Source organism: Oceanibaculum pacificum (assembly GCF_001618175.1).
GTDB lineage: Bacteria > Pseudomonadota > Alphaproteobacteria > Oceanibaculales > Oceanibaculaceae > Oceanibaculum > Oceanibaculum pacificum.
In genome coordinates this window covers 56161-111742 of the sequence record NZ_LPXN01000001.1, presented here as the reverse complement: position 1 = coordinate 111742, position 55582 = coordinate 56161, and the positions used below count along the sequence as shown (strand labels likewise).

Genomic DNA, 55582 nt, shown 5'->3' with positions numbered 1-55582 from the left:
CAGTTCGGCATCGCCATGAACGTCACGGCCGGGCTGGGCGCGCTGATCTTCGCCTGGATCGACGATTGGATCGGCCCGAAGCGCACCATCCTGATCACGCTGGTCTGCCTGATCGGCTTCGGCATTCCGGTGCTGCTGGTCGAGGACGTCAGCTGGTTCTGGATCTTGACGCTGACGCTGGGCCTGTTCGTCGGCCCGGCGCAGGCCGCAGGCCGCAGCCTGATGACCCGCCTGTCGCCGGAGGGCCGGGAGGCCGAGATGTTCGGCCTGTTCGCCTTGTCCGGCAAGGCGACCGCCTGGGCCGGGCCGATGCTGCTGGGCTGGGTTACCCTGCTGTTTGACAGCCAGCGCGCCGGCATGGCGACGATTATCATCTTCTTCCTGATCGGCCTGTTGATTCTACTGCCGCTGCGGGAGCCGTCGGCGCGGTAATTATTCGCCCGCCAGCTCCGCCCTGATCTGCTGGCGGAAAATATCGATCGGCAGGGACATGCCGTCGCGGGTGACGTGCCAGAAGGTCCAGCCATTGCAGGCCTGCGCGCCCTGGACGGCGGCGCCCACAGAATGGATCGAGCCGACCACGCCGCCATCCTGGCTGCCGTCGCCATCGCGCCCGCCCTCCAGATCGCGGCCCAGGGGTGCGATCAGCGTGCCGTCGGCCCGGATCCGGGCGGACCAGCGGCGGCGCTCGTCGAACAGAACCTCGCCCGGCTTCAGCAAGCCGCGTTCCACCAGCGTGCCGAACGGCACCCGCGGCTCGGTGCGCTTGGCCCGCAAGGCCACGATGTCGGCCTCGGTCATCGGCTTCACGGCGGCGATGCGGTTCTGCGCCGCCTCGGCATAGGCCAGGTCGCGCTCCAGCCCGATATAGCGGCGACCGAGCGCCCGGGCGACCGCGCCCGTGGTGCCGGAGCCGAAAAAGGGATCGAGCACCACTTCGCCCGGATTGGTGCTGGCCAGCAGCACGCGATAGAGCAACGCTTCCGGCTTCTGCGTCGGATGCACCTTCTTGCCGGCGGAATCCTTCAGCCGTTCCGAACCGGTGCAGAGCGGCAGCAGCCAGTCGCTGCGCATCTGCTGGTCCTCGTTCAGCGCCTTCATCGCCTCGTAATTGAAGGTGTAGCGCTTCTGTTCCTTGCTGCGGGCGCACCAGATCAGCGTCTCATGGGCGTTCGTGAAGCGCCGGCCCCGGAAATTCGGCATCGGGTTGGTCTTGCGCCAGATCACGTCGTTCAGCATCCAATAGCCCAGATCCTGCAGGATCGAGCCGACGCGAAAGATGTTGTGATAGCTGCCGATCACCCACAGCGCGCCGTCATCCTTCAAGATGCGCCGCGCGGCGCTCAGCCACTCCCGGGTGAATTTGTCGTAGCTGGCGAAATCGTCGAACCGGTCCCACGCATCGTCAACGCCATCGACCCGGCTATTGTTCGGGCGCAGTAGATCGCCGCCAAGTTGCAGATTATAGGGCGGATCGGCGAAGACGAGATCGACCGACCGCTCCGGCAGGCGGTTCATCAAGTCGATGCAGTCGCCGACCAGGATCTGGTCGAGCGGAAGATTCTTGTCCCGGCTCATGCGGCCACTCTGAGTCGAGCCGGATTCGCCGTCAAGTTTAAAGTACTTACGGCACTATGCTAAAGCGTCGCCTACAGCAGGAGCCAGAAGCATTTGAATCGGCCGGAAGGATTGCCGGTGGTGCCGCGTCGGCCCCCGGCTGGCCAGGCCGGCCTGATGTTCTGCCGTGCCGTAGCCGACATTGGTCGACCAGCCATAGCCGGCATAGCGCAGATCGAGGCGCTGCATCGCCCGGTCGCGCGTCACCTTTGCGACGATGGAAGCGGCGGCGATGGACAGGGACAGCGCATCCCCGCCGATCACCGTCTGCACCCGGCAGGGCAAGGCAGGCGCGCGATTGCCGTCGACCAGCGCCAGGCAGGGTGCCACCGGCAGCCGGCGCAGGGCGCGCTGCATGGCGAGGTAGGTTGCCTGAAGGATATTCAACCGGTCGATCTCCGCCGCGCTGGCGGCGCCGATGCCGATCCAGGCGCAGCAGCGGATCGCCTCGATGAGCGCCAGCCGACGCTCTGCGGTCAGCTTCTTGGAATCGTCGATGGCGGCGGCGATGTCGGGCGGCAGGCGGGTTTCGTCCAGCACTACGGCGGCGGCGACCACCGGCCCGGCCCAGGGCCCGCGCCCCGCCTCGTCTATGCCGGCGACAATGCCGCCGGCGGCGCGCTCCAACTCCAGATGCGGCATGACGCTCCGCTCAGCTTCGATATCTGGGGGCAGGATAGGGGCAGCCTCAGAGCAGCGTCAACTGATCGCCGGACGCGGGCGGAACGCGGAACTGCGTGAGGTCGAGGTTCCACCGGTGGCGATTCAGGCCATACCGCCGGACGGCGGCGCGGTAGCGCTGTTCCAGCAGCTGTGCGTAAGGCCCGTCGCCCCGCATGCGCTTGCCGAATTCGGATTGGTAGAGCGCGCCGCCGCGCGTGTCGCGCACCAGGGACAGCACATGTTTCGCCCGGTCCGGCCGGTGCGCGTTCAGCCAGTCGGCGAACAGATCCTTGATCTCCAGCGGCAGCCGCAGCAGCACATAGGAGGCGGAGAGGGCGCCGGCCTCGGTCGCCGCTTCCAGAATCGATTCCAGCTCGTGATCGTTCAGCGCCGGGATCATCGGCGCGGCCATCACACCGACCGGGATGCCGGCCTGGGCCAGCAGCTTAACCGCCTCCAGCCGGCGCGGCGGGGTCGAGGCGCGCGGTTCCATCGTCCTTGCGAGATCGCGGTCCAGCGTGGTGATGGAGAGGAAGACCGAGACCAGTCGCCGTTCCGCCAGCCGCGCCAATATGTCGATATCGCGCGTCACCAGCGCCGATTTGGTGACGATGCCGAAGGGATGGTTGAAGCGATCCATCACCTCCAGGATCGAACGGGTGATCCGGCGCTGTCGCTCGATGGGCTGATAGGGGTCGGTATTGGCCCCCAGCGCGATCACCGCCGGCTTGTACTTGCGATGCCGGAATTCCTTTTCCAGCAGCATCGCGGCATCCGGCTTGGCGAAGAGGCGGGTCTCGAAATCCAGCCCCGGCGACAGGCCGAGATAGGCGTGGGTCGGCCGTGCATAGCAATAGATGCAGCCATGCTCGCAGCCCTTGTAGGGGTTGATCGAGCGGTCGAAGGAAATATCCGGCGAGTTATTGTGGCTGATGATGGTGCGGCTGGTATCCAGCCCGACGATGGTGGCCGGGCGGTTTTCGTCGGGGAACTCCTCCTCCGCCGCGCGCTGCCAGCCATCGTCTATGGCGATTCGGCCATAGCGCTCGAAGCGGCCGCTCTCGTTGCGCACGGCGCCGCGGCCTTTTGTCGGCATGGAGGGGCGTTCATCGACCATGGGCGGAGGCTACGCTCATGATAAGAACAAATCAAGAACATTGACTCAGGTTTTCGGGTCGCGCTTTTTGCCGTCCAGTTCCGCTTCCTGGCGTTGCTTTTCGGCCGCTTCCGCTCGCTTCTCCGCCTTGGTGCGGCCGAAACGGGTACGATTTTCCGCCGCCTGGCGCTCCTTCTCCTGGCGCGCCTGCTTCTTGCGGAACTCTTTCAGATTGATGATTTCTGCCGCCATGCGCCCAGTCTAGAGACTAAGCGGGCGCTCTCCAACCCACTCGCTGCGGATGCGGGCGATGGTTTCGGCCGCCAGATAATCCGCCACGCGATCCTCGACATGCGCGATGAGACCGGCATCGACATCCTCGCGCGACCAATCCTCGGTCGAGACGGCATGCAGCTTGTCGCGATTACGCGCTTTCAGGGACTGCGCCCGGTAATGGACGCACCAGGTTACAGACCGCAGCCAGGTCAACCGCCGCATCGGCAGTAGCCAGGGGCGCAGCGATTCGGCCAGTCCAGCGGGGACCAGCGACAGGTAGTGCCGATAGAACCCCTCGATCTCCGGCCGGGCGAGCGCAGCGGCGCTGAGCCGGTCCCAGGTGGTCGAGGTATAGAGGCTGGCATGAGCGAGATCGATCGCCGGCGCGCCATACAGGGCCTTCTCCAGATCGACGCAGATCACCTTGCCGTCTGGTCGCCGCAGGTAGTTCCCGGGGTGGGTATCGCTTAGCACCAGGGTCAGCGGCTGCGGCGTCCGAGCCACCTCGGCGGCATAGCCACGGGCCCATTCGAGCTCGGATTCGATCTGCCGGCGGGCCGCGCCTTGGGGTAGAACCGTTGCCAGCACCACGCTCTGCCGCTCTATGAAACCCAGTGTGCCGGTAACGGTATCTGCATGATTTTCCAGGGGGTTGCGGCGCTCTACCGGCGGCACTTCCAGCATATGGATGGCTGCCAGGCAGGCGGCTATACCAGGCATATCGGTTGGCAGGACGAGGGACGCTCCGTCGATTGCCTCGACCAACAACGCGCCCATCGGCAAGCCTGGCTGCGGCGGTAGTGTGCCCCGCAGTTTCGGCGTATGGTTGCTAGGTGCGCAGCGGTCGAAGCAGGCCTCCTGATAGGCCATATTCGCGGCGGCAGTGTAGCCGAACTGGCTCTGCCGGGGCACCCGCAGCAGCCAGGTAGTGCCGGCGATCCGCACATGATCATGCGCCAGGCCCAGCTCCGGCAGGGGCTGCAAAGCTGTCGGCGCAATCGATTCGAAACCCGGCAGCCGGATCAGCGCCGCATGCAACGCCATCAGGTCGATCAGCTTGCCCATTTCCTCACCGGCTTGTGTGGCATTCTGGCCCTGCATCCATGCTATGAGGAAAGCGATGTCCCTGCCCAGCCTCACGATCGTGATCCCGGCCCTGAACGCCGCCCCAAGCCTGCCGGCCTGCCTGACGGCGCTGGAGGGTGGCGATATCCTGCTGGTCGATGGCGGGTCGGACGATGCGACCCCGGCAATCGCCCGGCAAGCCGGGGCGACCGTAATCGCAGCGCCTGGCGGCCGGGGGGCCCAACTCGCCGCCGGTGCTGACGCCGCTGCGGGAGAATGGCTGCTGTTCCTGCATGCCGATACCGTGCTGTCGCCCGGATGGCCTAGCGCGGCGGCGGATCTTATGGCCGGCGCGGGGGACAGGGCCGGCTATTTCCGCCTGGCTTTCGACGATCCGGCCTTCAGCGCCATCGCCGACGCCGCCAATTGGCGCAGCCAGGCGCTGGGATTGCCCTATGGCGACCAGGGGCTGTTGATCCACAAGGATTTTTATCGCGCGCTCGGCGGCTACCGGCCGCTACCCTTGATGGAGGATGTCGATTTGGTTCGTCGCATCGGCCGGGCGCGGCTGGTCGAATTGCAAGCCGTCGCCACCACCTCGGCCACGCGCTACCGGCGCGACGGGGCGATGCGCCGAGTGTGCCGCAACCTCTGCTGCCTGGGGCTTTACTTCCTCGGCGTCTCGCCGCGGCAAATCGCCCGGCTGTATCGATGAGGGCGCATCTGATCGTCTTCGCCAAGCGGCCGCGCCAGGGGCGGGTAAAAAGCCGGCTGGCGCGCGATATCGGCACGGTGGCGGCCTGGCGCTTCTATCGTGGCCAGCTTTTCGGCCTGCTGCGGCGACTGCGCGATCCCCGGTGGCGCGGATGGCTGGCGCTGAGCCCGGACAGCGCCGTGGGCGATCCGGGCTGGCCGGCGGGCTGGCGGCGGGTCGGCCAGGGGCAGGGCGATCTGGGCCGGCGGATGATCGCCGCCATCGCCGCGCTGCCGCCCGGCCCGGTCATCCTGGTCGGCAGCGACATACCGGGCATCGACCGGGGCGCAATTGCCCATGCCTTCCGCCTGCTGCAACGGCATGAGACGGTGCTGGGCCCCTCCGAGGATGGCGGCTATTGGCTGATCGGCTTTCGCCGCAGCCAGCGCCTGCCGGATCTGACCGGCGTGCGCTGGTCGACGCCGCACGCCCTGGCGGACACGGCGGCCCTGCTCGAAGCGCAGCTGGGCGATGTCGGCTATGCCGCGATGCTGGCGGATATCGATACCGGCGCTGACCTGGCGCGGCTGCGGCGGGGCTAAGCCTTCCTGCCCCAGCCCTCATGCTCGCGCAGGCGCGGCATCAGCTCGACGAAGTTGCAGGGCTGGTGGCGGATATCGAGCTGGTCCTGGAGGATGCCGTCCCAGGCATCCTTCACCGCGCCGGTTGAGCCGGGCAGGGCGAACAAATAGGTGCCGCGCGTCACGCCCGCCACGCAGCGCGACTGCACCGTGGAGGTGCCGATCTTCTGGTAGCTGAGATAGCGGAACAACTCCCCGAAACCGGGAATTTCCTTCTGGAACACCGACTGGAACGCCTCCGGCGTCACATCGCGGCCCGTCACCCCGGTGCCGCCGGTGGAAATCACGCAATCGATCGCCGGGTCGTCGATCCAGCGGGTGAGCTGCGCCACGATCTCGGCGATCTCGTCCTTCACAACGCTTCGGTCGGCAAGCCTGTGGCCGGCCGCCTCCAGCCGCTGCACCAGCGTGTCGCCGGAACGATCCTCGGCCAGGGACCGCGTGTCGGAAACCGTCAGCACGGCGATGCTCACCGGCACGAACGGGATACGCTCGTCAAGTTTGCCCATTGGATTGCCTTCCGGATGCGAAACCGCAGTCGCGGTTCAGCGCGACAGGGATGCCGGCTGCGCCTGTGCGGCATTGTCCTTCAAAGTCTCGAAGGATTCATACATCGGCCATTGACCCGACGCCACCTGCTCCAGCGAGGGGGAGGGCTGGCCGAGGCGCATGCGGTAGGTCCAGAAATTGGCCACCACCCGCTCCACAAACATCCGGGTCTCCCGCGACGGCATGGATTCGATGAACAAGAGCGGATCATCGCGGTGATCGACTTCCTTCAGCCAGCGGCCGACATTGCCGGGCCCGGCATTGTAGGAGGAAACGACCAGGAACAGATTGCCGTTGAACGGGGCGTGATCCAGCAGATGCTGGACGTAGCGCTGGCCGAGCGTGAGGTTCAGCTTCGGGTCCAGCAGGTCGCTGCGGTCGCCAGTATATTCGGCATCGGTGGCGATGAAACGGGCGGTCTGCGGCATCAGCTGCATCAGGCCATGCGCGCCGCTGCCGCTCTTGGCGCGGGCATCGAAACCGGATTCCTGCCGCATGATGCTGAACAGCAGGGCCCGGTCCACGGTGAAGCCCTCCGGGGGCTCCCAATGCGGCATCGGGAACAGGCCGATGGTGTAGCGCTCGCCGCTCTCGGTCTGCAAGCGGCTGGCCAGGCGCATCGCCAGGCCGGCCATGCTGGCGCGCCCGGCCATGGCCAGCAGCGCCGGACCTTGCGAGGAATCGAGCTTGGGATAGAGCTTGCGCAGCTCCAACTCCGCCATGTCGATCATGTCGAGCTGCACCAGCGCAAGGGCGCGGCGTGCATTCGGCATGGCCAGGAAGTTGCGGATGTCGGCTTCGCTCAGCGTCGGCTCGGTCCAGTTGACCGGGGTTTCGACGCCCAGCGCGCGGCGCGCCAGAAGGCCGTAGAAAGTGGTCGGGAAAGTCGCCGCGCGGGCCAGCCAGCGCGTCGCCTCGGCCGGCCGGCGGCTGACCAGATGCGCCCGCGAGGCCCAATAGGCTCCGGCCGACACGGTCCAGCCGGAATTGCTGGAATCCATCGCCACCCGCTCGAACAGCCGTGACGCCTCGTCATGCTTGTTCAGGCGCCATGCGGACAGGCCGCCGATCCATGCCGCCATGGTGCCTTCCTCGTCCGTGCGGCGCAGTGCCTCGCGCGCCAGGGTCAAGGCCTGCTCATTGTCGCCGGCAAGATAATAGCCGGCCGCCACCTCGCCCTGCGCCACGGCGAAGGCGAGCGGACCGGCCTTGGCCTTCAGCTCGCCATCCAGCAGTTTCAGCGCAGCGGTCGGCTGGCCCTTGCGCACCAGCTCGGAGATGCGGCGAAAATCGTCGGCAGCGCTCTTGTTCCGGGTCAGGGCGGCGGCGCGGGCATTCACATTGATGCGGTCGAAGACGGCCGAAGCCTCCTCGCCATTGCCGGCGAGAAAGCCGGCAACCGGCTCGACCGGCGCGGCCGCGCCGGCTGGCTTGCGCTTTACCGCGAGGCCGTAGACGCGCACGGCTTCGGGATGGTCGGCATAGGCCTCCATCCAGCGGCGCAGCTCTTCATAGCTCGAACGATAGGCGGTCGGATGCATGTAGCGCTGATAGAGCACATGGCCCATCAGCACCTTGTTCTTCAGCTTCGCGATCTCGCGGTCAGCCGCCGCCCATTGGCCGAGCTCCTGCAATGAGAAGATCCGCCGATAGAGCAGCACATCGGACTGACCGAGTACCGCCGGCAGGGATTGAGCCCGCTGCGGCGGCACCTTGTCGATCGCACCAGGGGACAGGAAGGCGGTCTCGATCGAGATCGTGTCAGCGGCGTGCGCTGTGATCGAGATGCTGGCGGCCAAACAGACCGCTAGTGCCGAAGCCCCTGTTTTTGCTGCAATTTTTGTCAATATAGGCAATTGCATAGTCCGCTAGGTAAAACAGAAGATGCAAGGGAAGGCAAGCAGATCGATCAACTGTAGGGACGCTTAATTTCACGGTTTAAACCCGTTGAATCGCGTTACCTCAGTAAGTCAACGCCTTATATAGATTTTCCTAATTTTGACTTTAGCTCCAAAAGATCGCGCCAGGCGGCCCGCTTCTCATGCGGCGAACGCAACAGATAGGCCGGGTGAAAAGTGGGCAGCGCCGGCACGGGCGAGTCGAGCCCCGCGACCGGAATTTCATGCCAGCGGCCCCGCAGCCGCATGATGCCCTCACTGCGCCCCAGCAGCGTCTTCGCCGCCGTGCCGCCCAGCAGAACGATCAGCTTCGGCCGCGCCAGGGCGATATGCCGTTCGATGAAGGGCAGGCAGGCGGCGACCTCGCCGGCGGTCGGCGTGCGGTCGCCCGGCGGCCGCCAGGGCAGGATATTGGCGATATAGGCCGCCTTGGTTGCGTCCTCGGCATGGCGGTCATGACCGATGGCGGACAGCATGCGGTCCAGCAGCTTGCCGGACCGGCCGACGAAGGGCAGGCCCTGACGGTCCTCGTCACGCCCCGGCGCCTCGCCGATGAACATGACCGGCGCGGCGGGGTTGCCGTCGGCGAACACCATGTTCATCGCGGTCTGCTTCAGCGCGCAGCCCTCGAACCCGGCAAGCGCCGCGCGCAGCGCCTCCAGGCTGTCGGCGCCCTCGGCCAACCGCCGTGCCGTCGCCATGCCGTCGTCCAGCCCTGCGCCAAGGGCGGCGGCCGGCGGGGGCCGCGTCGCCGCCGCCGCGGGCCGGGCCGGGCTGGATTTACCCGTCATTGCCCGCTCCCGGGCCTCGGCGGCCAGCCGGTAACGGTCGATGGGCTGATCCTCGATCGCCTCGTCGATGCCGGATTCGACATACCAGCGCAGCAGGGCCGCCGGGTCCGCTATCTGGCTCTGGGGCTGCATCAAAGGTGGGGTCGACATCTGGGCATGTCCGGGAACGGCTTCGGCCAAGGTGGCGTTGTGCTTATCGGGCGACAGGTGTTAGGAACCTATACAAGCATCATCGAGTCAGGAAACATAGGCTTCCCTCGAACAGCCACGAACGATTTGCGCAGCAGGACGGGACCGCGATGGAACGCGAAAGTATGGAATATGATGTCGTGATCGTCGGCGCCGGCCCCTCGGGGCTGAGCGCGGCGATCCGGCTGAAGCAGCTTTGTGCGGAGCAGGGCAAGGAGCTCAGCGTCTGCGTCGTCGAGAAAGGCTCGGAGGTCGGCGCGCATATCCTGTCCGGCGCGGTGCTGGAGCCGCGCGCTCTGAACGAACTGATCCCCGATTGGCGGGAAAAGGGCGCGCCGCTCAATACCCCGGCGGCCGAAGACCGTTTCATGTTCCTGACCGAGACCAAGGGTTTCCGCCTGCCGACTCCGCCGCAGATGAACAATCACGGCAATTACATCGTCAGCCTCGGCAATGTCTGCCGCTGGCTGGGCGAGCAGGCCGAGGCGGCCGGCGTCGAGATTTATGCCGGCTTCGCCGTCGCCGAAATTCTCTATGACGAGAAGGGCGCGGTCTATGGCGTCGCCACCGGCGACATGGGAATTGGCAAGGATGGCGAGAAGACCGCCAATTACACGCCGGGCGTCGAACTGCACGCCAAGATCACCCTGTTCGCCGAGGGGTGCCGGGGATCGCTGTCGAAAGGCCTGTTCCAGAAATACGACCTGCGCAAGGGCGTGGATCCGCAAACCTACGGAATCGGCATCAAGGAGCTGTGGGAAGTCGACCCGGCCAAGCATCGTCCCGGCCTGATCTGGCATTCGGTGGGCTGGCCGATGGATACGAGCACCTATGGCGGTTCCTTCCTGTATCACCTGGAAGGCAACCTGATGGCGGTCGGCTTCGTCATCGGGCTGGACTATCAGAATCCCTATCTCAGCCCGTTCGACGAATTCCAGCGCTTCAAGCTGCATCCGGAGGTAAAGCCCTTCTTCGAGGGCGCGCGTCGCATTTCCTACGGCGCGCGGGCGCTGAACGAAGGCGGCCTGCAGTCGATCCCGAAGCTGACTTTCCCGGGCGGCGCGCTGATCGGCGACGCGGCGGGCTTCCTGAACGTGCCGAAGATCAAGGGCACGCACACCGCGATGAAATCCGGTATGCTGGCCGCCGAGGCCGCGTTCGACGCGCTGACCCAGGAAGATGCGGGCAACGGCATCGAGCTGGCCGCCTATCCCGAAAAGGTGCGGGCGAGCTGGGTGTGGGAGGAATTGCGGGGCGTGCGTAACATCCGCCCGTCCTTCCATTACGGGCTATGGGCCGGCCTTGCCTATTCGGCCATCGACACCTACCTGTTTCGAGGCAAGGCGCCGTGGACTTTCCACCATCATGCCGACCATACGCAGCTCAAAAAGGCAGCCGAGTGCACGCCGATCGCCTATCCGAAACCCGACGGCAAGATCACCTTCGACAAGCTGTCCTCGGTGTTCATCTCGAACACGAATCACGAGGAGAACCAGCCCGCCCATCTGACCCTGCGCAACGAGAGCGTGCCGATCGAGGTCAATTTGGCGTTGTACGACGCGCCGGAGCAGCGCTATTGCCCGGCCGGTGTGTACGAGATCGTGCGCGAGGACGACGGCTCCAATCCGCGTCTGCAGATCAACGCGCAGAACTGCGTGCACTGCAAGACTTGCGATATCAAGGATCCGACGCAGAACATCAACTGGGTCGTCCCCGAGGGCGGCGGCGGCCCGAACTACCCCAATATGTAGGCCCCAGGGGCGCAGCCCGAAGGAGATTGCCGGCATGAGTTTCCGTTTCGCCTCCCTGGCTGTCGCCGGCCTGATCGGCCTGGGCGCGGCCTTGCCGGCCTGCACCACCGCCTCGCCCGCCGAAGCGGCGCGGATGAGCGGCGCATCCGTCGGCAGCTATCTTGCCGGACAGCACGCCTACCGGCTGGGCGATTACACCGCCGCCGCCGACTATATGAGCCAGGCACTGGCCGCCGACCCGGACAATCCGGCGCTGTTGCGCCGGGTGTTGATCCTGCAGGTTGCGGAGGGCCGCATCGCCTCGCTGAGTTCGCTGGCCGACCGGGTTGCGCGGCTCGCGCCGGACGATCCGGTCGCCGGGCTGTTGCTGGCGCTGGAATCGGCGCGCGCCAAGGATTACGAGCGCGCCATCGCCTATGTCGAGCCGCTTGAAACACGCGGCCTGGGACGCCTGGTGCGGCCGCTGATCCTGGGTTGGCTGCAGGCCGGAAAGGGCGACATAACGGCCGCCACAGAGGCGCTGAACGCACTGGCCGGCGATCCCGGCCTGACCTTGCTGAAGGATTTCCACACCGGCCTGATCATGGATCTGGTCGGCGAGCCGCAGGCGGCCGAGGTCGCCTTCGAACGCACACTGGCCACCGTTTCCGCGCCGCCGCTGCGTCTTGTGCAGGCCCTGGGCAGCTTCTACGAGCGCAACGGCAAGATCGAGCAGGCGCGAAACCTCTATACCGATTACCTGGCCCGGATGGGCGAGGATGATCGCATCCAGCGCCGGCTGGACGGCCTCGGCAAGGAACCGAAGCCGCAGCGGCTGGCGCGGAATCCGGTCGAAGGCCTGGCCGAGGCGTTGTACGACATTGCCACCGGCCTGCGCCGCGACCGCGCGGTGGAAGTGTCGCTGATCTATGCCCGGCTGGCGCTGCATATCCGCCCGGAGGAGCCGATCAGCCGCATCCTGGTCGGCGAGCTGCTGCAGGACCAGAAGCGCTTCGAGCGCGCCATTGAGGTGTTTGACGGCGTGCCGAAGGATTCCTCCTATCGGTGGGAGGTCGACATGGCCATCGCCGAAAGCCTGAACGGCCTGGACCGAAGCGAGGAAGCCGCCGCCAAATTCGAAGATCTGGCGGCCCGCGACAAGACCCGGATCGAGCCGCTGGTGCGCATCGGCGACCTGAAGCGCGCGGCCGAGGATTACCCGGCGGCCATTACGGCCTATGACCGCGCCGTAGCGCGGCTGACGGAACCGGTGCAGCGCAACTGGTCGCTCTATTATGTGCGCGGCATCGCGCATGAGCGGGCGAAGCAGTGGGAGGCAGCCGAGCGCGACTTCCTGCGTGCGCTGGAGTTGCAGCCCGAGCAGCCCTTGGTGCTGAATTACCTGGCCTATTCCTGGACCGAGCAAGGCATCAAGCTGGACCAGGCGCATGAGATGATCGAGCGCGCCGTGGCGCAGCGCCCGTCGGACGGCTACATCATCGACAGCCTGGGCTGGGTGCTCTATCAGCAGCAGCGCTACGACGACGCGGTGCGCCAATTGGAACGCGCCATCGAACTGATGCCGCATGATCCGACGATCAACGACCATTTGGGCGACGCCTATTGGCAGGTCGGACGCCGCACGGAGGCCCGCTTCCAATGGCAACGGGTGATCAGCCTGAAGCCGGAGGATAAGGAGCTGGAGGCCAAGGTCCGCAGCAAGCTGGCGGATGGGCTGGCCTCGCGCAACTGATCGCCGTCATGACCGCTGCCATCGGCCGGCCGGCGCCGGCCAAACTGAATTTATTCCTGCATGTGACCGGCCGGCGGGCGGATGGTTATCATTTGCTCGACAGCTTGGTCGCCTTCGCCGGTCAGGGCGACCATATCGAAGCCGCGCCGTCCGACCAGCTTTCCCTGAAGATTGACGGCCCCTTTGCCGCCGCGCTGTCGGCGGAACCGGACAATCTGGTGCTGCGCGCCGCCCGGCTGCTGGCCGAGGCCGCCGGCCGGCCCGCCCAGGCCGCCCTGCGTCTGACCAAGACATTGCCGGTCGCCTCCGGTATTGGCGGCGGTTCGGCCGATGCGGCGGCGGCTCTACACGCGCTGATGAATCTCTGGAAAATTGCCCTGCCCGAGGATGTGCTGGCCGCCTTGGCGCTACAGCTAGGGGCCGATGTGCCGGTCTGCCTGCTGGGCCGGTCCGCGCGGCTGAGCGGCGTCGGCGAGACGCTGGAGCCGGTGGCGCTGCCGGCACTACCGCTGGTCCTGGTCAATCCCGGCCAGCCGCTCTCAACGCCGGCGGTCTTCAAGGCACGGCAGGGGCCGTTCGGCGCGCCCGCGCCTGAGGCAATACCGACCGATCCGACTGCGCTGGTTTCCTTCCTGGCGGCTCAGCGTAACGATCTGGCGTCGGCCGCCATCGCGCTGCTACCAGCTATTTCCGATGTTCTTGACTTGTTGCAGAGGCAGCCCGGCTGCCTGCTGGCTAGGATGTCGGGGAGCGGTCCAACCTGTTTCGCGCTGATGCAAACCGAGGATGCGGCAACCGAGGCGGCGCATACCATCGGCCGCGAGCGGCCGGGCTGGTGGGCCGTGGCCACCCGGCTCACCGGACGGTAGTGCCGCGATCCACCCCGGCGCTGCGGACCGAGCGCAAGATCATATGGTTCAGCAGGCGCGGCCCGACCTGACCGGTAATCGGCAGGCCGGCCTTGCGCTCATAATCCCGGATCGCCTCGCGGGTCTTTTCTCCCATCAACCCATCGGCCGCGACATCGGCGGCCCCGGCCGCCAGAAAACGTTGTACCGCCCGGATGGTTTCGCGCTCGGCTTCAGGCGATAGCACCAGGGAATCGCCGCCAGCGCCGGCCGCCACTGTCATGGCCCCGGCCGGAACCGGTGGTAGTGCCGTCAAGCGCTTGGCTGCCTCCTCATCGCCCAGCACCATGGCCTGGGCGTAAAGCGCGCGGGCTTTCTCGATATCCGGCGGCGCGCCCAGGCCCCGCTCCTCAATGCGGGCAAGGTCGCGCAAGGCCGGGGCAAAGCCCTGATCGCCAGACCGGCGCAACCATTTACGCGCTTCGCCATAGCTGACCGGGATACCGCGGCCGGCGGCATAGAAGCTGCCCAGATTATGCTGCGCCTTGGCATGGCCTTGTTCGGCCGCGCTGTGATACCAGAGCAGCGCGCGCACATCGTCCTGCTGCACGCCACGGCCGGTTTCGTACAGGACGCCCAGATTATACTGAGCGTTCGCCACTCCCTGCACCGCCGCCTCGCGGAACCAGTAGGCAGCCTTCTCCATATCCTGCGGCCGGCCCTCGCCCTGGGCGAAGAGCACGGCCAGATCGTGCTGCGCCATGCGTTCGCCCTGCTTCGCGCGATCCTCCACCCAACGGGCAAAGGCCGCCGGCTCACGCGGCACCGAACGATCATTCAGCCGGGTCCGCGACAGGGCCGGTGGCGGGGCTGGCGGCTGCTCCGCCGCGGATGGCTCTGGGGCCGCCGCTGTCAAGGCCGCCACTTTCTCCGGCGCTTTCGGTTCGGCGGCACTTTCGGGCGGTCGCTCCGGCGCGGCCTCGGTGGCGCGCAGCGGCGGCAAAGTGCGCGGCGCGGCTGGAAGCGCCTGCGCTGGGGTTGGCGGCGGCGGCTCCGGAAATGTCTCGCTCTGCTCGGGCGCGGCGGCGGCCACGGCCTGCGGGGTTGCCGGATCGATGGCCGGGGGCGGCTCGACCGGAAGGGCCGATTGTGACGGTGGCGGTGTCTCGGCTCGCTCGACCGGTCGCGCCTCGCGTTGCAGGCTGGAGCCGACATCCTCGACCCAGCCCTCCACCATTCGCTCCAGGCGCTGCAAGGCCGGGCCGAGACCGATCCGGTCGGCCTGGCTCATCAGGGCGACCCCGGCGGCGATGCCAAGCGCCAGGACGCCGGTTCCGACGATCATCTTGCCCGACACCCGCCGCGCCTCTGCCGGGGTCGTTTCGTCGCGGACCAGCCTCTCCGCATCTTCGAGCGGCACCGCCGTCGCTTCGATCGTCACTGACTCTTCCGGCATGGGCGGGGAGAAGTCGGGCTCGGTACCGTCTTCCGGCGGCGTTTCGCTGCTTTCGCTCTCGGCCTCGTCCAGTATGGCGGGCTTCGGCTTAAAGGGCGCCCCGGCACGGAAGGAGGATTCCAGCGCCACCATGCGTTGCGCGGCCTGGGCGACATCCAGCGCGGCGGGCTTCAGACTGGCGTTGAGCCGCCGTTCCGCGGCATCGGCGGTCTGCGACAGCGCTTCCGCCTGCGCTTCCAGCGCGGCGGCCTGATCAGAGGAATCAACCAGTTCAGGCGCGCGATTCTCTTCCACAGGCAAAAGGCCAGCATGGCGCAGAATCGCCAGGTCGATCCAGGCGCCGATCGTCAGGCCGGATGCTTGCGCGGCATCCCGGGCAAGGGCCCGGGTTTCCTCGTCGACCCCTTTGACGCTCCAGGGCGTGGCTTTGCTCACCGCACCGGCTTCCCTTCTCTTCGCACCGCCGTCGAGCCAGCGGTAGTTCCCTCTCGGGCAATCATACTACCGTGCGACGGCGGCGTTAAGCATCGTAGTGCCGTCAGCGGCGGCCGAGCAGCCGGCCGATCATTCCGGCCTGGCCTGGCGCCTCGTTGAACACTTCCTGCTCCAGTTGCTGGACTCTCTCCGACAGCCGCATCACCGCGCGCTCCAGCGGCGCGCCAGTCTCGCCGATCGATTCCGCCATGGCGGCGGGCGGTCTATCGCGCAGCAGGCTCGTCAAGGCATCGATTTGCGTTTGCAAGGCGGCGAAGCGGCGTTCCGCCACATCCGACGACAAGCTGTCGGCAACGGGATAGGTGAAGGCATCGGCTTCAAGCGGCTCCGAAACGGGACTGTCTGAAGAAACTTCCGGGGGCGTTTCCTGCACAACCGGCGCGCCATTCGCTTCACGGATCAATTGACTGAGCCAGCTCCCCAGCGGCAGGCCGGCCTGCCGGGCCAGCGCCTTTGCGGTCTCCCGATCCTCATAGGGAACGCCCTTGACGCTCCAGGGTGATATCTGTGCCATGCCGCTCCCCCGCTCCGTGCGCCGCTACCGGCGCTACCGCTGATCTTCGGGTGTTTCCACCGGGCTCTCGGTCCGCTTGTCGATCCGGGATTCCAGCGATTCCAGCCGCCGCGCTATGGTCGTCAGGATTTCATGCAGCGGGGCCACCATCAGCGCATTCCGCCGTTCCGCCGCCTCGATACGCTCGACCAGCGCCTGCCATTCCGCCAGTTCCACCGGTGACGGCTCGATCCGGGCCGGCGCCTCCGGCAGTGCCGGGGCCGCCTGTTTTTCCGCCGCCGCACGGATCGCCTCGCTCAGCCATTCGCCCATGGTCCTGCCGGAAGCGTCGACGGCGGCGCGCGCGGCCTCCCGGGCTTCGCTCGAAACCCCCTTGATGCTCCAGGGGACACTGCGCTTATCCTGGGGTTTATCCTTGGTTTTATGCTGGGGTTTGTCCTGGGCCATCCCACTCATCCGCCGCCCGCGCCATGCCGGCACTACCAACAAGTAACAGATCGCGCCATAGCTGTTAAGCGGCGGTTGAAATGGCGGGTTTCAAGGCGTTTGTTGCGATCTTGCGCAGCCCCGATTTAGCGCTTATGGTGCGGCCCGCGTTGGGGCGTGGCCAAGCGGTAAGGCAACGGGTTTTGGTCTCGTGATCCCAGGTTCGAATCCTGGCGCCCCAGCCAGTTCCTAGGCGATCGCCACCAGATCGAGCGGCCCCTCCACCCCGTCCACGTGACGGGCGGGCAAGCGTCGCGCGGTGGCCGGGGCGCGGTAGCCCTGCATCAGCGCCAGATCGTAGGCCGCCGCCGGCGCCAAGGCCGTCACCCCTTCGCGCTTGGTGTGATTCTCCAGCTTGGCGGCCAGATTCACAGCTTCTCCAATGACCGTATATTCCAGCCGCGTATCGTCGCCGACCGCGCCGAACAAGACCGGCCCGGTGCTGACCGCGGCGCCGATGCGCAAGGGAGCGAGTCCCGCCGCGATCCGCTCGCCATTCCACAGCGTCACCGCCGCCGTCACGGCATCCACGGCGCGCAGCGCATCGGCAGCGTAGGTTTCCGTCGGTAGTGCCGCGCCGAAAGTGGCCATCACGCCGTCGCCCAGGAATTTGTCGATGCTGCCGCCCTGGCGCTGGATTGCCGGCACGACCCGTGACTGATACTCCGACAGCAGCGCCATCACCTCGCGCGGCGGCGCTTCCATCGACAATTTCGTGAAACCGCGAATATCGACGGTGAGGATCGCCGCGTTCTGCATCTCGCCCTCGCCGGCACGGATGCGATGCTCGGCGGCGGTAATCCGCGCCGCCACCTCGGGCGCGAAGAAACGCGACAGGTCACGCGCCGCCGCGCCGTCGATCACCGCGCGCTCCAGCAGGGCGCGGGCACGCAGAATGGCTGCGGCAATCACCGCCGTGACCAGCAGGATGGAAATGATCTTGTCGAACTCGGCCCCCAGCAGAATGGCGTTGGAGGTGAGGTAGGTGACGTAGTTCCGCGTGATCATCGGGTTCTCCATGGTCGAGAACACCGCGTAATAGACCAGCGCCAGCCATCCCAGCGCCGCCGCGGCGCCAGCCGCCAGCACGAAGCGCGCCTCGAAGCGCAACGCCCGCAAGGCGATGAAAATAAACACGTAAAGCACCGTCGGCGCCTTCAGATAGAAGGAGGGCGGCTGCTGATATTGGATATGGAAGCTCCAGATCGTCACCAACAACAGCGCCATGTCGGCGACGATGGAGAGATAGAGAAACCAGCCCGGCAGCCGGCGGCGGTGCGCCAGCAGCAGGCGGAACAGGGTGAAGCCGGCATAGATTCCAAGCGCCCAGGGGACGGGCTGCAGCATGATGTCCGCATGGAAGGTTTTCGGCGCCAGCGAATAGAGGATGGCGAAAGTAAGCACGACGGCGAGCTGCACCCAGCCGATCAATATCTCGCTTTCCGCCTGCTGTGCCTCGATCGCAGCCGTCATGCGCGCCGGCAGCAATATGCGAGGCGACGGGCGGAACAGCCGGATCAGCGGCGACAGCGAAACCATACGGAACACCCCAGAGACAATCGGTACCGGAGCATAAGCCGCGCTTGCGCTCCCCGCCGCTCAACAGCGCGTGACGACAGCGCGAGCGCCTGTCCCGTGGCTTCTAGAGGGCCAGCCGATAGCCGCCGGGTTCGGTCACCAGGATGGTGGCGTTGGAGGGGTCACGCTCGATCTTCTGGCGCAAACGGTAGACATGGGTTTCCAGCGTGTGGGTGGTCACCCCGGCATTATAGCCCCAGACCTCGTTCAGCAGCACCTCACGCGCCACCGTCTTGTCGCCGGTGCGATAGAGATATTTCAGGATCGCCGTTTCCTTCTCCGTCAGCCGGATTTTCTTGGTGCCGGTGGCATCGACCAGCAGCTTCAGGCTGGGCTTGAAGCTGTAGGGACCAATGACGAAGACGGCATCGTCGCTCTGCTGATGTTGTCGCAATTGCGCGCGGATGCGGGCCAGCAGCACATTCAAGCGGAACGGCTTGGTCACATAGTCGTTCGCCCCTGAATCGAGGCCCAGAATGGTGTCGGCGTCGGAAATCGCGCCGGTCAGCATGATGACCGGGCATTTCAGGCCGCCGCGCCGCATCAGGCGACAAACCTCGCGCCCGTCGATATCGGGCAGGCCGACATCCAGCAGGACCAGGTCGAACGTATCGGCCTTGGCGGCTTCCAGCGCCGCCGCGCCGGTCGCGGCCTCAATGGTGGTGAACTCCTCGTGAAGCTGGAGCTGCTCCGCAAGCGCGTTGCGCAGCATGTCCTCGTCTTCGACCAGAAGGATCTTTTTACCGCTTGTCATGGGTTCTCCCGCGTTCGGCAGCGCCGCAGTGTAGTCGGATCAGAAGATCGGGGCCAGAATCTGCCGCAGCATGCCCTCGAATAGCGGGCTTTGCGGATCGCAGAAGGAATCGACGATGTCGAAATGGTGCCGCCCTTCCAGCGTCATCGCAATAACCGGCCGGCGCGCGGCGCGCAGGGCGGCGACGTAATCAGCCTGCTGGCGGTGAAATTCCGGGCTTTCCCGCGCGCCCACGGCCAGCAGCATCGACCGCGTCTCGGATGGCGGCGTATGGATCGGGCTTAAGGCTTGCGCCTCGGCCACGTCCAGCCGCAGCCCGCCATTCAGATAGCACAGGCGGATCGGCTCCAAATCATACAAGCCGCTGATCCCGCAGGCGCCTTTCACCAGACCGTCCGACAACAGGCAGGCCGCCAGATGCCCGCCCGCCGAATGTCCCGCGGCATGCAACCGCGCTGAATCGATGCCCAGATCGCGCCCTTGCAGCGTCAGCCACAATGCCGCCTGGCGCGCATCGGCAACGATATCGGTCAACCGGTGCGCCGGCGCCAGGCGATAGCTCATCACCGCCACGGCGATGCCGGCGGCGATGAAGGGCGGGGCGACATGGCTGGCGTAGCTTTTATCCAGCGCCTGCCAATAACCGCCATGGATATAGAGCAGCACAGGCGCATCGCGCTGCGGGGCGGGAAAGAAATCCAGCCGCTGTCGCGCATCCTCGCCATAGGCCAGATCGACATCGCAGGAGAAGGCGGCGCGGACTTCGGCGCTGCGCGCCGCCCAGCGCTCCAAATCGCGCGGATGCTCCGGCACGCGGGCGCGATTATCGTATTGCGCGTCCAGCGCCGCCCTGTCATAGCCGCGATATAGCATCGTCATGCCTGTTGTTTCCCCTGCCCTGCGCCGCTTCGGCTTTTCACGAGGCCGCAGGCTCCCTAGATTGTAGGCGTCTTCCGCTTTCCCTGTAGGCCATCAATGCCCGCGAAAATCAACAGCAGCAACGCCCCCGCCATCCGCCCCGGCGCGCTGAAGAGCGTGGAACGCGCCCTGTCGGAGCTGCGGCGCGGCGGCCAGGTGCTGATCCGCAGCCGCTCGCGCGAGGCGGCCGCCTTGGTGATGGCGGCGGAAATGGTCACCGAGGACAGCCTGGCTACTCTGGGCCGGCTGGCCGGCTCCCGCCCGACACTCGCCGTCACCGCCCGGCGCGCGGCGGCGCTGAAGCCCGGCAGCCATCCAGGCGGCGTGGAAAGCGTTGCGCTGCCGGCGGCGGCCGATCCGGATTTCATCCGCCGCCTGGCCGACCCCACCGCCGGCCCGACGCCGGCACTGGCCAGTACCGTGGCGATCCTGCCGGAGCCGGAGGAAAGTGTCGCCGCCACCGCGCTGGCGCTGATCAAGCAGGCGCGGCTGATCCCGGCGGCATTGGTAGCGCTGGTTGGCCATACTGATTTCGATCCGCTGCGGGCCATGGCCCAGGCTAATGATCTGGTGCTGGTCGACGCGACGGAGGTCGCCGCCTATCCCCAGCTTGTCGCCGCCCGCCTGGTGAAGGCGTGCGAGGCGCGGGTGCCGCTGGCCGACATCGAGGAAACCCGCATTGCCGCCTTTCGGCCACAGGATGGCGGCGTCGAGCACCTCGCAATTCTGATCGGCCGGCCGGAGGAGAAAATCGCCGTCGGCGAGCCGGTGCTGGTGCGGCTGCATTCGCAATGCTTCACCGGCGATTTACTGGGCAGCCTGCGCTGCGATTGCGGCGACCAGCTGCGCGGCGCGATCCAGGCCATGGCGGCGACGGGAACCGGCATCCTGCTTTATCTGGCGCAGGAAGGCCGCGATATCGGTCTGGTGAACAAGCTGCGCGCCTATCAGCTGCAGGATCTGGGGCTGGATACGGTGGATGCCAATGAGCATCTGGGCTTCGATGCCGACGAACGCGCCTTCGCCCCGGCGGCGGAGATGCTGCGCCAGCTAGGCGCGACGCGGGTGCGGCTGCTGACCAACAATCTGGATAAGGTCGCCGGCTTGGCGCAGCACGGCATCGAAGTGGTCGAGCGGGTGGCGCACAGCTTTCCCACCAACCGGCATAATGAAAGCTACCTGGCGACCAAGGCCCGACGCTCCGGCCATTTATTCTGACTCATCGGCAGATTCTGCCCGCCCAGGGGCCCGCTCTTGCCGGGCGGTAGGAAATGAGTCGGCCATCATTTTCTAAGGTGTTGAAATATAGTATATTTTAATTGGCATCGCGCTTGCGTGGAAATAGCCACGAAGAGAGGATTGCGATGTCCATGATGCCCTCGGTTTCTACGACCTCCCTGTATCCGCCCCCCGGCTCTCCGCCGCGGGACAACGCCGCGAACGCGGCGGCGACGCACCTCACCATCCCTGCTCCCGGCCCTGCCCCCGCCGGTCCGCAGTCGGGTGACGCCGCCTACAGCGCTTTTCCGGAAAATAGTGCGGAAGTCGGCAGTTTCGTGTCGACGCAGGAGAAATCCGGGCTGTCCTTCTTCGATTTTCTCGACCTGATCAACCCGTTGCAACACATACCCGGCGTTTCGGCGATCTATCGCGACATCACTGGCGACACGATTCGTCCCGAAATCGCCGTTATGGGCGCCGGGCTCATTGGCGGACCGATTGGCCTGCTGGCCGGCGCCACCAAGGCGGTCATCGAGCAGATCAATGGCGAAAGCCTGGGCGAAAGCGTTATGGCATTGATGGGTCCCGGCCAGCAGGCGGCGGAACCGACAACGATCATGGCGCAATCGACGGCGGATCCCGTCGATGCGGCGGCGCAGGCGATGACCGGCGGCGCGCCCATAGCCGCAGCTTCGTCCAAGCCGAACGCGCCGCCGCCGCCGGGTGCTGTCGCCCATTCCCCCGAACTAGACCCTAGCCTGCCCCTCACCTTGAATCAGGGCCAGGGCGACCGTCTCTCCGCCTTCATCGCCGCGAGCCAACGCAAACAGAACGGCCTGGATTCGACCGACTTGCCGGCCCCGGCGCGGGATACGGCAAAGCCGGTGGCGGGCTTCAAGATTTCGCCGGCGCTTAACGAGATCGACCGGCCCAGGGCGGATAATCCGGTGAAGCCGGCGGCAGCCACCACACAGTCGAATCCCACCGCCGTGCCATCCTTGATGAGCGATGCGCTGAGCAAATATGAACAAATGATGCGTGCCCGCCTCGGTGCGCCGCGTCAGGACAGTTGATCGGCACGGTAGTGCCAGGAGATTTCATGACGAGCGAGCTTATCGTCAGCGCCGAGATCGGCAGCACGACCGGCCATCTTTCCTTGGCCGGGCGTTTTTATCTATGCGCCCTGGGCAAGTCCGGCCTGGTCCGGACCAAGCAGGAAGGCGATGGCGGCACGCCGATTGGCGTTTGGCCGCTACGCCGGCTGTTCTATCGGGCGGATCGCCTCGCCTTGCCGGAAACCGGCCTGCCGCTGCACCCCATCGACCCGTCGCATGGCTGGTGCGACGCACCCGATGACGCCGCCTATAACCAGCTGGTAACACTGCCTTATCCCGCCAGTCACGAGAGAATGTGGCGCGAGGACGGGCTGTACGATCTGGTGGTGGAGCTGGGCTATAATGACGATCCGGTCGTGCCCGGCGGCGGCAGCGCCATTTTTCTGCATGCCGCCCGGCCAGGCTATCTGCCAACCGAGGGCTGCGTGGCGCTGGCGCAAGCCGATCTGCTGGCCGTGCTGCGCAGCTGCCGGGCGGACAGCCGGATGATCGTCCGGCGCGCCGATTAGACCGGCTTACCCACGCTCTCCTTCCAGTCCCCGCGGATGCCGAAGATGGCGGTGCCGACCCGCACAGCGGTAGCGCCGAACGGTATGGCCAGCTCGTAATCCGCGCTCATGCCCATGCTGAGCTTGGTCAGCCCGTTGCGGCGGGCAATTTCGCGCAGCAGGCCGAAATGCAGGCTCGGCTCTTCCTCTGCCGGCGGAATGCACATCAGCCCGACAATATCGAGGCCCAGTTCCTTGCACTCGGCGATGAAGCCGTCCGCCGCCTCGGGCAGAATGCCCGCCTTCTGCTCCTCCTCGCCGGTATTGACCTGGATATAGCACGGCAAGCGCCGCCCGCTGCTGGCCATCTCCTTCGCCAGCGCCTCGGCCAGTTTCGGGCGATCGACACTCTGAATCACATCGAACAGGGCGACGGCCTCGCGCACCTTGTTGGTCTGCAGCGGGCCGATCAGGTGCAGTTCCAGATCCGGATGCTCCGCCCGCAGCGGCCCCCAGCGCAGTTCGGCCTCCTGCACCCGGTTCTCGCCGAAGATTCTCTGCCCGGCGGCCAAGGCGGCGGCCACGCGTTCGGCGGGTTGCGCCTTGCTGACGGCGATCAGCGTCACATCGGTCGGCGCCAGCCGCGCCGCCTTCGCCGCCTTTGCGATCCGGGCATGTATGGCGTCCAGATTCTCGCGTATCTGCCGGGTGAGATTTTCGGGAGTTGGCTCGGTGGACATGGGCGGGTTCCGATGATGGAGTTTCAGGCGAAACAACGCTAGCCTTGGCGGCGTGCCCTGCCAAGGCGCGCGGATGCTTACCTGTGAGGAAACGGCCAGATGCTGATTACGATCCCCGATGTGCTGAGTCGCGAGGAGACCGCGAAACTGCGCATGGAGCTGAACCGTACGGAATTTCGCGACGGCACGGCGACCGGCAAGAAGGGGCTGAAAAACAATCTACAAACCGAGCAGACCGGCCAGCAACTGCCGCAATTGCTGCAAACCGTGATCAACGGGCTGATGCGGGCCGATGGCTTCACCATGTATGCCCTGCCGAGAAAACTACATGTGGTGTTTAATCGCTACGAAATCGGGATGAATTATGGCGAGCATATCGATGCGGCCCTGATCGGCCCGTCGCAGGACCGGGCCGTGCGCTCCGACGTTTCCTTCACCGTTTTCCTCAGCGATCCGGCGAGTTATGAGGGCGGCGAGCTGGTGATGGTCACGCCCTATGGCGAGCATTTCTGCAAGGGGCCCGCCGGCAGCGTCGTGGTGTATCCCTCGCTGGTGCTGCATCGGGTGGAGCCGGTGCGCAGCGGCACCCGCCTGGCGGCCATCGGCTGGGCGCAATCCTTCGTGCGCGACCCGTTGCAGCGCGAGATGGCCTATGAAATGGACAAGCTGCGCCGCGACCTGGCGCGCGACCTGCCGAACAGCCCCTATCTGGAGCGGTTCGGCCGCATACACCAGAACACGCTGCGCATGTGGACGGATAATTAGTCCCTGGCGTCGGGCGGCAGATAGCCGAACCGGTTCATCTGATCGCGGTGCAGATCGACGATCCGGGCGATCTGATCCGGGGTCAGGAGGGTGCGCCACTGGTCGCGCTTGCCGGCGCGGAAGAAGCTCTTCGAATTCACGCTGCGCTCGTTGAAACCGCCCTTGGCTTCCTGGCCGGACAGCTCCTTGAAGGAGGAGAAGCGCACCGCCTTGTCCAGCCGGGCATTATCCTTCGGCAGGCGCAGGAACTGGCAGACCTTGGCGAAGGCGGCTTTGGGCTTCGCCAGCATATCCTCGTAGCGCAGCACCAGCAGGCCGGGATGCGGCTGCTGCGTCCAGCTTCGCACATGGGTCGACCAGCCGTTCAGCACCTCCGGCACATTGCGGGAATCATTGCCGGTCACCGCGCCATCGCGCGCCATGAAGGCGATGGTATCGTCGATCGACAGGCCGAAATGATCGGCAGCCGATACCGTCACATCCAGCGGGTTACGCACGATATAGATCGCCCCGGCCGTCACCCGCAGATTAACCAGCGGATAGCCGTTCGATTCGCCCAGGAAATTATGCGTCTTCACAAAGACGGAATCGGGGAAGGCGCGGGTCATGTCCTGCTGCACGCGCGGGCGCAGCGCCATGATTTCCGCCAGCGTCAGCGCTTCGGTCGGCCGGCCGCCAGTATAGGGCAGGTACCATTGCGGCTTCGATTCGCCCAGGCAGAACTGGTCCAGCTCGTTGATCCGGGCCGGCTGCGGCGGATTGCGGAAGAGATTATGCAGGAAGGCCCGCATCCAGGTGTTCCCCGATTTGGGGTAGGAGGCGAGCCAGATCAACTGGCCCATGGCGCTCGACAATTTCGTTTAACGGAATCGATCGCGCCATGATCGGCGAGGAAGGCGTACTTGAAAAGAGAAAGGGCGTGGCCGAAGCCACGCCCTTCCCGACACAGTCTGTCGAAACAACCAGTCCTATTAGAAGGACAGGAAGGTGCCGACGAAGACGGTGGTGGTGTCCTGACCGGTGGACAGGTCCATGTCGGCATAGATCACGCCGCCGCGGAACTGGATGCCCGGGCCGACCTGATACATGGCAGCGACTTCGTACTCGTCGGCGCTGTTGGACTGGCTCACGCCACCGACCTCGATGTCGGTCTTCTGGTAGACGCCGCTGACGCCCCACGGGCCGGTCTTGTAGGACAGACCCAGGCTGTAGACCTGGCCGTCGGCGCCGGCAACGTAACCGCCATTGCCGTTGTAGTTCTCGGAGTCCTGATAGGCGCCGCCGAGCGTGAAGCCACCGAAGCCGAGATTCAGACCAGCAGCCCAGATCTCCGGATCCTGACCGCCACCGACGATGTCGGCAGTTTCATAGGAGCCCGAGGCCTTCAGGGTCAAGCCACCGAAATCGTGGTTGAAGTTCAGGCCCAGGCCCAGATTATCTTCAAGACCACCGGTCGCAACCGAGATCACGCCGAAGCCGTAACCGCTGATGTCCTGCGGCTCGACGTTCGGGCTGTAGCTGATACCGGCCTGGAAGCCAGCGATCCGCGGGGTGAAGTAGGTGCCCTTCGGGGTATCGCCAGCCAGGTTCGGGCGGGCGGTGCCACCGGTCTGGGCGGTCGGGCCGAAGTTGCGGTCGTCGAAGCCGAGGCCGAAGGACGGGGCGTCGACGTGCAGCAGGTAGGCAGCGCCGTTCTCGGCACCGAGCTGCAGCTTACCGAAGCCGCCTTCCAACCACATGTAGGTCTCGTCCATGTCGCGCGGCTGGCCGCCCGACAGGCCGACGTTCACGATTTCCAGCTGAGCGTCGAAACCGACGGTCAGGCCGTTATCGAGAGTGGTCTTGCCCTGGAAGTGGACTTCGCCCTCGTGACGGAACTGGAAGTCCTTGTAATTGGTGCCCGCCGGAGCGTTATCGACGTCCGAATAAGTGACGAGGTTCTGGTAGTAACCCTTCACCTGCAGCTTGATCGGGTCCGCGGCCAACGTCGGCTGGGCCAGCAGGCCAGCAGCGACGAGGGCGGTCGAACCGAGAAGAATCTTCTTCATTAGGTGCCCCCTACTAATAGGTTTTGCCTCACACACAAACGCGAAGGACCTCCCCCCGCGCCTGTCCCTCCGGTGCCTGCAAATCGTTGCCTGCCGCCCGTATGGACTAACAGCAGGCTACGCATGGGGCGGGCTTAGTCAATCAAACTCGCCACACCGCCGTGACAATTGTGCCATTATGTGGCACGAAAGACACAATCTGAGGGGTCGGAAGGAATGACGGCAGGTCAACCGCTTAGCGGCGAATTGTTCGTGTGCGATATAAAGCGTTCCCTGGCGGAGCGCCTTACGCTTGACCCAATTCAGGCGTTGAGATTAGCTGTCTGCCGTTTTCCTGTATAGTACGCGAAGATTGGAACTGCCTGTGGTCGGCCCGACGATGAAGATGACGCGCTTTGCGCTCCCCCTGCTCCTGGCAGCAATTCTCGCCGCCTGTTCCAGCGGGTCCGGCGGATCGAATACGCGTTACGAATATCCGACCATGCGGCCGGGTGCGACCCAGACCAGCATTTTCGGGCAGGAAGAGGAAGGATTGCTCGGGCCGGGCGGCCTCAGCCTGCTGGGCGGCGATGATGAGGAGCAGCGCGGCGGCCCCGGCATCGGCGTGAACGCCTTCCTGTGGCGCGCCTCGCTAGATACGGTGTCCTTCATGCCGGTGGCCTCGGCCGATCCGTTTGGCGGCGTCATCATCACCGATTGGTACTCGCCGCCGGAAAACCAGAACGAGCGCTACAAGATCAACCTGTACATCCTGGACCGCACGCTGCGGGCCGATGGGGTGCGGGCCTCGATCTTCCGCCAGCGCCGCGCCACCACTGGCCAGTGGGTCGATGTGCAGACCGATCCCGGCATGGGCAGCGACCTGGAGAACACGATCCTGACCCGGGCGCGGCAGCTGCGCGTGGCCAGCGCACAGCGTTGATAAAGGTATAATCTTCCGCCGCAACGCTCCTTTTCATTAGAACGGCTTGCATTCGGCCGTCCGCTTGGGCGAATAATCGCCGCCATTGCCGCGGCACGCGGCCCTATGCGGATCAGGCTTGAGCAGATGGCACGCTATAATTTCAAGGAAACCGAGGCGAAGTGGCAGCAGGTCTGGGCGGAGAAGCGCTGCTTCAACGTCGAGGTCGACGAAACCAAGCCGAAATATTACGTGCTGGAGATGTTCCCCTACCCGTCGGGGCGCATCCATATGGGGCATGTGCGTAACTACACGCTGGGCGATGTGGTGGCGCGCTACAAGAAGGCGCGGGGCTTCAACGTGCTGCACCCGATGGGCTGGGACGCCTTTGGCCTGCCGGCCGAGAATGCCGCCATCGAGAACAAGGTCCATCCCGCGAAATGGACCTACGAGAATATCGCCTCCATGCGCACGCAGCTCCAGGGCATGGGCCTGTCTTACGATTGGGAGCGCGAGATCGCGACCTGCCATCCGGATTATTATCGGCATGAGCAGAGGATGTTCCTGGATTTCCACAAGGCCGGCCTGGCCTATCGCAAGGAAAGCTGGGTCAATTGGGATCCGGTCGAGAATACGGTGCTCGCCAACGAGCAGGTGATCGACGGACGCGGCTGGCGTTCCGGCGCGCTGGTCGAAAAGAAACTGCTCTCCCAATGGTTCCTGAAGATCACCGATTATGCCGAGGAGCTGCTGCAGGCGATCCAGACGCTGGAGCGTTGGCCGGATCGCGTGCGCCTCATGCAGCATAACTGGATCGGTCGGTCGGAAGGTGCCCGCGTCTTCTTCCCGATCGTCGGCCGTGACGAAAAGCTGGAAGTTTTCACCACCCGGCATGACACGCTGTTCGGCGCCTCTTTCTGCGCGATCTCGCCGAATCATCCGCTGGCCGGCGCGCTGGCGGCGAACAATGCCGAGCTGACCGCCTTCATCGCCGAATGCAACCGCATCGGGACCAGCGAGGCCGCCATTGAAACGGCCGAAAAGAAGGGCTTCGACACCGGGCTCAAAGCCATCCACCCGCTCGACCCGTCGTGGCAAGTGCCGATTTATGTCGCCAATTTCGTGCTGATGGAATATGGCACCGGGGCGATCTTCGGCTGTCCGGCGCACGATCAGCGCGATCTCGATTTCGCCCGGAAATACGGCCTGCCGGTAATCCCGGTGGTAAAGCCGACCGATACCGATGCGGTGGCGATCGGCGACACCGCCTTCCCCGGCGAAGGCGTGCTGTTCAATTCCCGTTTCCTTGATGGATTGCCGGTCGAGTCGGCCAAGACCCGCATGGCCGAGGAGCTGCGCAGGCTCGATGCAGGCCAGCCGACCATCAGCTACCGGCTGCGCGACTGGGGCGTCTCACGCCAGCGTTATTGGGGCTGCCCGATCCCGTTCATCCATTGCCAGGATTGCGGCATCGTGCCGGTGCCGGAGCAGGATCTGCCCGTGGAGCTGCCGGAGGACGTCACTTTCGACGCGCCAGGCAACCCGCTAGACCGGCATCCGACCTGGAAGCATGTGTCCTGCCCCGAGTGCGGCAAGCCAGCCACACGCGAGACTGACACGTTCGACACGTTCTTCGAATCCTCCTGGTATTTCGCCCGTTTCGCCGATGCCCGCGGGGCCGAGGCGTTCGACCGCAACAAGGCGGATTACTGGCTCTCGGTCGATCAGTACATCGGCGGCATCGAGCATGCGGTGCTCCATCTGCTGTATTCCCGCTTCTTCATGCGGGCGCTGAAAAAATGCGGCTATACCGATGTCGAGGAGCCCTTCGCCGGCCTGCTAACGCAAGGCATGGTGTGCCATGAGACCTACAAGGACGAGAACGGTAAATGGCTGTTTCCGTCTCAGGTCGCCAAGGATGCGGACGGGCGCAGCGTCAGCGTCGAGGATGGCCGGCCCGTGACGGTCGGCCGATCCGAGAAGATGAGCAAATCGCGCAAGAACGTCGTCGATCCGGTGCATATCATCGACAGCTACGGCGCCGATACGGCACGGCTGTTCATGCTGTCGGACAGCCCGCCGGAGCGCGATCTGGACTGGACGGATTCCGGCATCGACGGGGCTTGGCGCTATCTGAATCGCCTGCACCGGCTTATCGGCGAGCCGTCTTTTGCCTTGCCCGCGCCTGATGCACCCCGCCCGGACACTCTGGGCGACAAGGCGGCGGCGGCCGAAAAGGCCCTGCACAAGACCATTGCCGGCATTTCCGAGGATCTGGACAAGTTCCACTTCAATAAAGCCGTCGCCCGTATCCGTGAATTCAGCAATCTGTTGGAAACCCTGGACGGAAAGACGGATGGCGAGGGCTGGGCCCTGCGCCGCGGCTTGGAGACGCTGGTGCAGCTCATCGGCCCCATGACGCCTCATCTGGCGGAGGAGCTGTGGGCGTTGCTAGGCCATGAGACATTGCTGGCCGAAACAGCCTGGCCAGTGGCCGACCCTGCGCTTCTGGTGGATGACAGCGTTACCGTCGCCATCCAGGTGAATGGCAAGCTGCGCGGAACCATCGAGCTGCCACGCGATTGCGCCAAGGAGGATGCAGAGCAGGCCGCTCTTGCGCTTCCGGCCGTGATACAGCAGCTTGACGGGAAGGCGCCGCGCAAAGTGATCGTGGTGCCCAACCGTATCGTCAATGTGGTCGGATAGAATGCAGAGACGCGGCTTTCTTCGTCTGATCGGGTCGGCACTACCGGTCATAACCCTGGCTGGTTGCGGCTTTCGGCCGCTTTACGGCGAACGTTCGGGCGGCGAGAGTGCCGCCGCGCAACTCGCCGCCATCGAGATAGCGCCGATCCCGGAGCGGAGCGGCCAGAAGCTACGGAACGATCTGCGGCTGAAGCTGACCCCCAACGGGGCACCCAGCCGGCCGGACTACATACTGGATGTCCGGGTCAGCGAGCTACGTCAGGATCTGGCGATCCGGGACGATGCCTCGGCGACGCTGGGCAATCTACAGGTGCGGGCGCAATATCGGCTGCGCAGCGCCGCGGATGGCAAGGTACTGTATCAAGGCCTCGCCCGCTCCACCGCCAGTTATAATATCGTCCGCTCGCAATTCGCCGCCCTGGTGGCCGAGGACGATGCCCGCAATCGCGCCATGGAAGCGATCAGCGAGGATATCCGGCTGCGCCTCGGCATTTATTTTGCCAAGGATGACAAAGAGTAAGCCACAGGATGGCGGCCCATGAAGCTGAATGACCGCCAGTTGGATTCTTTCCTTAAATCGCCCGACCCGGCGATCAAGGCGGTCCTGCTGTTCGGCCCCGATACCGGCAAGGTAAAGGATTTCGCTGAACGGTTGGGCCGCACGGTACTACCCGACCTGTCCGATCCGTTTCGGCTGGCCGACCTGACAGGCGCGCAATTGCGCGACGATGGTGCCTTATTGTCCGACGAGGCCGCCGCCTTGTCGATGACCGGCGGCCGCCGGCTGATCCGTGTACGTGACGCCGGCGACGGTAATACCGAGGCGTTCAGCGGGCTTCTGACCGACTCGAAGGGTGATTCGTTGGTCGTGGCCGAGGCTGGCAATCTTCCCGCGGGCTCGAAGCTGCGTAAGCTGTTCGAAGCCGCGAAGAACGCCGCCATCGTCGCCTGCTATGCCGATGACGAGCGTGATCTGAAGAATTTCATCCGCCAGACTTTCCAACAGGCCAATATCCGCTGCGCCGAGGAGGCGCTGAATTTCCTCGCGGAGCATCTCGGCGCGGATCGCATGCTGACCCGCATGGAGCTGGAGAAGCTAGTGCTCTATGCCGGCCCTGTCGGCGCCCTTGGCCTGGAGGATGTGCGCGCCGCTATCGGCGACAGCGCCGCCCTGCGGTTGGACGATATCGTCTTTGCCATGGCCGAGGGCGACCCCGAAGGGCTGGATGGCGCCCTGGCGCGGGCCCGTGCGGAAGGAATGAATTTTCAGCCCCTCCTGCGCGCCGCTCAGCAGCATCTGCGCGTGCTCCAGGTAGCGGCCGAGCTTGTCGCCACGGGGCAATCCCTTGATGCAGCCTTCAAAGCGGCTGGATTCCGCGGATTATTGTGGAAAGTTTCCGAGCGGCTGTCGCGACAACTGCGTAACTGGCCGGCAAAGCGCCTGGCTGAGGCGATGGACAGGCTGATGGACGCGGAAATGCTGTGTAAAACCAGCGGTATGCCCGCCGATGTCATTGCCGGTCAGGCCATTATGGGCTTGGCTATTTCGGCCCGCGCACGGACTCGCCAGTCGCCTTCGGTCTATGGCTGATCAATCCTCGGGGTCGGCCGACGGCACCAGCGGGTCGTCGGAATCTATATCCTCGTAACCCGCATCCCTGTCGGCAGGCATCCTTTCCGCCCGGCCGCCGCCGCGGCTAAGACGCGACAGCACATCGTCGAGCTGTTCCAGCGTGCGATACCGGATCGCCAGAACGCCGCCCGCTCCGGATTCGAAATCGATCGACACGGTCAGGCCGAGCAGTGCCGACAAGTCGCGTTCCAGCGACAGCGTATCGGCATCCTTTTCGCCGCCGGCGCGGCGTCCGGAACCGGAAGCGCGGCGCTTGCCGCCCTCGGTCGCGCCATCCTTGGCCTTCTGCACCAAACGTTCGGTCTCGCGCACATTCAGCGCCTTGCTGATGACTTGGGCAGCAAGCGCCTCCGATTCCGGCGCGCCGAGCAGGGCGCGGGCGTGGCCGGCGGTCAGCTTCCCCTCCTCCACCGCCTGGCGGATCAGCGGCGGCAAGCCGAGCAGGCGCATCATATTGGCGATATGGCTGCGGCTCTTGCCAATGACAGTCGCCAGCTCTTCCTGGGTATGGCCAAACTCCTCCATCAGGCGTTGATAGCCCTCGGCCTCTTCCAGCGGCGTCAGATCCTGGCGCTGGATGTTCTCGACCAGAGCTACTTCCAGCGCCTGTCGGTCGTCGAAATCACGGATGACGACCGGCACCTCGTGCAGCTGCGCCTCCTGCGTGGCGCGCCAGCGGCGTTCGCCGGCAATGATCTGGTAGCGCGTCGGATCGGCCGGGTGGCGGCGCACCAGGATCGGCTGAAGCACACCCTTGTCGCGCACCGACTCGATCAGCGCCGTCATATCCTCGGGATCGAAATAGCGGCGGGGCTGAAACGGCCCAGGCTCCAGATACTCCACTGGCACGGTTTTGGTTTGCCGCAAGCGGTCCAACTCGGCGTAATCGTCACTGTCTTCGCCCAGGAGCGCGTCGAGGCCGCGCCCGAGATTCTGTCGTTTTTCCCGTGCCATCAGGCAGCCAGACTCCGTTCCCGCTTCATCACTTCGCTTGCCAAATGGATATATGCCTGCGCCCCCGGACACCGCATGTCATAGACAATCACCGGCTTGCCGTGCGACGGCGCCTCGGAAATCCGCACATTGCGCGGTATGACCGTGGTGTAGACCTTATCGCCCAGATGACCGCGGACGTCGGCCGCCACAGCTTCGGACAAATTGTTGCGACGGTCGAACATGGTCAACACCACCCCCTGAATTTCCAATCGGGGATTCAAATGCTTCTTTACCCGCTTGATTGTGTTCAGCAGGTGGCTGAGCCCCTCCAGCGCATAGAATTCGCATTGCAGCGGTACCAGAACGGCATCCGACGCAACCAGGGCGTTCAGCGTCAGCAGGCCCAGCGAGGGCGGGCAATCGATCAGCACGTAATCGTAATTTGCCGACAGCGCCGTCAGGGCTTCGTTGAGGCGAAATTCCCGGCGCTCCATCGTGACCAACTCGATTTCCGCACCTGACAAATCCATAGAGGACGGCACGACATCCAGACCGGGGATGACCGTAGCCAGGATCGCTTCACCAACCGGCATATCCTCGACCAACACGCCATAGACATCGCGCTCCCGCGCGGCCTTGGGAATCCCGAGACCGGTTGAGGCGTTGCCCTGCGGGTCGAGATCGATCAACAGAACGGATTTCTGGCAGGCAGCGAGCGCGGTGCCAAGGTTGATCGCCGTCGTCGTCTTGCCGACGCCACCCTTCTGGTTCACCACCGAGATGATCCTAGCACCAAGCGGCGGCGCGACGGCCACCATGCCGATTTCCTGCTCATCCAACATCGCGTATGGCCTCCAGTTTAAGGATTACGCCCTCATCCGCCGTGGCGCTTGGAAACTGATTTACCGTCATTTTCCAACGCGTTGCGGCCTGCCGCAGCTCTTGCTCGACCCCCCCTCCCTTGAGGAAGAGGCACACACTGTCCGCCTGCCGGTATGGCCTGGTATAATCCAGTAGTCCCTCGACCGATGCTAACGCTCTCGCCGTCACGACATCGACCGGAAACGGTTCTAGTGTTTCGATCCGGCCGTGATGCAACGTCACATTGGTTTTCGTCAATCGAGCCGCTTCGCGCAGAAAAGTCACCTTCTTGGCGTCCGATTCCATCAGGTGAACCTGTTCGACGCCCATGATAGCCAGGATAAGGCCGGGGAGGCCAGCACCAGTTCCAATATCAAGCAAACTCTTTGCCTGTTGGGGAATATAGGCCAGAAGTTGAGCCGAATCGAGGATATGCCGGGTCCAGACCTCCTCGATCGTACTGGGGCCGACGAGATTCACCGCCCTCTGCCATCTCCGCAACAGATCGACATAGATTTGCAGCCGATCCAGTGTTTCACGTGAAACAGGAAGATGAGCCCGCAAGTGGTCCGGTCCTGAAATTGCCGGCATATCAGGCGGTTTTCCGGTTTCCGGCCCGAACATAGCGCAGCAAAGCCATCAGGGCCGCCGGCGTAATCCCTGGGATTCGCGATGCGGCCCCCAAGGTTGTGGGCCGCGTCCGATCCAGCTTACCTCGAATCTCCGCCGACAGCCCGCCAATCCCCGAATAGTCCAGATCGCTGGGCAAAGCCAGCGCCTCATCCTTGCGGAAAGCGTCGATATCGGCCCGCTGCCGATCAAGATAGCCGGCATAGACTCCGTCTATTTCGAGCTGCTGCACGATTTTAGGCTCCAGCGCCGCCAATTCCGGCCAAAGAGTTGCGAGCCGGGCAATGTCGATCTCCGGATAAGCCAAAAGCTCGCTTGCCGTGCGACGAACACCATCCTGGTTAACCGGGATGCCATGCCGCACCAATTCATTCGGCGTAGCCTGCAGGCTCGCCAGTAAGGCACGACCTGCCTCAAGCGCTCTTGCCTTCGCGTTAAAGGCCGCGCTGCGGTCATTGCCGATCAGACCGATGGCCATTCCCTTTCGGGTCAACCGCTGATCCGCATTGTCAGCGCGCAACAGCAATCGATATTCCGCGCGCGAGGTAAACATGCGATACGGCTCGTCGGCGCCACGCGTCACCAAATCGTCGATCATCACGCCGATATAGGCGTCGGCACGATCCAGCGTGAAGCCGCCATCCTGTTGTCCGCCGGCAAGGAGAGCGGCGTTCGATCCCGCCATCAGCCCTTGGGCCGCTGCCTCCTCATAACCGGTCGTACCGTTGATCTGGCCCGCCAGGAAGAGGCCCGGCAATCGGCGGGTTTCGAGCGTCGGTTTCAACTCTCGCGGATCGACAAAATCATATTCGATCGCGTAGCCCGGCTCCAATATCACCGCCCGCTCCAGACCCGGCATGGTTGCGATCAACGCTTTCTGCACGTCGACGGGCAAGGACGTCGATATGCCGTTCGGATAGATCGTGTGATCATCCAGGCCTTCCGGCTCCAGGAAAATCTGGTGCCGGGACTTGTCGGCAAACCGCACCACTTTGTCTTCAATGGACGGGCAATAGCGCGGGCCGGTCCCGGTAATCTGGCCGGAATAGAGCGGCGCACGATGCAGGTTGTCGCGAATGATCGCGTGGGTTTCGGACCGCGTCTCGGTGATATGGCAAACAATCTGCGGCGTTGAAATACGCTCCGTCAGAAAGGAAAAAGGCACGGGCGGATCATCGCCCTCTTGCACCTCAAGCGCCCGCCAATCGATCGTGCGGCCATCCAGACGCGGGGGTGTCCCCGTCTTTAGCCGACCCAACGCGAAGCCGGCCGCCTGAAGACGATGTGCCAAACCAATGGCCGGCGCTTCGCCAATCCGCCCAGCCGGCACCCGTTCGTCACCACGATGGATCAAACCCCGCAGAAAGGTGCCCGTCGTCACCACAACAGCTCCGGCAGCGATGGTTTCACCCCTTGCCGTCACGATACCGGCGATGCACCCGTTAGGGCCCTGGATAAGATCCTCCACGCCGGTTTCGATAATCGTTAGCCGATCCTGCTCGGCCAGCAGCCTTTGCATAGCCGCTTTGTAGAGCTTGCGATCGGCCTGCGCACGCGGACCGCGCACCGCAGCGCCCTTGCTTCGGTTCAGCATGCGGAACTGGATACCGGCCTGGTCGATGGCCCGCGCCATCAGCCCATCCAACGCATCGATCTCGCGCACCAAATGGCCCTTGCCCAACCCGCCGATCGCCGGATTACAGGACATGACGCCAATAGTGTCGCGGCGATGTGTAATCAGCGCCGTCGACGCGCCTAAACGGGCCGATGCGGCTGCCGCCTCGCAGCCGGCATGACCGCCGCCGATAACGATAACATCGAATAATTGCATGCCCGCACCTTAGCGATTTTGCGGCGGCGCTTAAAGTGATGTTTCACGTGAAACATTGTGAAAGTCTCTGCCGGATCACTTCCCTAGGCAGAAATCCCGAAAGATCACATCGAGTAAATCCTCCACGTCGGCCTGCCCGGTGATGCGGCCCAGCGCCCGAAGCGCAACACGCATATCTTCGGCAGCCAGGTCGGCCGCCCGCCCCTTCAGAAACCGATCCAAGGCCTCGACACACAGCGTCACCGCCGCCCGGTGCCGCTCACGGGTGAGGCTTGGTGTCCCGGCCATATCCAGCTTTTCCGCGACCAATCCGGTCAATTTCTGCAGCAACGCGTCCAGCCCTTCGCCGGTGCGAACTGATATGGACATCGCATCAATTGGGAATGACTGACAGGTATGCCCCTTAATCTTGAGGTCTACCTTATTCAAGACCCTTATCATGGGGGCATCCGAGACAGTGCCCACCGGCTCTGGCTGCGTGGCGTCCAATACCAATAGCTGCAAATCCGCGGCCGCCGCCCAATTCCGGGCGCGGCGAATTCCCTCTGCTTCTATGCCGTCCACCGTCTCCCGCAGACCCGCCGTATCGGCAAGCAGCACCGAATACCCGCCGAGATCCAGATGTGCTTCGATCACATCGCGCGTGGTGCCGGCGATTTCCGAGACAATGGCGGCGTCGCGCTGCGCCAACCAGTTCAACAAGCTCGATTTGCCGGCATTGGGGGGGCCGATGATGGCGATGCGAAATCCCTCGCGGAGCATCTCGCCGCGCCGGCCATCGGCTAAATGCGCCTGCATCTCCTGACGCAAACCCTGCACTTCAGCCTGGATGGCCAACATCATGTCCGCCGGCAATTCCTCATCGGCGAAGTCGATCGCCGCCTCGGTATGCGCCAGGCACCGGATCAATCGGGTCCGCCAATCCTCATAAAGCCCCGACAAGGCGCCGTCCATCTGCCGCAAGGCCTGCCGGCGCTGCGCCGTTGTTTCCGCATCAATGAGATCGGCCAGCCCTTCCACCTCCGTGAGGTCGAGCTTGCCTGCAAGAAAAGCGCGCCGGGTGAATTCGCCCGGTTCGGCGAGCCGCAGATCCGGCAGAGCACTCAGCGCTTCGATCACGCCAGCGATAACCGCGCGACCGCCATGGAGATGCAGCTCAACCACATCCTCCCCGGTAAAACTGTGCGGCGCGGGGAACCAGAGAGTCAGCGCGTGGTCCAGCATTTCGCCGCTCTCAGGCATCGCCAGCAGCCGCAAGCTTGCTTGCCGGGGCGGGGGCAGCTCCCGGCGCGTCAGCGCCGACAGCGCCTGCCGCGCCAGCGGACCTGAAATGCGGATTACCGCGATGCCCGAGCGTCCGGCTCCGCTGGCCAGCGCAAAGATGGTATGGCCGCTCATGCGGTTAACGCCCTGCCCCGCTTACCCCTCTGTCGCGCCATCCTCGGGCTGGAGCAGCAATCGCTGAACCCGCCGCCCCTCCTTGACGTGGCTCTGAAGAATCTCATCGATATCGGCCTGATCCCGATAGCTATACCAGACGCCCTCCGGATAGATCACCATCACCGGCCCCAGCTCGCAGCGATCAAGGCAACCGGCGATATTGATCCGCGTGCCGGAGATGCCCAGTTCCTTTGCGCGGGCCTTCATGTAATTGCGCAACGGTTCTGCGCCCGCCGCCGCGCAGGAGCCGCGCTTATGCCCGTCCGGGCGTCGGTTCGTGCAACAGAACACGTGGCATTCGTAGTATGGCGCCGGATCGCCTGGTTGAAGACGCGACGCTTTGGTATCGGCCATACTCACGATTTCTTCTCTCCCTTGCCCGTGCTCTCACTAAATTGGCCCCAGAACATTTTCTGCAAAGCCTCCATCGAGGCCATACCTGCCTGCCCACCTTGAAACCAGCTTTTCAGGATCGCGTCCGGGTCCATCTGCTTGATGCCGCCGAGCAGCCTCTCCTGCAATTCCGTCATAACCGCGTCCTGCATCGGCTTCACATCGGGCAGGCCGAAGAATTGGCGCGCTTCCTCCGGTGTGCAATCGATATTCACGGTAACCTTCATGGGTCCATCCTTTGTCGAGAACAGAGACCGCGACCCGGTCGGAGGTACGGCCGACGGACGGGGTTGTGTCCTGCCCGCGCATCTCCAACTATGGGGTTCATAGGGGCATCAAGCCTATAGCGCCCGCCAGACATGCGAAAGGCCCAGCATCACCATGAGCAGCCAAGCCAATCAACTGGCGCAGGAAACCAGCCCCTATCTGCTACAGCACCAGAATAATCCTGTGGATTGGATGGCGTGGGGAGAAGCGGCGCTGCAGCGCGCGAAAACGACCAACCGACCAATTCTGCTTTCCGTCGGCTATGCCGCCTGTCACTGGTGTCATGTGATGGCACATGAAAGTTTCGAGGATGACGAGACCGCCGAGCTAATGAACCGGCTGTTCGTTAATGTGAAGGTCGACCGCGAAGAGCGCCCGGATATCGACCATATCTACCAATCCGCGCTTGCCATGTTGGGCGAACAAGGTGGCTGGCCACTGACAATGTTCCTGACGCCGGACGGCGAACCCTTTTGGGGCGGCACCTATTTCCCCAAGGAGCCGCGCTATGGAAGGCCCTCCTTCAAGGCGACCCTGCAAAGCATCGCAGAGGCTTACGAAAAGGATCCTGCCCGGGTGCAGCGTAACGTAACCGGCTTGCGCCAGGCGCTCTCCCGCCTATCTCAGCCCAGTGAAGGCGCGGGCCTGCCCGCCGGCATTATCGAGCAGATCGCCGAACGGCTTCTGGCCGAGATCGACCCGGTGCATGGCGGCATCGGCCAGGCGCCCAAATTCCCACAACCGACAATCCTGCTGCTGCTGTGGCGCGCCTATCTGCGCCGCGGGGAGGAACGCTTCCGCGACGCCGTCACCCTGACGCTGGATCGCATGTGCCAGGGTGGTATCTATGACCATCTGGGCGGCGGGTTCGCACGCTATTCCACCGATGCGGAATGGCTCGCGCCGCATTTCGAGAAGATGCTGTACGATAACGCTCAGTTGGTCGAAGTCTTGCTGCATGCCTGGCAGGAGACCGGTCGGCCGCTGTATCGCCAGCGCATCGAGGAAACCGTCGACTGGCTGTTTCGCGAGATGGTTACCGAAAAGGGCGGCTTTGCCAGTACACTCGATGCCGACAGCGAGGGCGAAGAGGGCAAATTCTATGTCTGGAGCGAGGCCGAGATAGACACGGCACTGGCCGACATCCCCGTGGAAGACCGCCAAGCCTTCAAAGAAGCCTATGACGTTAGGCCGGAGGGCAATTGGGAAGGCAAGACAATCCTCCATCGCAATCACCGACCGACCCTCGGCACGGGGCGTCAGGAAAGCCTGCTGGCGAAGCTTAGGCTGCAATTGCTGGACTGGCGGGAGAAGCGAATCCGCCCAGGCTGGGATGATAAGGTGCTGGCCGATTGGAACGGGCTGATGATCCGCGCCTTGGCACGCGCCGGCTTCGCTTTCAACCGTCCGGAATGGCTGCATGCCGCCGCCCGCGCCTTCGACTTCGTGGCGACCGAGATGACGCTGGAGGGCCGGCTGCGGCATAGCTGGCGGCATGGGATCTTGAAGCACCCCGCAACGCTGGAGGACTACGCCAACATGATCTCCGCGGCGCTGACGCTGCATCAGATCACCATGGAACAGCGCTTCCTGCAGCAAGCCAAACGCTGGGTCGAGGTGCTGGACCGACATTACGCAGACCCTGCCGGCGGCTATTTCGCCACCGCCGACGATACCGCCGACGTAATCCTGCGGGCGAAGAACGCGCAGGACAGCGCCACTCCCTCCGGCAACGGAACATTGGCGGCAGCCCTAGGCACGCTGGCGTTGCTGACCGGCAATGATGCCTATGAGGCCAAGGCCCGCCGCATCGTCACCTTGTTTTCCGGTGAGGTGACGCGCAACTTCTTCCCCCTGGCCACACTGATCAACGCCGCCGAGTTCCTGGAGCGGCCGCTCCAGCTGGTGCTGGTCGGCCCGACCGAGCAAATCTCCACCCAGGCGTTGCGCCGTGTCGTCGCCGATAGTTCGGCGCCGGACCTCATCTTCCAGCAAGTACCGCTCTCGGCCGCCTTGCCCGCCACGCATCCGGCATCCGGCAAGCTTATGAAGGATGGCCGGGCGGCGACCTATCTCTGCATCGGGCCGGTCTGCTCCCTCCCCTTCACCGATCCCGAAGCGCTGGCCACCGCGCTGCGCAGCGCGCGGCGACCCTCATGAGTCGCCTTTGCGTTGACACACCTGTCGGCCCGGTAACGATCCAGGCCGAGGCCGGACGGATCACCCGCCTGCGCTTCGCCGCCAATGGCCCCGAAAATAGCGACGATCCGCTGTTACAGGAAGCCGCCCGACAGCTCGAAGGCTATTTTTCCGGCCAGCGCCACCAGTTTGATCTGCCGCTGAACGCTGAAGGCCCAACGCACCACCAAGCCGTGTGGGATGCCATGTGCCGTATCGCCTATGGCGAAACCCGGACCTATGGCGATATCGCCGGGGAGATCGGCTCCAACGCGCGTGCGGTTGGCACCGCCTGCGGCGCCAACCCGATTCCCATCTTCATTCCCTGTCATCGCGTGATCGGCAAGGACGGCAAGCTGGTCGGCTTCAGCGGCGGCGACGGCAAGAAGACCAAGGCGAAGCTGCTCGATCGGGAGGCCCCTGCCCTACCTCTGCTCGCATTCGATTAACCGAAAGCCTATCCGCCAGCTTGAATCTTTTTTCCAAGCGGCCATCATCAAGCCGATTCGAAACATCCGGGAGGAAACTTATGCCCGAAATAACCATTCAAGCCGCCGATGGCGGCTCGTTCATGGCTTATGTCGCCAAGCCGAGGCAGACAATGGCGCCCGTCATGGTCGTCATTCAGGAAATTTTCGGTGTTAACCAGGTCATGCGGGATATTTGCGATGATCTCGCCGCCGACGGTTATATCGCCATCTGCCCGGATATCTTCTGGCGCCAGGAGCCGGGCATCCAGCTCACCGACAAGACCGAGGCCGAATGGAAGCGCGCCTTCGAGCTCTTCGGCGGCTTCGATGTCGAAAAGGGCATCGACGATCTGATCGCCACCGTGAAGGTCGGCCGTGAGATTGAGGGCAGCAACGGCAAGGTCGGCACCATAGGCTATTGCCTGGGCGGCAAGATGGCTTTCCTGATGGCGGCGCGCTCCGATGCGGATTGCAACGTCTCCTATTACGGCGTCGGCATTGACGCGCTTCTGAACGAAGCCACCGGCATCCGCAACCCGCTTCTGATGCATGTCGCTGAAGAAGACAAATTCGTCCCGAAGGAAGCGCAGGCTAAATTTATCGCTGGCCTGAAAGGCAATGGGAACGTAACCATCCACGTCTATCCCGGTATGGACCATGCGTTCGCCCGCGTCGGCGGCGAGCACTATAATCGCGACGCCGCGATGCAGGCGAACCAGCGTACCGCCGAGTTCCTCAAGAAAAACCTGAAATAGGAAGCCCAAAATGGTAAAGGCGTTTCGCATTCATAAGCCCGGCGGCCCCGAGGCGATGCAGTGGGAGGATATCGATCTTCCCGCTCCCGGCCCGTCCCAGGCGCGGGTCCGCCATACGGCGGTCGGCCTCAACTATATCGACACCTATCATCGCAGCGGCCTATACCCCCTGCCCCTGCCGGCCGGCATCGGCATGGAGGGCGCGGGCATCGTAGAAGCTGTCGGTTCCGACGTTAAGGATCTGGTGGAAGGCGACCGCGTCGCCTACGCCGCCGGCCCTCCGGGCAGCTATTCCGAGGCGCGCATCATCGCCGCCGACCGGCTGGTGAAAATCCCCGAAGGCGTCAGCGATCAGCAGGCCGCGGCCATGATGCTGAAGGGCATGACCACCCAGTATCTGATCCGCCGCACCTACAAGGTGAAGGCCGGTGATACGATCCTGATGCACGCCGCCGCCGGCGGCGTCGGCTTGATCCTTTGCCAGTGGGCCGCGGCCCTGGGCGCTACAGTCATCGGGACGGTCGGCGATGAGGAGAAGGCGACGCTCGCCAAGGCCCATGGCTGCCATCACACCATCCTCTACAAGCAGGAGGATTTCGTCGCCAAGGTGAAGGAGATCACCGACGGCAAGGGTGTGCCAGTGGTCTATGACGGCGTCGGCAAGGATACTTTCATGAAATCGCTGGACTGCCTTCAGCCGCTGGGGCTGATGGTGGCCTTCGGCCAGTCTTCCGGCAATGTGCCGCCGCTCGATCTGGGTGTGCTGTCGGCTAAGGGCTCGCTGTTCCTGACCCGTCCGACCCTGATGACCTACACCGCCAAGCGGGACGATCTGGTCGCAACCACCAACGATCTGTTCGACGCGGTTAAGACCGGCAAGGTGACCATCGACATCAATCAGACCTATGCGCTGAAGGATGCCGTGAAGGCCCATCAGGATCTGGAGGGTCGCAAGACCACCGGTTCGACGGTGATGCAGCCGTAACGCAATCGGGACTGTTTCACGTGAAACATGAAGGGCGGGGAATTTCCCCGCCCTTTTTGTATGTTAGCCGATTTTCTTGAGACCGGATCGACCGCAATCAGGTGTTCATCGAATCGAAGAAATCAGCGTTGGTCTTGGAATATTTCAGCTTGTCGAGCAGGAACTCCATCGAGTCCGTCGTGCCCATCGGCATCAGGACGCGGCGCAGGACCCACATCTTCGACAGCGTGCCCTTATCAACCAGAAGCTCTTCCTTGCGCGTACCCGACTTGGTGATGTCGATGGCCGGGAAGCTACGCTTGTCCGCCAGCTTACGATCGAGGATGAGTTCGGAGTTACCCGTGCCCTTGAACTCCTCGAAGATCACCTCGTCCATGCGGCTGCCGGTATCGATCAGCGCCGTGGCAATGATGGTGAGAGACCCCCCCTCCTCGATATTGCGCGCCGCGCCGAAAAAGCGCTTCGGGCGCTGCAAGGCATTGGCGTCGACACCGCCGGTCAGCACCTTGCCGGAGGAGGGCACCACGGTGTTATAGGCGCGAGCGAGACGGGTGATCGAATCGAGCAGGATCACGACATCACGCTTGTGCTCGACCAGGCGCTTGGCCTTCTCCAGAACCATCTCGGTCACCTGGACGTGGCGGCTGGCCGGCTCGTCGAAGGTAGAGCTGATGACCTCCCCTTTGACCGAGCGGTCCATGTCGGTCACTTCTTCCGGTCGCTCGTCGATTAGCAGGACAATCAGATAGACTTCCGGGTGGTTGGCCGAAATCGCGTGTGCGATATTCTGCAGCATCACCGTCTTGCCGGTACGCGGCGGCGCGACGATCAGCGCGCGCTGACCCTTGCCGAGCGGCGAGATCAAATCGATGACCCGGGTGGTGACATCCTTGGTCGTCGGATCTTCCAGCTCCAGCTTCAGCTTTTCGTCGGGATAGAGCGGCGTCAGATTATCGAAATTGATGCGATGGCGCACCGCCTCCGGCTGCTCGAAATTAATTTCGTTGACCTTCAGCAGGGCGAAATAACGCTCGCCATCCTTCGGCGCCCGAATCTGTCCGGAAACCGTATCGCCGGTGCGCAGGCTGAAGCGCCGCACCTGGCTGGGGGAGACATAAATGTCGTCGGGCCCCGGAAGATAATTCGATTCCGGCGAGCGCAGAAACCCAAACCCATCCTGCAGCGTCTCCAGCACGCCGTCACCGAAGATCGGCACATCCCTTTCCGCCAGACGCTTCAGGATGGCGAACATCATATCCTGCTTGCGCAGCGTGCTCGCATTTTCGATTTCCAGCTCTTCAGCAAAAGCCAGAAGTTCGGCGGGTGTTTTGGATTTTAGTTCCTGCAAATGCATGGAGGGTGCTTGCTTATGCCATTGATGGGGAGAGGAAGGGCACAACCCTCCTATGTTCCCTGAACGGGAAAGCCAGCGCCAAAGGCCGGTGGAGGATCATGCTATTGGGAATTGTCGCCGGGCCAAACGCGCCAGGACCTTTTCAGCAGAAATAGTGGCTGTGCGCTCGCAAGTCAATCCACGTTTGAAATTGAAGCGGCGCAGCCATTAGAAGGGTTTCACGATCACCATCACTATGATGACGATCATCAGCACTGTCGGTACTTCGTTGACAAAGCGGTAAAACCGCGCTGGACGGGTATTACGGTCGACCTCGAAATCCTTGCGCCAGCGCGACAGAAACCCATGTGCCGCCGTCATCAGCACGACCATCAACAACTTCACATGCCACCAGCCCTGCGACCAGATATCCGGCCCATACAGCACCAACAACCAGATGCCGAACAGGAAGGTTGCCGCCATCGCCGGATTGATTATGGCCCGCAATAGGCGGCGTTCCATCACCTTGAAGGTCTCGGATTGTTCGGAGCCGGACGCGACACCGGCATGATAGACGTAAAGCCGGGGTAAATAGAGCATGCCGGCCATCCAGGCGATCACGCTGATCAGATGCAGCGCCTTGACCCAACTATAGAGATCGCCCATTCGCCACGCTCCTTTTCTGTCTTAACCCGCCTGGCACATACAGCGCCCGAATTGCGCCGGGCAGAGCTTGTTCCCTTCATCCGACCATATACCGGCGGGCCGGGCCAGGACATCCCGGACGCTCTTTGCCAGCGATTCGATGAACAGCGGATCATCGCCTGGCGTCGGCACGCGAATGAAGGCTGGAACGCCGCTTTCTTCCGCTAAATGTCTATATTCCAGTTCGATTTCGACAAGTGTTTCAGAGTGTTCGGAAACAAACGCAATCGGACAAACAACCAGCGGAACGCCATCCTGCCCGGCCCGGCGAATTTCCTGATCGGTCGATGGGCCGATCCATTCCAATGGCCCGACGCGACTTTGATAGCACACGACCCAGTCTAGATCCGGAACATCCATCGCGGCCACAACCCGTGCCGCACTCTGCTCCACCTGCCATTGATAGGGGTCGCCCTTCTCGACGACTTTCTTCGGCAGACCATGGGCGGAGAATAAAATGCGGGGCTTCCCGGCGGTGATCTGCGCCATCGCCGCCTTGGTCAACTGAGCAACCGACCGGATATAGCCATCCGCCCGAGGATAACACCCGACGATATGAGTCGGCGCGCTCAGGCCGACCTTGGTCGCCTCCTCCCGCCATTTCTTCAAGGACGACGCCGTCGTGGTGGTGGAGAATTGCGGATACAGCGGAAGCAGGACCACCTGGTCCGGCGCATAATCAAGCACCGCCCGGACCGTTTCCTCGGTCATCGGGTGCCAATAGCGCATGGCGATGAAACTCTTCACCTCGCCCAGATCGCTCAGCGCATCGGTCAGCGCATCGGCCTGGGCTACCGTGTTCGGCAGCAAGGGCGAGCCGCCGCCGAGATGCTGATAGATTTCCGCCGCGACTGGCGCCCGCCGGCCGGAGATCAACTTCGCCACCAGATAGCGCAAAGGATTCGGCAGCCCGATAATCGCCGGATCGTTGAACAGGTTGAACAGGAAGGGCCGCACCGAGTCCGGCCGGTCCGGTCCGCCCAAATTGAAAAGAACGATGGCTGTCTTGGTCATGGGCGGAAAATGGCCTCCTATAACCGGATGTCCAGCCCCTATGCGCGCAAACGCCGCGCCAGCGCCTCGACATTCTCCGGCGGCGTGGTCTGGGTGACGCCGTGCCCGAGATTGAAGATATGCGGCCCAGCGGCGAAACCGGCGAGAATCCGCTCGATCTCCGCGTCCAGCACCGCCCCGCCGGCAACCAGCAGAATGGGATCGAGATTACCTTGCACCGGCAGGCTCGATTGCAGCTCCGTCGCGGCCCAGTCCACAGGCACCGCAGTGTCCAGCGATATGGCATTGACGCCGCTCTCCGCTGCATAATCCCGATAGAGCGCGCCGGCGCCACGCGGGAAGCCAATGATGGGCACATGCGGATGGCGCTGCTTCAGCGCGGCCACGATACGCTGTGTCGGTTCGATCACCCAGCGCCGGAAGGCCGGCTCCGGCAACACACCGGCCCAGCTATCGAACAGTTGCAGGATTTCCGCCCCCGCCTGCACCTGGCGGTCGAGATAAGCGATGGTGGCCTCGACCAGCAGATCGATCAGTCTGGCGAAGCTCTGCGGATCGCCATAGGCCCACCGTTTCACGGAAACATATTCCTTGCTGCCTCCCCCTTCCGCCATATAGGTCGCCACGGTCCAGGGAGAGCCGGCAAAGCCGATCAGCGCCGTCTCCGGGGGTAGGGACGCCTTGATCCGCTCAACGGTCTCGTAGACCGCCTCCACGCGCCCGTGGAAACCATCGAGCGACAGCATTGCCATATCGTCGGCGGATCGGATCGGATCGAGAACCGGACCCTCGCCTTCCTTGAAGGCAACTTTCTGGCCAAGGCCGTGAGGCACGACCAGGATATCGGAGAATAAAATCGCGGCATCCATGCCGTAGCGCCGGATCGGCTGCAAGGTGACCTCGCAAGCCAGCGCCGGGTTGAAGCAGAGATCGAGGAAACCGCCGGCCTTTGCCCGAAGCTCGCGATATTCGGGCAGGTAGCGTCCGGCCTGTCGCATCAGCCAGAATGGCGGCCGTTCCAGCCTTTCGCCGGAGAGCGCGCGTAACATGGGCTTGCGGGTCGGGACGGTCATGCCGGTTCCTTGCCTGGGGGTCGGATAACTCCGCCTTCCTTACACAAAAGAAGAATCTAAAAATAGTGGAGGTTGTTGTTTATCGGGTGGCAAGCTGGGGATTAATTGGCTCACCCGGCTTCCGCACAGAATTAACCACAGGCCGATGCGGCGATCCTGTTCCTGTGGGGAGACGCCGAGACAATGCCGCTCTTGTGTAGATACAGGGCCGGACTTCTTCGCCCTGTGGATAGCGGGGAGGAATCATTGCCGGCCATGCCAGTCCGGTGTTATCCCGATGGGACCGGATAATTCGTCCCGACCGGAGCAACTCGCCCTGGCGAATCGGCGCTGGGGGGATCGAATTTCCGGCATCCCGGCAAAAGCCGACTTATCCCCGATTCTATCGATTTTCCAGAGAGTTTCTGAGCGCATGACGAGAACGGCATGACCGGCACTGAGACGATCCACCTTCATCTGGTTTCGGATTCCACGGGCGAGACGATCCACCAGGTCGCCCGCGCCTGCCTGGTGCAATTCGAGGGTGTGAAGGCGATCGAGCATGCCTGGTCGCTGGTTCGCACCTCGACGCATGTCGATAAGGTGATCGCCGGCATCGAGGCGCATCCGGGGCCGATTCTGGTCACGCTGGTCGACCATCAGCTACTGATTCGGCTGGAAGCGGCCGGTCGCCGGCTGAATATCCCGGTTATCTCGGTGCTCGACCCGGTATTGGGGGCCCTGCACACCTATCTCGGCCGCAAGGTGCGCGGCCGCCCGGGCCGCCAGCACGAGTTGGACGCCGCCTATTTCAACCGTATCGAAGCGATGCAATTCACCCTGATTCACGATGACGGGCAGCAACTGCACGATATCGACCATGCCGATATTCTTCTGGTTGGCGTCTCGCGCACTTCGAAAACGCCGACCTGCCTGTATCTTGCCAATCGCGGGCTGAAGGTGGCGAATGTGCCGCTTGTGCCGGGGGTGCCGCTGCCGCGTGAAGTGACCACCGCGACGGGGCCGCTGGTGGTTGGATTGACCAACGATCCGAACCGGCTGGTGCAGATTCGCCGGAATCGGCTGCTGATGCTGAATCAAGGCTCGGAGAGCGATTATATCAATCTCGACGAGGTGCGCCGGGAAGTGGCGGAGGCCCGCCGGCTATTCGAGCGCCAGGGCTGGCCGGTGATCGATGTCAGCCGTCGCTCGATCGAAGAGACCGCGGCGGAAATTCTTGGCCTTTATCAGGAACGCAAGGAGCGTGAGGATGCCGTCTGAGGCTTTGCTGACCGGGCCCGCGCCGCAGAAACTGATCCTGGCGTCGGGCAGCCGCATCCGCGCCGAGCTGCTGCGCAATGCCGGCGTTGATTTCGACATCCAGGCCGCGCCGGTCGACGAGGCCGAAATACGCCGCTCGCTGCAAGCCGAGGGGGCGACCGTGGGCGACGCCGCCATCGCGTTGGCCGAGGCGAAGGCGATGCGTGTGTCGCGCCGCAATCCGGGCGCGCTGGTCATCGGCTGCGACCAGATGCTGGACTGCAATGGCGTGTGGTTCGAAAAGCCGGTCGACCGCGACCATGCGCGCGCGCACCTCCAGGCATTCAGCGGCAAGACGCATCGGCTGCAGGTCGGCATCGTCGTCGCGCGCGACGGCCAGCGCCTTTGGCACAATCTTTCCATCGCCAGCCTGGCGGTGCGGGTGCTGTCGCCGGATTTCATCGAGGCCTATCTGGATGCCGCCGGCGAACCGATCCTGAATTCCGTTGGCGCCTATCAGCTCGAAGGGCTGGGCGCGCAGCTTTTCAGCCGGATCGAAGGGGATTACTTCACCATCCTCGGTCTGCCATTGCTGCCGTTGCTGGATTTTTTGCGGACACATGGGGTGGTGCCGCGCTGATGATCCGGCTTGGCCTCACCGGTTCCATCGGCATGGGCAAAAGCACGGCGGCCGCGATGCTGCGGTCCCTCGGGGTTCCGGTGCACGATGCCGATGCGGCGGTGCACCGGCTGCTCGGCAAGGGTGGTGCTGCGGTTCCGGTGGTCGAGGTGGCGTTTCCGGGGGTGGTGAAGCAAGGCGCGGTCGACCGTGCCGCCCTTGGCGCCCTCGTGTTCGGCAATCCGGAAAAGCTGCGCCGGCTGGAGCGGATCCTGCACCCGATGGTTCGCCAGGCGGAGCGCCGGTTCCTGCGGCAGATGCGGCTGCGCCGTCGCAAAATGGCCGTGCTGGACATACCGCTGCTGTATGAGACGGGCGGCGAATGGCGGGTCGATGCCGTGATCGTGGTCAGCGCGCCGGCCCGCATCCAGGCGATGCGGGTGCTGCGCCGGCCGGGAATGACGCCGGCGAAATATCGCGCGATCCTGGCCAAGCAAATTCCCGATGCCGAAAAGCGCCGGCGGGCGGATTTCGTCGTCACCACGGGCCTCAGCCGCGCAGAGAGCTTGCGTCAGCTGAAACGGATCGTCAGACTCCTGAAACGCAACCCCCCTCGCCGCCCCCCTCGCCACCGGAGCCGCCATGCGCGAAATCGTCCTTGATACGGAAACCACCGGCCTCGACCCGAAGGCCGGCCACCGCATCGTCGAAATCGCCTGTGTCGAGCTGGATAACCATCTGCCGACGGGCCGTACCTACCAGCAATATATCAATCCCGAGCGCGACATGCCGGAGGAGGCTTTCAAGGTCCACGGCCTGTCGGCCGATTTCCTTGCCGGCTACCCGAAATTCGCGGAAATCTGCGATGCGTTCCTGGAGTTCATCGGCGATGCGAGGCTAGTGATCCACAATGCCGAATTCGACATGCGCTTCATAAATGCCGAGATTTCAGCCCTGGGCCATGCGGTCCTGCCGTCGGACCGGGCGGTGGATACGCTGATGATTGCCCGGCGCAAATTCCCCGGCGCGCAGGCCAGCCTGGATGCGCTGTGCCGCCGCTTCGGCATCGACAACACCCATCGCGATCTGCATGGCGCGCTGGTCGACGCCGATCTGCTGGCCGGGGTTTACCTGGAGCTGATTGGCGGTCGCGAGCCCGGCCTGCTGCTGGCGGCTGGCGAGCAGATCAGTGTCGCCGAATCGCAGCAGCTCGAAGAGGTGCGCCAAAAGCGCCCGCCCCGGCCGCATCTCCTCAGCGAGGCCGAACTGGCCGCCCACGCCGCCATGATCGCCAAGATCAAAGACCCGATCTGGCTGCGGGAATAGGCCCCGCTATTCCGGCGCTTAAGCGTGGCCGACCGGCTGGTCGCCCTGCGCGATGCGACGGCGATACAGCTCCACAAAGTCTATCGGCTGCAGCATCAGCGGCGGGAAACCGCCGTCGCGCGACGTCTCAGCGACGATGGCGCGGACGAACGGGAACAGCAGGCGCGGACACTCGATCATCACCAGCGGATGCAGATGTTCTTCCGCCGCACCGCGCATCGAGAAGATGCCGCCATAGGTCAGCTCCATCAGGAACAGCTGCTGATCGTCCTTCTTGGTCTCCGCATTGATGATCAGCGACACTTCGAACACCGGGTCGTCCTGACGCAGGCGGCGGGCCTGGACATCGACCTTCACCGACACGTCCGGCTGCTTGTCGGAGGGCTGCAGGCTCATCGGCGCATTCGGATTCTCGAAGGACAGATCCTTCACATATTGCGCATGCACGACGATGGGCAGCGCGCCTGCCTGGGCCGTCTGCTGTTCCTGGCCCTGGTCTGCGGTGTCTTCGGTCATGGGACAAACTCTCTTCGCGGAATGCTTGAAACGGAGGTAGCCGGTCGCTAACACGGAATGCAGGCGGGGGGCAAGCGCGGCCCTGTTATGAAAGGGCCGCCTCCAGCGGATGCAGCAATTCCGCCTCGCCCTGCTTTGCCACCCGCACCACCGCGCCATTGGTGACGCGCAAGCCGGTCAGGCCGCGAATGAAGCCCCAATGGCTGACGATGACGGTATGGTCGTAAAACTCCGCCGTGGCCATGCGGTCGCGGAAGCGCTCGCAGCGCGATAGCATCTCATGCTCTTCCTCGGCCTCCGGCCACCATCGCTCCGGCAGATGGTCGAAGCGCCAGCCCGGCCAGCGCTTGCCCAGCTCGCTGGCCGGCGTGCCGATATCACAGACGAAGGCGGCATGCTCATGCACCAGCGGCTCGATTTCGACCGGCAGCTTCAGCGCGCCGGCGATGATCTCGGCGGTTTGCAGCGCGCGGGTAAAGGGGCTGGCCATAACATGGCGAATATCGAACGCGCGCACCACTTCCGCTGCCTGGGCGGCTTGCCGGCGGCCTTCATCGGTCAGCGAAGGGTCGGCGATGCCGGGATCCTGGCGCGTCTTGGCGAAATGCACGTTGAACTCGGACTGCCCGTGACGGACCAGTATCATTTCTTGTCTCCCTTGGAATCGGCATCCGGGGAATCGGCATCCGGCTCATTTCCTGGCGGCAAATGGCGCCAGGGCGAATTGGCGTCCGGCGCGCCGGGTTCGGGCGGCGTGACATCCTGGTAATCGCCGTCGATCACCGTTCCCCTCCCCCGTTGGGGGCGTGCCCCCTGGAACCCGCCGCCGGCGACATGCACCTCGGCATTCTTCAGCGCGCCGGCCAGCAGACCGCCCATCAGAAATCGCCGGAAAGCCGGCAGGAACAGCAGCAGCCCCACCGTATCGGTGACGAAGCCGGGCACGATCAGCAGCGCGCCGGCCAGCATAAGGGCAAGGCCGTGCAGCATCTCGCCCACCGGCATCTTGCCTTGATCGATCTGGGCGCGAGCCCGGGCCAGGGTGGCGAGGCCCTGCTGCCGCAACAGAAAGCTGCCCGCCAGGGCGGTCAGCAGACATAGCGCGATTGTGGGCCAGACACCGATGGCGTCGCCCACCTGGATGAACACCGCGATTTCCGTGAACGGAATGGCGAGAAGAATAAGAAACAGAAATAGGCGCATGCTTGCTCTTTCGGTCGGTCACGCCTATGTAGGGATTACGGCGACGATGGCAATCATCGTCCCGTCGGTTCGTGTTGCCGACGGCATATATCCACGTACTTAGCGCATAGGGCGGGTATAGGTCCAGCAAGGCCGGCCCGAAGGACAGAATGGGCGACGGATTTCCTTTTCTGGACATCATTTTCTTCGCGATGGTGGCCGCTTTTCTTATCCTGCGTCTGCGCAGCGTGCTGGGCCGGCGCACCGGTAACGAGCGCGAGCGCCCCGATCAGTTTCAGCCGCGCCCCACGCAAGACGGCGATTCCGAGAATGTGGTGAAATTGCCGCGCCGCGACGGGCTGCCGGAGCAAGAGCCGGCCCCGCCGGGCTCCCTCGCCGCCGCGCTCACCCAGGTTAAGATCGCCGACCCCAGCTTTGACGAGAAATATTTCGCCAGCGGTGCCCGCGCGGCATTCGAGATGATTGTCGACGCCTTCGCCCGCGGCGACAAGGATGCGCTGCGCCCCTTGCTGGCCGATGAGGTCTATGACCGCTTCGCCGCCGCCATCGAACAGCGCGCGCAACGCGGGGAAACCCTGCAGACCACGCTGGTGTCGATGAAGGCCGCCGATATCACCGAAGCGGCGATGCGGGGCAGTGAGGCCCAGATCACGGTGGAGTTCGTCAGCGAGCAGATCAACGTCACCCAGGATGCCGAGGGCAGGCTCGTCGACGGCACCCCGGACGAAATCGAAACCATCGTCGATATCTGGACCTTCGCCCGCGACACGCGTTCCGACGATCCGAACTGGCTGCTGGTCGCCACCCGCACGCCGAACTGAGCGCGGCCATGCGGAAAGCCTGGAGCCTGATTGTCGGCTGCGCCCTGTCTCTGGCCGCCTGCGAACAGGCTAAGCCCCCCGCGCCGCCGCCCGATGCGCTGACCCTGACGACGGTTGCCCCTGGCGATTTGCCGGGCTGGACGGCCGACGATCAGGTTGCCGCCCTGCCAGCCCTGCTGAAATCCTGCGACCGGCTAAAGCGCCAGCCGGCCGACCGCGCCTTCGGTTCCGACGGCCGGTTCGGCGTGATCGGCGACTGGCTGCCGGCTTGCGAGGCGGCGGCCTCGCTGCCGAATAATCCGCAGGCCGTGCGGCAGTTCTTTGAAACCTGGTTCCAGCCTTACCGCGCCGCCAATAACGGCAATCCCGACGGTCTTTTCACTGGCTATTACGAGGCGGAGCTGAACGGCTCGCTGACCCGCACCAGCCGTTATTCCGTGCCGCTGCACCGCCGGCCGGACGATCTGGTGATGGTCGATCTCGGCCAGTTCCGCGATGAGTTGAAGGGCCAGCGCATTGCCGGGCGGGTGATCGACGGCAATTTGAAGCCTTACGAGGATCGCGCTCAAATCGTCGGCGGCGCCCTGGACAGCAAACGGCTTGAAATTCTCTGGGTCGATGATCCGGTGGACGCGTTCTTTCTGCAGATCCAGGGCTCGGGCCGGGTGCAGCTGCCTGATGGCAAGGTGGTTCGGGTCGGCTATGCCGGGCAGAATGGCCACCCCTATGTCGCCATCGGCCGCGAGCTGATCGCCAAGGGCGAGCTGTCGCGCGAGAATGTCTCGATGCAGTCGATCCGCGCCTGGCTGGCCGCCAATCCCGGCCGGGCCGACGAGATCATGAACTCCAACCCATCCTACGTCTTCTTCCGCGAGCTATCGGGCGAAGGGCCGGTCGGGGCGCAGGGCGTGGCGCTGACACCGCTGCGCAGCCTGGCGGTGGATCGTCGCTTCGTGCCGCTCGGCACGCCGGTCTGGCTCGATGCGGAGCATCCCGACGCCGGCGCGCCCCGGCTGCGCCAGCTGGTGATCGCCCAGGATGTCGGCGGCGCGATCCGCGGGCCGGTGCGCGGCGATCTGTTCTGGGGGCATGGCGACCAGGCGGCGGACCGGGCCGGCCGCATGAAGTCCGGCGGGTCCTATTATCTGCTGCTGCCCAAGGCGCTGACGCCAGCCAGCTGAGTGGTAATACCGGCCCAGCTTGTCAAGCCAGCCGACAACCGTCATTTTAGCTTCCAACAAAGCCCGCAAAAGCCAGGAAGCCACCATGGCCGAGGACATGCCAGCCCATCCCCCCCGCCCGGAAAATCCCCGGGTGGCTCTGTTCGTCACCTGCCTCGTCGATCTGTTCCGCCCCTCCGTCGGCTTCGCCGCGATCAAGTTGCTGGAAGAGGCTGGCTGCCGTGTCGAGGTGCCGGAGGCGCAGACCTGCTGTGGCCAGCCGGCCTATAATTCCGGCGATTTCGGCGACACCCGCGACATTGCCCGCAACACGATCCAGGCCTTCGAGGGCTATGATTACGTTGTGGCGCCGTCAGGCTCCTGCGCCGGCATGATCCACGAGCATTATCCCGAGCTGTTCAAGGACGACGCCGAATGGGGGCCGCGCGCGCATCATCTGGCGCGCCGCACGCATGAGCTGATGTCCTTTCTGGTCGATGTGATGGGAATGCAGCGCGTCGAGGCCCGCTATGACGGCACCGTCACCTATCACGATAGCTGTTCCGGCCTGCGCGAGCTGGGGGTGAAACAGCAGCCGCGCCGGCTGCTCGGCTCGGTCGATGGGCTGACGCTGAAGGAGCTGCCCGGTTCGGAGATCTGCTGCGGTTTCGGCGGCACCTTCTGCATCAAATATCCCGAGATTTCCGACCGCATGGTCACCGACAAAGCGGAGGATATCGCCCGCACCGGCGCGGACACGTTGCTGGCCGGTGATCTCGGCTGCCTGCTGAACATGGCCGGCAAGCTGAAGCGGCGCGGCGAGAAAGTTCGCGTGCGGCATGTCGCCGAGGTGCTGGCCGGTATGACCGGCGACGCGCCCATCGGCGACGCGAAATAGGGGACGGCCATGAAGCCCACCAGCCACGCCTTTAAGAGCAACGCCACCACTGCGCTGCATGACGAACGCCTGCAACGCGCGCTCGGCAATATGCGGTCGGGGTTCCAGGACAAGCGCCTGGCGGCCATCGACAAGCTGCCGGAGTTCGAGACGCTGCGCGATCTGGGCCGCGACATCAAGAACCATACGCTGGAGCATATCGACTTCTATCTCGAGCGCTTCGAATCGAAGGTGATCCAGAATGGCGGCCATGTGCATTGGGCGCGCACGCCGCAGGAGGCGCGCGAGAAAATCCTGGAAATCTGCCGTTCCGTGGATGCAAAGACGGTCACCAAGGGCAAGTCGATGATCGCCGAGGAAATCGCGCTGAACGATTTCCTGGAGGAAAGCGGGATCGAGCCGATCGAGACCGATCTCGGCGAATACATCATCCAGATCCGCAAGGAACCGCCAAGCCACATCATCGCGCCGGCGGTGCATCTGAACCAGACCGACGTCGAGGAAAGCTTCCGCAAGATTCATAACGACCTGCCGGTGGACCGGCCGCTGTCGGAACCGCGCCAGTTGCTCGACGAGGCGCGCGCGAAACTACGGAACAGGTTCATCGACGCCGATGTCGGTATTACCGGGGCGAACTTTCTGATCGCCGAGACAGGCTCCACCGTCATCGTCACCAACGAGGGCAACGGCGACCTCACCCAGACCCTGCCGAAAATCCATATCGTGCTGGCCAGCCTGGAAAAAGTGGTGCCGACGCTGGACGATGCGGCGACCATCTTCCGCCTGCTGGCGCGCTCCGCGACGGGCCAGGAAATGTCGGTCTACACCACCTTCTCCACCGGACCGAAGCGGCCGGAGGATCTGGATGGGCCGGAGCAGTATCATGTCGTGCTGCTGGATAATGGCCGCAGCGCCATGCTGGGCACCGAGTTCCAGGAGATGCTGCGCTGTATCCGCTGCGCTGCCTGCATGAATCACTGCCCGGTCTATAGCGCCGTTGGCGGCCATGCCTATGGCTGGGTCTATCCCGGTCCGATGGGCGCGGTGCTGACACCCACCCTGGTCGGCGTGCAGGAGGCCGGGCACCTGCCGAACGCCTCCACTTTCTGCGGACGCTGCGAAAGCGTGTGCCCGATGCGCATTCCGCTGCCGAAGATGATGCGGCAATGGCGCAAGCGCGAGTTCGAGAAGAAGCTGTCGCCGGGCACCTTCCGCGCCGGCCTCGGCCTCTGGGCCTTCTTCGCCAAGCGGCCGGCGCTGTACCAAGCGGTCACCGGCCTCGCCATGCGGGTGCTGGGTCG

Annotated in this window: 57 protein-coding genes and 1 tRNA gene (2 of these 58 running past the window's edge); 27 read left to right on the top strand and 31 right to left on the bottom strand. The window is 64.2% G+C overall.

Annotated features, from left to right (window positions below):
- Positions 1-432: the end of an MFS transporter gene (locus AUP43_RS00565; RefSeq protein ID WP_067551124.1), read on the top strand. The gene continues 846 nt to the left of window position 1, outside the view; 432 of the gene's 1278 nt are visible here — the last part of the coding sequence; the start codon falls outside the window, past its left edge; its stop codon occupies positions 430-432.
- Here the strand turns inward: AUP43_RS00565 and AUP43_RS00560 are convergent, their stop codons facing one another.
- From AUP43_RS00560 to AUP43_RS00540, 5 genes are all read right to left on the bottom strand, one after another.
- Positions 433-1578 carry a site-specific DNA-methyltransferase gene (locus AUP43_RS00560; RefSeq protein WP_067551121.1) on the bottom strand — a complete coding sequence of 382 codons (1146 nt, stop codon included), beginning with the start codon at positions 1576-1578 and terminating at the stop codon, positions 433-435.
- A 54-nt stretch (positions 1579-1632) separates the two neighbouring features.
- Positions 1633-2259 carry a ribonuclease HII gene (locus AUP43_RS00555; RefSeq protein WP_067551118.1) on the bottom strand — a complete coding sequence of 209 codons (627 nt, stop codon included), beginning with the start codon at positions 2257-2259 and terminating at the stop codon, positions 1633-1635.
- Between the two features lie 46 nt (positions 2260-2305).
- On the bottom strand, positions 2306-3376 hold the full coding sequence (locus AUP43_RS00550) for a PA0069 family radical SAM protein (RefSeq protein WP_232314839.1): 1071 nt from the start codon (positions 3374-3376) through the stop codon (positions 2306-2308).
- Between the two features lie 66 nt (positions 3377-3442).
- Positions 3443-3628 (bottom strand): DUF4169 family protein, encoded by a 186-nt coding sequence (locus tag AUP43_RS00545; RefSeq protein ID WP_067551112.1) that lies wholly within the window; start codon positions 3626-3628, stop codon positions 3443-3445.
- A 9-nt stretch (positions 3629-3637) separates the two neighbouring features.
- Entirely contained in the window at positions 3638-4792 is a 1155-nt protein-coding gene (locus tag AUP43_RS00540; protein WP_157089163.1) for a phosphotransferase, read from the bottom strand.
- Here AUP43_RS00540 and AUP43_RS00535 point away from each other — a divergent pair.
- Positions 4773-5432, top strand: coding sequence for a TIGR04283 family arsenosugar biosynthesis glycosyltransferase (locus tag AUP43_RS00535; protein WP_067551106.1), 660 nt, complete (start codon positions 4773-4775; stop codon positions 5430-5432). The genes AUP43_RS00540 and AUP43_RS00535 overlap by 20 nt on opposite strands.
- Positions 5429-6013 (top strand): TIGR04282 family arsenosugar biosynthesis glycosyltransferase, encoded by a 585-nt coding sequence (locus AUP43_RS00530; protein WP_067551103.1) that lies wholly within the window; start codon positions 5429-5431, stop codon positions 6011-6013. The genes AUP43_RS00535 and AUP43_RS00530 overlap by 4 nt, the downstream gene beginning before the upstream one ends.
- Here AUP43_RS00530 and moaB read toward each other — a convergent pair.
- From moaB to AUP43_RS00515, 3 genes are all read right to left on the bottom strand, one after another.
- Positions 6010-6561, bottom strand: coding sequence for a molybdenum cofactor biosynthesis protein B (gene moaB / locus AUP43_RS00525; protein WP_067551100.1), 552 nt, complete (start codon positions 6559-6561; stop codon positions 6010-6012). The genes AUP43_RS00530 and moaB overlap by 4 nt on opposite strands.
- A 36-nt stretch (positions 6562-6597) precedes the next feature.
- A complete protein-coding gene (locus tag AUP43_RS00520; protein ID WP_067551097.1) occupies positions 6598-8400 on the bottom strand; it encodes a transglycosylase SLT domain-containing protein in 1803 nt (600 codons plus the stop codon).
- Positions 8401-8579: 179 nt separating this feature from the next.
- Entirely contained in the window at positions 8580-9440 is an 861-nt protein-coding gene (locus tag AUP43_RS00515) for a uracil-DNA glycosylase (RefSeq protein ID WP_157089162.1), read from the bottom strand.
- A 149-nt stretch (positions 9441-9589) separates the two neighbouring features.
- Here AUP43_RS00515 and AUP43_RS00510 point away from each other — a divergent pair, with 149 nt between their 5' ends.
- The 3 genes from AUP43_RS00510 to AUP43_RS00500 are packed head-to-tail and all read left to right on the top strand — an operon-like array spanning position 9590 to position 13831.
- Positions 9590-11230, top strand: a complete 1641-nt coding sequence (locus AUP43_RS00510; protein ID WP_067551094.1) for an electron transfer flavoprotein-ubiquinone oxidoreductase — start codon at positions 9590-9592, stop codon at positions 11228-11230.
- Positions 11231-11264: 34 nt separating this feature from the next.
- Positions 11265-12962, top strand: a complete 1698-nt coding sequence (locus AUP43_RS00505) for a tetratricopeptide repeat protein (RefSeq protein ID WP_067551091.1) — start codon at positions 11265-11267, stop codon at positions 12960-12962.
- Complete coding sequence (locus AUP43_RS00500) at positions 12959-13831, top strand: 4-(cytidine 5'-diphospho)-2-C-methyl-D-erythritol kinase (protein ID WP_407668449.1); 873 nt, start codon at positions 12959-12961, stop codon at positions 13829-13831. The genes AUP43_RS00505 and AUP43_RS00500 overlap by 4 nt, the downstream gene beginning before the upstream one ends.
- Here AUP43_RS00500 and AUP43_RS00495 read toward each other — a convergent pair.
- The 3 genes from AUP43_RS00495 to AUP43_RS00485 form a co-directional block, all read right to left on the bottom strand.
- Positions 13818-15701, bottom strand: a complete 1884-nt coding sequence (locus AUP43_RS00495) for an SEL1-like repeat protein (RefSeq protein WP_067551084.1) — start codon at positions 15699-15701, stop codon at positions 13818-13820. The genes AUP43_RS00500 and AUP43_RS00495 overlap by 14 nt on opposite strands.
- A gap of 103 nt (positions 15702-15804) precedes the next feature.
- Positions 15805-16275: a hypothetical protein gene (locus AUP43_RS00490; protein ID WP_067551081.1), complete on the bottom strand. Its 471-nt coding sequence runs from the start codon at positions 16273-16275 to the stop codon at positions 15805-15807.
- Between the two features lie 33 nt (positions 16276-16308).
- Complete coding sequence (locus AUP43_RS00485; RefSeq protein ID WP_067551078.1) at positions 16309-16722, bottom strand: hypothetical protein; 414 nt, start codon at positions 16720-16722, stop codon at positions 16309-16311.
- Between the two features lie 150 nt (positions 16723-16872).
- Here AUP43_RS00485 and AUP43_RS00480 point away from each other — a divergent pair.
- Positions 16873-16946, top strand: a tRNA-Gln gene (locus AUP43_RS00480).
- A gap of 4 nt (positions 16947-16950) precedes the next feature.
- Here AUP43_RS00480 and AUP43_RS00475 read toward each other — a convergent pair.
- The 3 genes from AUP43_RS00475 to AUP43_RS00465 all read right to left on the bottom strand — a co-directional run bounded on the left by AUP43_RS00475 (position 16951) and on the right by AUP43_RS00465 (position 19972).
- On the bottom strand, positions 16951-18300 hold the full coding sequence (locus tag AUP43_RS00475) for an adenylate/guanylate cyclase domain-containing protein (RefSeq protein WP_067551075.1): 1350 nt from the start codon (positions 18298-18300) through the stop codon (positions 16951-16953).
- Positions 18301-18403: 103 nt separating this feature from the next.
- Positions 18404-19093: a response regulator transcription factor gene (locus AUP43_RS00470; RefSeq protein ID WP_067551072.1), complete on the bottom strand. Its 690-nt coding sequence runs from the start codon at positions 19091-19093 to the stop codon at positions 18404-18406.
- A gap of 39 nt (positions 19094-19132) precedes the next feature.
- A complete protein-coding gene (locus tag AUP43_RS00465; protein WP_067551069.1) occupies positions 19133-19972 on the bottom strand; it encodes an alpha/beta hydrolase in 840 nt (279 codons plus the stop codon).
- Positions 19973-20068: 96 nt separating this feature from the next.
- On the opposite strand from AUP43_RS00465, the gene ribA reads away from it, so the two are divergent.
- From ribA to AUP43_RS00450, 3 genes are all read left to right on the top strand, one after another.
- Positions 20069-21229, top strand: coding sequence for a GTP cyclohydrolase II (ribA, locus tag AUP43_RS00460; RefSeq protein WP_067551066.1), 1161 nt, complete (start codon positions 20069-20071; stop codon positions 21227-21229).
- A gap of 146 nt (positions 21230-21375) precedes the next feature.
- Positions 21376-22305, top strand: a complete 930-nt coding sequence (locus AUP43_RS00455; RefSeq protein WP_157089161.1) for a hypothetical protein — start codon at positions 21376-21378, stop codon at positions 22303-22305.
- A 26-nt stretch (positions 22306-22331) separates the two neighbouring features.
- The gene (locus AUP43_RS00450) at positions 22332-22856 is read left to right on the top strand and encodes a L,D-transpeptidase family protein (protein WP_067551060.1); all 525 of its coding nucleotides are present in this window, start codon (positions 22332-22334) and stop codon (positions 22854-22856) included.
- On the opposite strand, the gene AUP43_RS00445 is transcribed toward AUP43_RS00450, so the two are convergent.
- On the bottom strand, positions 22853-23575 hold the full coding sequence (locus AUP43_RS00445) for a YggS family pyridoxal phosphate-dependent enzyme (RefSeq protein ID WP_067551056.1): 723 nt from the start codon (positions 23573-23575) through the stop codon (positions 22853-22855). The genes AUP43_RS00450 and AUP43_RS00445 overlap by 4 nt on opposite strands.
- Positions 23576-23674: 99 nt before the next feature.
- Here AUP43_RS00445 and AUP43_RS00440 point away from each other — a divergent pair, with 99 nt between their 5' ends.
- Positions 23675-24340: a Fe2+-dependent dioxygenase gene (locus AUP43_RS00440; RefSeq protein WP_067551053.1), complete on the top strand. Its 666-nt coding sequence runs from the start codon at positions 23675-23677 to the stop codon at positions 24338-24340.
- Here AUP43_RS00440 and AUP43_RS00435 read toward each other — a convergent pair.
- Both AUP43_RS00435 and AUP43_RS00430 read right to left on the bottom strand, forming a co-directional pair.
- Positions 24337-25182: a sulfotransferase domain-containing protein gene (locus AUP43_RS00435; protein ID WP_067551050.1), complete on the bottom strand. Its 846-nt coding sequence runs from the start codon at positions 25180-25182 to the stop codon at positions 24337-24339. The two genes, AUP43_RS00440 and AUP43_RS00435, sit on opposite strands and share 4 nt — an antisense overlap.
- Before the next feature lie 129 nt (positions 25183-25311).
- A complete protein-coding gene (locus AUP43_RS00430) occupies positions 25312-26388 on the bottom strand; it encodes a porin (RefSeq protein WP_067551047.1) in 1077 nt (358 codons plus the stop codon).
- A 481-nt stretch (positions 26389-26869) separates the two neighbouring features.
- Between AUP43_RS00430 and AUP43_RS00425 the strand changes: the two genes are divergently transcribed.
- The 4 genes from AUP43_RS00425 (at position 26870) to holA (ending at position 31586) form a co-directional block, all read left to right on the top strand.
- Positions 26870-27310: a DUF3576 domain-containing protein gene (locus AUP43_RS00425; RefSeq protein ID WP_232314838.1), complete on the top strand. Its 441-nt coding sequence runs from the start codon at positions 26870-26872 to the stop codon at positions 27308-27310.
- 126 nt (positions 27311-27436) lie between these two features.
- Positions 27437-29995, top strand: coding sequence for a leucine--tRNA ligase (gene leuS / locus AUP43_RS00420; RefSeq protein ID WP_067551298.1), 2559 nt, complete (start codon positions 27437-27439; stop codon positions 29993-29995).
- A gap of 1 nt (position 29996) precedes the next feature.
- Positions 29997-30515, top strand: a complete 519-nt coding sequence (gene lptE / locus AUP43_RS00415) for an LPS assembly lipoprotein LptE (protein WP_067551041.1) — start codon at positions 29997-29999, stop codon at positions 30513-30515.
- Between the two features lie 18 nt (positions 30516-30533).
- On the top strand, positions 30534-31586 hold the full coding sequence (holA, locus tag AUP43_RS00410) for a DNA polymerase III subunit delta (protein ID WP_067551038.1): 1053 nt from the start codon (positions 30534-30536) through the stop codon (positions 31584-31586).
- Here holA and AUP43_RS00405 read toward each other — a convergent pair whose 3' ends face one another.
- The 7 genes from AUP43_RS00405 to AUP43_RS00375 form a co-directional block, all read right to left on the bottom strand.
- The gene (locus tag AUP43_RS00405) at positions 31587-32582 is read right to left on the bottom strand and encodes a ParB/RepB/Spo0J family partition protein (protein ID WP_084462352.1); all 996 of its coding nucleotides are present in this window, start codon (positions 32580-32582) and stop codon (positions 31587-31589) included. It abuts the gene before it with no gap.
- The gene (locus tag AUP43_RS00400) at positions 32582-33382 is read right to left on the bottom strand and encodes a ParA family protein (RefSeq protein WP_067551295.1); all 801 of its coding nucleotides are present in this window, start codon (positions 33380-33382) and stop codon (positions 32582-32584) included. Before AUP43_RS00400 ends, AUP43_RS00405 begins: the two co-directional genes overlap by 1 nt.
- 13 nt (positions 33383-33395) lie before the next feature.
- Positions 33396-34016: a 16S rRNA (guanine(527)-N(7))-methyltransferase RsmG gene (rsmG, locus tag AUP43_RS00395; RefSeq protein WP_067551035.1), complete on the bottom strand. Its 621-nt coding sequence runs from the start codon at positions 34014-34016 to the stop codon at positions 33396-33398.
- Between the two features lies 1 nt (position 34017).
- The gene (gene mnmG / locus AUP43_RS00390; RefSeq protein WP_067551032.1) at positions 34018-35886 is read right to left on the bottom strand and encodes a tRNA uridine-5-carboxymethylaminomethyl(34) synthesis enzyme MnmG; all 1869 of its coding nucleotides are present in this window, start codon (positions 35884-35886) and stop codon (positions 34018-34020) included.
- A 75-nt stretch (positions 35887-35961) separates the two neighbouring features.
- Positions 35962-37284: a tRNA uridine-5-carboxymethylaminomethyl(34) synthesis GTPase MnmE gene (mnmE, locus tag AUP43_RS00385; RefSeq protein WP_067551029.1), complete on the bottom strand. Its 1323-nt coding sequence runs from the start codon at positions 37282-37284 to the stop codon at positions 35962-35964.
- A 21-nt stretch (positions 37285-37305) separates the two neighbouring features.
- Complete coding sequence (locus tag AUP43_RS00380) at positions 37306-37680, bottom strand: (2Fe-2S) ferredoxin domain-containing protein (RefSeq protein WP_067551026.1); 375 nt, start codon at positions 37678-37680, stop codon at positions 37306-37308.
- A gap of 2 nt (positions 37681-37682) precedes the next feature.
- Positions 37683-37946: a DUF6489 family protein gene (locus tag AUP43_RS00375; protein WP_067551023.1), complete on the bottom strand. Its 264-nt coding sequence runs from the start codon at positions 37944-37946 to the stop codon at positions 37683-37685.
- 154 nt (positions 37947-38100) lie between these two features.
- On the opposite strand from AUP43_RS00375, the gene AUP43_RS00370 reads away from it, so the two are divergent.
- From AUP43_RS00370 to AUP43_RS00355, 4 genes are all read left to right on the top strand, one after another.
- Positions 38101-40146, top strand: coding sequence for a thioredoxin domain-containing protein (locus AUP43_RS00370; RefSeq protein ID WP_067551020.1), 2046 nt, complete (start codon positions 38101-38103; stop codon positions 40144-40146).
- Positions 40143-40613, top strand: coding sequence for a methylated-DNA--[protein]-cysteine S-methyltransferase (locus AUP43_RS19515; RefSeq protein ID WP_067551017.1), 471 nt, complete (start codon positions 40143-40145; stop codon positions 40611-40613). Before AUP43_RS00370 ends, AUP43_RS19515 begins: the two co-directional genes overlap by 4 nt.
- Positions 40614-40693: 80 nt before the next feature.
- Complete coding sequence (locus tag AUP43_RS00360; protein ID WP_067551014.1) at positions 40694-41389, top strand: dienelactone hydrolase family protein; 696 nt, start codon at positions 40694-40696, stop codon at positions 41387-41389.
- Between the two features lie 10 nt (positions 41390-41399).
- Positions 41400-42374, top strand: coding sequence for a quinone oxidoreductase family protein (locus AUP43_RS00355; RefSeq protein ID WP_067551011.1), 975 nt, complete (start codon positions 41400-41402; stop codon positions 42372-42374).
- Positions 42375-42471: 97 nt separating this feature from the next.
- Here AUP43_RS00355 and rho read toward each other — a convergent pair whose 3' ends face one another.
- From rho to hemE, 4 genes are all read right to left on the bottom strand, one after another.
- Positions 42472-43728 (bottom strand): transcription termination factor Rho, encoded by a 1257-nt coding sequence (gene rho / locus AUP43_RS00350; RefSeq protein ID WP_067551007.1) that lies wholly within the window; start codon positions 43726-43728, stop codon positions 42472-42474.
- A gap of 207 nt (positions 43729-43935) precedes the next feature.
- On the bottom strand, positions 43936-44373 hold the full coding sequence (hemJ, locus tag AUP43_RS00345; RefSeq protein ID WP_067551004.1) for a protoporphyrinogen oxidase HemJ: 438 nt from the start codon (positions 44371-44373) through the stop codon (positions 43936-43938).
- 21 nt (positions 44374-44394) lie between these two features.
- Positions 44395-45426 (bottom strand): ferrochelatase, encoded by a 1032-nt coding sequence (gene hemH / locus AUP43_RS00340; RefSeq protein ID WP_067551001.1) that lies wholly within the window; start codon positions 45424-45426, stop codon positions 44395-44397.
- A gap of 38 nt (positions 45427-45464) precedes the next feature.
- On the bottom strand, positions 45465-46499 hold the full coding sequence (gene hemE / locus AUP43_RS00335; protein WP_067550998.1) for a uroporphyrinogen decarboxylase: 1035 nt from the start codon (positions 46497-46499) through the stop codon (positions 45465-45467).
- A 426-nt stretch (positions 46500-46925) separates the two neighbouring features.
- Here hemE and AUP43_RS00330 point away from each other — a divergent pair, with 426 nt between their 5' ends.
- The 4 genes from AUP43_RS00330 to dnaQ are packed head-to-tail and all read left to right on the top strand — an operon-like array spanning position 46926 to position 49683.
- The gene (locus tag AUP43_RS00330; protein ID WP_067550994.1) at positions 46926-47759 is read left to right on the top strand and encodes a pyruvate, water dikinase regulatory protein; all 834 of its coding nucleotides are present in this window, start codon (positions 46926-46928) and stop codon (positions 47757-47759) included.
- A complete protein-coding gene (locus tag AUP43_RS00325) occupies positions 47749-48378 on the top strand; it encodes a Maf family protein (RefSeq protein ID WP_067550991.1) in 630 nt (209 codons plus the stop codon). The genes AUP43_RS00330 and AUP43_RS00325 overlap by 11 nt, the downstream gene beginning before the upstream one ends.
- Positions 48378-49019 (top strand): dephospho-CoA kinase, encoded by a 642-nt coding sequence (gene coaE, locus AUP43_RS00320; RefSeq protein WP_067550988.1) that lies wholly within the window; start codon positions 48378-48380, stop codon positions 49017-49019. Before AUP43_RS00325 ends, coaE begins: the two co-directional genes overlap by 1 nt.
- Entirely contained in the window at positions 49000-49683 is a 684-nt protein-coding gene (gene dnaQ / locus AUP43_RS00315; RefSeq protein ID WP_067550986.1) for a DNA polymerase III subunit epsilon, read from the top strand. Before coaE ends, dnaQ begins: the two co-directional genes overlap by 20 nt.
- Before the next feature lie 18 nt (positions 49684-49701).
- On the opposite strand, the gene secB is transcribed toward dnaQ, so the two are convergent.
- The 3 genes from secB to AUP43_RS00300 form a co-directional block, all read right to left on the bottom strand.
- Positions 49702-50199, bottom strand: coding sequence for a protein-export chaperone SecB (secB, locus tag AUP43_RS00310; protein ID WP_067550983.1), 498 nt, complete (start codon positions 50197-50199; stop codon positions 49702-49704).
- An 85-nt stretch (positions 50200-50284) separates the two neighbouring features.
- The gene (locus tag AUP43_RS00305; protein ID WP_067550980.1) at positions 50285-50845 is read right to left on the bottom strand and encodes a histidine phosphatase family protein; all 561 of its coding nucleotides are present in this window, start codon (positions 50843-50845) and stop codon (positions 50285-50287) included.
- Positions 50842-51402 carry an FxsA family protein gene (locus AUP43_RS00300; RefSeq protein WP_067550977.1) on the bottom strand — a complete coding sequence of 187 codons (561 nt, stop codon included), beginning with the start codon at positions 51400-51402 and terminating at the stop codon, positions 50842-50844. Before AUP43_RS00300 ends, AUP43_RS00305 begins: the two co-directional genes overlap by 4 nt.
- A gap of 149 nt (positions 51403-51551) precedes the next feature.
- Between AUP43_RS00300 and AUP43_RS00295 the strand changes: the two genes are divergently transcribed.
- From AUP43_RS00295 to AUP43_RS00280, 4 genes are all read left to right on the top strand, one after another.
- Positions 51552-52223 carry a Tim44/TimA family putative adaptor protein gene (locus tag AUP43_RS00295; protein ID WP_067550974.1) on the top strand — a complete coding sequence of 224 codons (672 nt, stop codon included), beginning with the start codon at positions 51552-51554 and terminating at the stop codon, positions 52221-52223.
- Between the two features lie 8 nt (positions 52224-52231).
- The gene (mltA, locus tag AUP43_RS00290; RefSeq protein WP_067550971.1) at positions 52232-53404 is read left to right on the top strand and encodes a murein transglycosylase A; all 1173 of its coding nucleotides are present in this window, start codon (positions 52232-52234) and stop codon (positions 53402-53404) included.
- 85 nt (positions 53405-53489) lie between these two features.
- Positions 53490-54281, top strand: a complete 792-nt coding sequence (locus AUP43_RS00285) for a (Fe-S)-binding protein (RefSeq protein ID WP_067550968.1) — start codon at positions 53490-53492, stop codon at positions 54279-54281.
- A 9-nt stretch (positions 54282-54290) separates the two neighbouring features.
- A protein-coding gene (locus AUP43_RS00280; RefSeq protein ID WP_067550965.1) for a LutB/LldF family L-lactate oxidation iron-sulfur protein crosses the window boundary here: on the top strand, positions 54291-55582 show its 5' portion. It continues 130 nt past the right edge of the window; the window shows 1292 of its 1422 coding nt (coding positions 1-1292); the start codon lies at positions 54291-54293; its stop codon lies off the right edge, out of view.

Coding starts and splice junctions, on each gene's coding strand:
- AUP43_RS00405 (WP_084462352.1), bottom strand. CDS start 32,582: ATGGCACGGGAAAAACGACAGAATCTCGGGCGCGGCCTCGACGCGCTC.
- leuS (WP_067551298.1), top strand. CDS start 27,437: ATGGCACGCTATAATTTCAAGGAAACCGAGGCGAAGTGGCAGCAGGTC.
- AUP43_RS00535 (WP_067551106.1), top strand. CDS start 4,773: ATGTCCCTGCCCAGCCTCACGATCGTGATCCCGGCCCTGAACGCCGCC.
- AUP43_RS00555 (WP_067551118.1), bottom strand. CDS start 2,259: ATGCCGCATCTGGAGTTGGAGCGCGCCGCCGGCGGCATTGTCGCCGGC.
- AUP43_RS00505 (WP_067551091.1), top strand. CDS start 11,265: ATGAGTTTCCGTTTCGCCTCCCTGGCTGTCGCCGGCCTGATCGGCCTG.
- AUP43_RS00440 (WP_067551053.1), top strand. CDS start 23,675: ATGCTGATTACGATCCCCGATGTGCTGAGTCGCGAGGAGACCGCGAAA.
- AUP43_RS00455 (WP_157089161.1), top strand. CDS start 21,376: ATGTCCATGATGCCCTCGGTTTCTACGACCTCCCTGTATCCGCCCCCC.
- AUP43_RS00325 (WP_067550991.1), top strand. CDS start 47,749: ATGCCGTCTGAGGCTTTGCTGACCGGGCCCGCGCCGCAGAAACTGATC.
- coaE (WP_067550988.1), top strand. CDS start 48,378: ATGATCCGGCTTGGCCTCACCGGTTCCATCGGCATGGGCAAAAGCACG.
- AUP43_RS00360 (WP_067551014.1), top strand. CDS start 40,694: ATGCCCGAAATAACCATTCAAGCCGCCGATGGCGGCTCGTTCATGGCT.
- AUP43_RS00545 (WP_067551112.1), bottom strand. CDS start 3,628: ATGGCGGCAGAAATCATCAATCTGAAAGAGTTCCGCAAGAAGCAGGCG.
- AUP43_RS00475 (WP_067551075.1), bottom strand. CDS start 18,300: ATGGTTTCGCTGTCGCCGCTGATCCGGCTGTTCCGCCCGTCGCCTCGC.
- AUP43_RS00530 (WP_067551103.1), top strand. CDS start 5,429: ATGAGGGCGCATCTGATCGTCTTCGCCAAGCGGCCGCGCCAGGGGCGG.
- AUP43_RS00510 (WP_067551094.1), top strand. CDS start 9,590: ATGGAACGCGAAAGTATGGAATATGATGTCGTGATCGTCGGCGCCGGC.
- AUP43_RS19515 (WP_067551017.1), top strand. CDS start 40,143: ATGAGTCGCCTTTGCGTTGACACACCTGTCGGCCCGGTAACGATCCAG.
- mnmG (WP_067551032.1), bottom strand. CDS start 35,886: ATGCAATTATTCGATGTTATCGTTATCGGCGGCGGTCATGCCGGCTGC.
- rho (WP_067551007.1), bottom strand. CDS start 43,728: ATGCATTTGCAGGAACTAAAATCCAAAACACCCGCCGAACTTCTGGCT.
- hemJ (WP_067551004.1), bottom strand. CDS start 44,373: ATGGGCGATCTCTATAGTTGGGTCAAGGCGCTGCATCTGATCAGCGTG.
- secB (WP_067550983.1), bottom strand. CDS start 50,199: ATGACCGAAGACACCGCAGACCAGGGCCAGGAACAGCAGACGGCCCAG.
- AUP43_RS00400 (WP_067551295.1), bottom strand. CDS start 33,382: ATGGTGGCCGTCGCGCCGCCGCTTGGTGCTAGGATCATCTCGGTGGTG.
- ribA (WP_067551066.1), top strand. CDS start 20,069: ATGCCCGCGAAAATCAACAGCAGCAACGCCCCCGCCATCCGCCCCGGC.
- AUP43_RS00430 (WP_067551047.1), bottom strand. CDS start 26,388: ATGAAGAAGATTCTTCTCGGTTCGACCGCCCTCGTCGCTGCTGGCCTG.
- AUP43_RS00380 (WP_067551026.1), bottom strand. CDS start 37,680: ATGGCCGATACCAAAGCGTCGCGTCTTCAACCAGGCGATCCGGCGCCA.
- lptE (WP_067551041.1), top strand. CDS start 29,997: ATGCAGAGACGCGGCTTTCTTCGTCTGATCGGGTCGGCACTACCGGTC.
- AUP43_RS00485 (WP_067551078.1), bottom strand. CDS start 16,722: ATGGCCCAGGACAAACCCCAGCATAAAACCAAGGATAAACCCCAGGAT.
- AUP43_RS00550 (WP_232314839.1), bottom strand. CDS start 3,376: ATGCCGACAAAAGGCCGCGGCGCCGTGCGCAACGAGAGCGGCCGCTTC.
- AUP43_RS00465 (WP_067551069.1), bottom strand. CDS start 19,972: ATGACGATGCTATATCGCGGCTATGACAGGGCGGCGCTGGACGCGCAA.
- mnmE (WP_067551029.1), bottom strand. CDS start 37,284: ATGAGCGGCCATACCATCTTTGCGCTGGCCAGCGGAGCCGGACGCTCG.
- AUP43_RS00305 (WP_067550980.1), bottom strand. CDS start 50,845: ATGATACTGGTCCGTCACGGGCAGTCCGAGTTCAACGTGCATTTCGCC.
- AUP43_RS00370 (WP_067551020.1), top strand. CDS start 38,101: ATGAGCAGCCAAGCCAATCAACTGGCGCAGGAAACCAGCCCCTATCTG.
- AUP43_RS00490 (WP_067551081.1), bottom strand. CDS start 16,275: ATGGCACAGATATCACCCTGGAGCGTCAAGGGCGTTCCCTATGAGGAT.
- AUP43_RS00295 (WP_067550974.1), top strand. CDS start 51,552: ATGGGCGACGGATTTCCTTTTCTGGACATCATTTTCTTCGCGATGGTG.
- AUP43_RS00450 (WP_067551060.1), top strand. CDS start 22,332: ATGACGAGCGAGCTTATCGTCAGCGCCGAGATCGGCAGCACGACCGGC.
- AUP43_RS00300 (WP_067550977.1), bottom strand. CDS start 51,402: ATGCGCCTATTTCTGTTTCTTATTCTTCTCGCCATTCCGTTCACGGAA.
- AUP43_RS00285 (WP_067550968.1), top strand. CDS start 53,490: ATGGCCGAGGACATGCCAGCCCATCCCCCCCGCCCGGAAAATCCCCGG.
- AUP43_RS00470 (WP_067551072.1), bottom strand. CDS start 19,093: ATGACAAGCGGTAAAAAGATCCTTCTGGTCGAAGACGAGGACATGCTG.
- AUP43_RS00355 (WP_067551011.1), top strand. CDS start 41,400: ATGGTAAAGGCGTTTCGCATTCATAAGCCCGGCGGCCCCGAGGCGATG.
- AUP43_RS00375 (WP_067551023.1), bottom strand. CDS start 37,946: ATGAAGGTTACCGTGAATATCGATTGCACACCGGAGGAAGCGCGCCAA.
- holA (WP_067551038.1), top strand. CDS start 30,534: ATGAAGCTGAATGACCGCCAGTTGGATTCTTTCCTTAAATCGCCCGAC.
- AUP43_RS00445 (WP_067551056.1), bottom strand. CDS start 23,575: ATGTCCACCGAGCCAACTCCCGAAAATCTCACCCGGCAGATACGCGAG.
- rsmG (WP_067551035.1), bottom strand. CDS start 34,016: ATGCCGGCAATTTCAGGACCGGACCACTTGCGGGCTCATCTTCCTGTT.
- moaB (WP_067551100.1), bottom strand. CDS start 6,561: ATGGGCAAACTTGACGAGCGTATCCCGTTCGTGCCGGTGAGCATCGCC.
- dnaQ (WP_067550986.1), top strand. CDS start 49,000: ATGCGCGAAATCGTCCTTGATACGGAAACCACCGGCCTCGACCCGAAG.
- hemH (WP_067551001.1), bottom strand. CDS start 45,426: ATGACCAAGACAGCCATCGTTCTTTTCAATTTGGGCGGACCGGACCGG.
- hemE (WP_067550998.1), bottom strand. CDS start 46,499: ATGACCGTCCCGACCCGCAAGCCCATGTTACGCGCGCTCTCCGGCGAA.
- mltA (WP_067550971.1), top strand. CDS start 52,232: ATGCGGAAAGCCTGGAGCCTGATTGTCGGCTGCGCCCTGTCTCTGGCC.
- AUP43_RS00425 (WP_232314838.1), top strand. CDS start 26,870: ATGCGGCCGGGTGCGACCCAGACCAGCATTTTCGGGCAGGAAGAGGAA.
- AUP43_RS00515 (WP_157089162.1), bottom strand. CDS start 9,440: ATGTCGACCCCACCTTTGATGCAGCCCCAGAGCCAGATAGCGGACCCG.
- AUP43_RS00435 (WP_067551050.1), bottom strand. CDS start 25,182: ATGGGCCAGTTGATCTGGCTCGCCTCCTACCCCAAATCGGGGAACACC.
- AUP43_RS00330 (WP_067550994.1), top strand. CDS start 46,926: ATGACCGGCACTGAGACGATCCACCTTCATCTGGTTTCGGATTCCACG.
- AUP43_RS00560 (WP_067551121.1), bottom strand. CDS start 1,578: ATGAGCCGGGACAAGAATCTTCCGCTCGACCAGATCCTGGTCGGCGAC.